Here is a 55,150-nt window from a genome sequence, read left to right as displayed (position 1 = left end):
TCCAATGCCTTGACCCCGACAAATCGTGCCGTCCCGCCCATCTCTCCATGATGGGCGACGCCTTGATGCCGAGGGGGCGGCGCCACGTCCAATTAGCTTTCCAGCGGGACGCATTCATCGGTTCTATATGTGTGGCTGCTGCGGCGCGGCGGCTCCCAATGGCGCGCGGCATCGCCAGTGCTGCGTTGGGCAATCGTTCGGTTCCGTATGCTTCGGGCAATACGGCTCGGCGTTCGATCAGGTGATATGCCAAAGCGGGTGGCAATCGTTTGGCGTCAGGTTGTGATGGTGCGGTCTTCTTCACCTAAGTGGGGCAACCCGGCCATCCGCCCTCAATGGTGCTCGCCGGCGACGTCGTCAGGATCCCGCCGGGCGTGCGCCACTGGCACGGCGCGACGGTCACCTGGATGGAACCGGTCACCGACGCGGATTACGCCGCCGCGTAGTCACGGCCTCGGCTGTCTTGCATTGGGCGAATTTGTGGTTCGAAGTGGGTGTTCCTTCGCCTTGATGGAGTGCTGCCTGCATGACCGCCGATTCATTCTTCGATGGCGCACGGCTGCGGAGCCGCTACCGGCTGTCCGGCAGAGGGCTGCCGCTCGTGCTCGTGCACGGCGTGGGCAGCGATCTTGAGGATCTGGACGCCGTGGCGGAACGGCTCGGCGACGGCTTCCGCATTCTGCGCTACGACCTGCGTGGACATGGCCAGTCGGAGCGCGTTCCGGGTCCGTATGACCTGGCGGATTTCGCCGCCGACCTCGTGGAACTCATGGATCATGTCGGCTTCGCACAGGCCGACGTCATGGGTTTTTCACTCGGCGCGCTGATCACCCAGCGCCTCGCCCTGGACTATCCCAACCGGACGCGACGGCTTGCGATGGTCAGCGGGGTCTCCGGGCGCAGCGAACAGGAACGGGCCGCGGTCCTCGTCCGGCTGCAAGCATTGGAAAGCAGGGAGCCGACCAGCCACGCCGAGGCATCGGTGTCGCGCTGGTTCACGGATGCCTTCCAGGCGGCGCATCCGGAGGTCGTCGCGAACCGCAAGCGACGCATCGCGTCCAATCACAAGCCGAGCTACGCCGCGGCCTATCGCGTGCTGGCGACAAGCGACCTTGCGGATGAATTGCCGCGCATCACGCAGCCGACCCTCGTCATGACGGGTGAATGCGACCAGGGATCCAACCCGCGCATGGCGCGGCTGATGCACGACAGGATCGCGGGATCGGAATTGCACATCCTGCCGGACCTGCGGCATTCGATCCTGCTCGAGGCGCCTGATCTCGTCGCGGAAAAACTGCGGGCCTTCCTGCTGCGCTCGTCGCCGGCGGGCGTCGCCCGTCGCGCGGTCCTGACGGGCGCGGTCGGGCTGTTAGCGGCCCGGCGCGCGTCGGCACAGGCCTATCCCGACCGGCCGATCCGCCTGGTCGTCCCCTTCGCGCCGGGGGGTGGCACGGACCTGATCGCGCGCGTGATCGCCGATGGCATGGCGAGCGTCCTGGGCCAGCCCGTCGTGGTCGAGAATCGCGGCGGCGCGGGGACGATCATCGGCACGGATTTCGTGGCGAAGTCGGCGCCCGACGGCTACACGCTGCTGTACAGCGGGCTGGGCCTGACCTTCCAACCGGGCATGAACCGCCGCCTGCCCTATGATGTCATCGCCGATTTCGCGCCAGTCTCGGTGACGGGGCGTCAGCCCAATATCCTGATCGTCAACCCGGCGCTGCGCTTCACCGGCGTGCAGGACCTCGTGCGACGGGCCAAGGCCGAGCCGGGCAAATTCTCCTTCGGAACGGCGGGCCAGGGCAGCGGCACGCATATCGCGTCGGAGATGCTGTGGCAGACGCTCGGCGTCGACATGCTGCACGTGCCCTATCGCGGCACGGCGCCGGCGCTGAACGATTTGATGGGGGGCCGGCTGGACGCGATGTTCACGACGATCTCCTCGGTCGCGGGCCAGGTGCGCGGGGGCAGCATCCCGGCCATCGGCATGAGCAGCCTGCAACGCAGCCCGCTGCTGCCGGATGTCGCGACCATCCGCGAACAGGGCTTTGGCGATTATGAGTATTCCAACTGGGCGGCGATCGTGGCGCCCGCGAACACGCCCAGGCCGATCGTGGACCGCCTGGCCGCGGCCATCGCGCATGCCATGACGACCCAGGCCGTGCGCGATCGCCTGGCGGGCGAAGGCGTGATCGGCGACCCCGAGGGGCCGGATGCCGCCACGGCGCTGTACCGCAGCGAAGTCGCACGATGGACGCCGCTGATCCGGCAGATGGGTATCGAGATGAACTGACCCGGCGACACTGCGGCCGGCTTCACCGGGCGCAGGGCGAGACGATGGTGGCCTGGCCCCGGACACGCGGCACATCCGCCTCCGACGTCATCACCACGGTCACGCCAAGGCCAGGCATCAGCTGCTCGAACGCAAATCGGTGTTCTTCAGCGGCAGGTTGCGGACGCGCTTGCCCGTGGCGGCGAAGAGCGCGTTCAGCACGGCGGGCGCCGCGACGGCAATGGTCGGCTCGCCCACCCCTCCCCAGAAGCCGCCGGAGGGGATGGTGATCACCTCCACCACCGGCATCTCGTCCAGGCGCATGACGTTGTAGGTATCGAAGTTCTGCTGCTCGATCCGCCCGTCCTTCACCGTGCACTCGCCATGCAGCATGGCGGAAAGGCCATAGACGAACGACCCCGCGATCTGCGCCTCGACCTGCTGCGGATTGACCACATGGCCGGGATCGGTCGCCGCGACGATGCGATGGATCTTCAGCACGCCACCGGTGACCGATACCTCGGCCGCCGCCGCGACATAGCTGCCGAAGCCCATGATCTGCGCCAGGCCGCGATGGACGCCCGGGGCGGGCGCGGTGCCCCAGCCGATGCCCGCCGCCGCGGCCTCAAGCACCGCGAGATGCTTGGGGTGGTTGGCCATCAGCTTGCGGCGAAACGCCAGGGGATCGGCGCCGGCGGCATGGGCCAACTCGTCGATGAAGCATTCCAGGTAGACGGCGTTCTGGTTGAGATTCACGCCGCGCCAGGCACCCGGTCGGATATGCGGGTTGCGCATCGCGTGGTCGATCAGCAGGTTCGGAATCGTGTAGCCGATCGCCATCTCCGCACCGCCGGGCACCAGGCCCTGGAAGACCAGGGGATCACCATTGGCGGTGATGAGACCCGGATAGGCAAAGGTCGCGATCGACTGGCCGGAAATTCGCATGTGCAGGGCTTCGACATCGCCCTGCGCATCCAGCGACGCGCGCAAGCGGCACTGCGTGACCGGATGGAAGCGGCCCTGCGCCATATCCTCCTCACGCGTCCACATCATCTTCACCGGCGTGCCCGGAACCTGCCGGGCGATCAGCACGCCCATGCGCATGTAGTCGGTGGACAGCCGCCGGCCGAAGCTGCCGCCGATGCGCATGTTGTGGACCTCGCAGGCCTCGGCGGGCAGGCCCGCGGCGGTGGCCACCGTCGCCAGCGCCGCTTCGGCGACCTGGGTCGGCCCCCACACGTCGCAGCGCTCCGGCGTCCAGCGCACGGTGGCGGCCAGCACCTCCATGGGCGCGTGGTTCTGGTAGGGGAAGCTGTAGTCGGCCTCGATCACGCGGCTGGCGCGGCCCAGCAACGCCTTGGCGTCACCGGTCCGGTTGCCGATGAACGGCGTGTCCGCGCTCAGCCCTTCGCGCAGGCTGGCCGCGATGGTCTCGCTGGACACCTGGGCGCCCGGCCCTTCGTCCCAGACGATCGGCAAGGCGTCGAGGGCGGTCTTGGCGCGCCAGAAGGTATCGGCGACAACCGCCACCGTCTCGTCATCGACACGCAGGACATGGCGCACGCCGCGCATGCCCGACACGGCCGCGGCGTCGAAACTGGTCAGCTTCCCGCCATGCACGGGACAGGCCTTCGGCACCGCGACCAGCATGCCCGGCATGGAAAAATCCATGCCATAGACCAGCGAGCCATCCAGCTTGTCGAGCGTGTCCAGGCGCTTGAGCGGCTGGCCGGCGATCGTCCAATCCTTCGGGTCCTTCAGCGTCACCGAAGCCGGCGGCGTGATCCGGTTCGCGGCGGCGGCGACGGCGCCATAGGTCGTCGAACGCCCGCTCGCGCCATGGGTGATGACGCCCTTGGCGACCGTGCAGGTCCCGGGCGCCACGCCCCAGCCCTGCGCCGCTGCCTGCACCAGCATGGCACGCGCGGCGGCACCGCCCATGCGCACATAGTCATGCGAACCGCGGATCGCCCGCGAACCGCCCGTCGACAGGTCGCGCCAGACACGGTCGCGGCGCCGGTTCTCACCGGGCTTCACCAGTTCGAAACGCACCTTGTCCCAGTCGCATTCCAGTTCCTCGGCGACCAGTTGCGCGAGGCCGGTGAGCGAGCCCTGCCCCATCTCGGCGCGGGCAATGCGGATCACCACGGTCTCGTCGGGCTGGATCACCACCCAGGCATTGACCTCGGGCGTGGCAGCACCCTGGGCGATCGCGCGCCCCGGCGTCGGGATGCCGAAGCCGAAGCTGAAGGCACCGGCCACCGCGCCGATCCCAGCCAGGACCCCACGGCGCGACGGACGAACAGGGCCGCCAGATGTATCGAACTGCGCTTGCGTCGTCATCGGATTCTCCCTCAGCCCCGGTTCGTGGCCATGCGCTCGGCGGCGAGCTTTACGCCGGCGAGCACGCGGCCATAGGTGCCGCAGCGACAGATGTTGCTGATCTCGGCACGGATATCCTCGTCGGTCGGCGCGGGGTTCTGCGCCAGCAGGGAGGCGGTCGCCATGATCATGCCGACCTGGCAGTAGCCGCATTGCGCGACATCCAGCTCGGCCCAGACTTGCTGCACGGGATGGCGCCCGCCGGCGCCCAGCCCCTCGATGGTGACGATCTTCTGCTCCTCGGTGATCGCATTGATCGGCAGTGCGCAGGAACGCTGTGCGACACCGTCGATATGCACCGTGCAGGCGCCGCATTGCGCGACGCCGCAGCCGTACTTGGTGCCCGTGAGACCCAGGTGTTCGCGAATGACCCAGAGAAGAGGCGTGTCATCTTCGACATCGACCTCCATGATCGCCCCGTTGACGTTGAGCTTTGTCATCTCGCGCTCCCAGCTTGAGGGTGATGCGTTGCGGGAAAGTCGGTGGGTCCGGTCAGTTGGATATCGTCAAACCCTGCAGGTAGGCCACGATATTGGTCCGGTCGGCGGCGCTCGGCACCGCGACCGTCATCGTCGTGCCCGGCACGACGCCGCGGGGATTGGCAAGGAAGGCATCCAGGTTCGCCGCATCCCAGGCCGCATCCAGGTTGCGCATGCCTTGCGAATAGCGCGCGCCGTCAACGCCGCCGGCCCTGCGGCCAATGATGCCGTCCAAATGCGGCCCGATCCGGTTCTGGCCCGGCTGCACCGCGTGGCAGGACGCACAGCGTGTGCGGAACAGACGCTCCCCGGCTGCGACATCCTGCGCGGAGGCGAGGTTCGGCAAGATCGCAGCGGCTGCCAGGATTGCGATGCGCATAAACCCTGTCCGGCACGCGCCCGCGCTGACCCGCATGATCGCCATTCATATCTCCACGGCCTATCCGGCATTGACTTCCCGTAACCTTATCGCGCGACGCTGGCGCCGATTAGGTCGGAAAATCCGCATAGGCCTATGTTCTGGATTCATGAATGTGCGCGGACGCACCAGTGGCGAAACACAGTGGCCTCCGGGGAAGACGCCGTCGCTCTACCGGGTTTCTTGCGATGCCCCGCGGCGATACTGCGCCTCCGTCACATGCTCCATCCAGTCGACGCTCTTGCCGTCCAGCAATTCGCCGATCGCGATATGCGTCATGGCCGTGGTGGCGGTGGCACCGTGCCAGTGTATCTCACCCGGCTCGAACCAGACCACGTCGCCAGGCCTGATCTCCTCCACCGGGCGACCCTCGCGCGCCACCCATCCCATCCCCGGCTGCCTCGTGCTGAATGCCCGCCGCGTCTGCGCCGATCTCGGCTTCGTCGCCGATCGCGTGGGGTCGTCACGCCGCGGGTTGCAACGCGCGCTGGCCCTGCAAGGCGCCTCCTTCAGCACATTGCGGGACGAGGAAAGGCTTGGCCGCGCGCGCCTGCTGCTGGAGGCTGGCGAGAATCCGATCGGCGAGATCGCGACCGGGCGTGGCTACGCCGAGGCTGCAGCGTTCTCGCGCGCCCTCCGCAAGCGGTTCGGCGTTGGCTCGCGCGGCTTTCGCCGACAGCCCGTGGGCGAAACCTAGCGCGTGATGGCCGTAGGCGCGAATGCGCCGCAGGGCTGAATCACGCGACAAAACAACAAGCTAGACCGCGATACGTGAGCGAATGCGAACGCATCGCGGTCTAGCGCGGCGCCGCCACCGGCAGCGCCGCGATGCCTGCCAGCACGTTCGACCGGAACAACGCCAACCGCGACCGCTTGTCGTCGGCCGACAGGGTCGGGTCATTCGCCACGGCCGGGCAATAGGCGCCGATCAGCGCATCCGTCAGGTCGCCGCCGCTGGCGGTCGGGTTGTCCCGCCGCAGGGTCCGCAGCAACAGATCGGTGCGGTTCAGCAGGTCATAACTGTCGCTGCCCCGCATCAGCGCCGCCGCCCCATCCGGCAGGCTGGTCGCCCCGACCGCCCCCGACATGGGGTTGACGGCGGGGCAGAGCGCCCGCGCCGCCTCGGTCCCCGCCGGGCTGACCGTCGCGGCGGCGCGCAGCGAGGCGACCAGCGCCGGCGTCGCCTCCGCCCGGCCTGTATTGCCCCAGGTGTTGCGGACGTAATTGGCCAGGGTCGCCATCTGCGCGTCGTCCAGCGCCGCGGCGAAGGACGGCATGGCACCCAGCCCGCTGGCCGCCGGCAACCCGTTCAGCATGGCCTGCACCACATTGTTCGGGGCCGCGGCCGCCACCGCCTGGTTGCCGGCCAGCGGCGGGATGGCGCCCGGGATGCCGGCGCCCTGCGGCTGGTGGCAGCCGCTGCAATTCTGGCTGTAGAGCGCAGCCCCCGCCCGCGCCTCGTCGCCCGTCAGGTGCGGCGATGCCGCGACACCCGGCCGCTGCGGCGCGGTCGAGGTCAGGTAGGTCGCGATGGCCCGCACATCGGCGTCGTTCAATTGCGACAGGCTGTGGCCCACCACTTCCTGCATCGGGCCGAACACGCTGCCCTTGCGGGTGTCGTTGCCGGTGCGCAGCCAGGCGGTCAGGCGATCGACCGTCCAGCCGCCGATCCCGGCCGTGGTGCTGCCCGAGATATTGGGCGCGAACCAGCCGTCCACCACGGCACCGGACAAGGCGCGGGATGGTTCGACCGCGCCCATGATGTTGCGCGGCGTATGGCATTCGCCGCAGTGGCCGAGCACGTTCACCAGATAGGCGCCGCGGTTCCAATCGGTGCTCTTGGCCGGGTCGGCCACGAAGGCCGCAGGGCGGAAGAACAATTCGCGCCAGAACCCGAGCGTCGCGCGGATGCTGAACGGAAAGGCCAGCCCATTCGGCTGGCGCGGAGCATGCACCGGCTCAAGCGAACGCAAATAAGCAAAAATCGCCCGCGCGTCGTCGCGCGTCATGCCGGTGTAGGAGGTGAAGGGCATCACCGGATACAGGTCTTCGCCCCGCCGGCCGACGCCGTCATGCAAGGCGCCCCAGAACTGCGCCTCGGACCAGCCACCGATGCCGGTCGCGATATCGGGGGTGATGTTGGGGGAGAGCACGCTGCCGAAGGGCGTGTCGAGCGCCAGCCCCCCGGCGAAGGGCTTTGCACCCGGGCCGGTGTGGCAGGGCATGCAATCGGCGGCGAGCGCCAGGTAATGGCCGCGGGCAACCTCATCCGCGCCGGGGGCGCTGGTGATGCCGGGGAGGGTATCGCCCGGGGTGGTGGGCGCCAGGGCCGGAACCGGTGCCTGCTGGGCCGCGACGCCGCCAATCACGATTGTCGCGGCCAGGATGGCAAGAAGGCGGATACGCGCTGTCATGTCTGGCTCCGGGCGATTGGCCGATGGGTCAGGCTACGGCGCCGGCAACCTGGGGTGCAATGACCGGGGCCGATTGCACGCACAGTTATCACGATCCGCACCACTGCCCGGTTAACCGGGCCGCGAAATCAGGCGCGACCGGCCACGCCCGACAGCAACAGCGGGTCCACCCGCAGCTTGCGCAGCGCGCGGCGCCATTTGGCGTCGTGGTCGGGGTCGAACAGCAAAGCCTCGTCCGGGGTGACGTTCAGCCAGGCGTTCTGGTGGATCTCATCCTCCAACTGCCCCGGGCCCCAGCCGGCGTAGCCCAGCGCCAGCACGCCTTCGCGCGGGCCGCCGCCCTCGGCGATGGCTTTCAGGATATCGACGCTGGCGGTCAGCGCCCATTCGCCGCCGACATGCAGGCTGCCTTCGCTGGACCAATCGGCGGTGTGCAGGACGAAGCCGCGCGCGCCCTCGACCGGGCCGCCGGCCAGCAGGCGGATGCGCCGTGCCGGCGGGGTCGGGGCGACGTCGAGTTGCTTCAGCAAATCCTCGAACGACGGGTCTTCCAGCGGCTTGTTCAGCACGATGCCCATGGCCCCATCCGGCGAATGGGCGCAGAGGCAGATCAGCGACTGGGCGAATCGTGGATCGGCCATGCCCGGCATGGCGATCAGCAATTGGCCACCCAGGTAGCCGCCGCCGATCCCGCCATCACCCGAAGCCGACCGGCGTGCCTCTACTCGGAACCCCTCCGGGATTTCACCTTCTCGTGCTCTGCGTGCCATGGGATTGATCTTGGGGACACGGGGCTGGGTTCGCAAGGACGTGACAGCATAGCGATGTCGTTCTACATCAACCGATATATGTCGGAGATACAATCAATGACCATTTCAGTGGGCGATGCCGTTCCCGCGGTCAGCATCCAGCAGGCGACGCCGGAAGGCGCCCAGGGGCTGGACACGGCGGAATTCTTCGCCGGCAAGACGGTCGTGCTGTTCGGCGTGCCGGGCGCCTTCACCCCGACCTGCTCGGCCAAGCATCTGCCGGGCTTCGTCACCCAGGCGGCGGCGCTGAAGGCCAAGGGCGTCGATGCCATCGCCTGCATGGCGGTCAACGACCCCTTCGTGATGGCGGCCTGGGCCAAGGACCAGGGGATCACCGGCCAGGTGGTCATGATCGCCGATGGCTCGGCCGCCTTCACCAAGGCGCTGGGGCTTGAACTCGACCTGACCGCGCGTGGCCTTGGCGTCCGTTGCCAGCGCTTCGCCCTGATCGCGCGCGACGGCAAGGTCGCCCATGTCGCGGTCGAAGCCCCTGGTGGGTTCGAGGTCAGCACCGCCGAAGCCATCCTGGCGGCCCTCTGAGCCCCCGGATGGACCCTCTCTCCTTCGGGATGTTCGCCTGGCAGGCCACTTGGGTCTTCGCCATGCGCAGCGCCTCGCTGGCCGGCGACCCGATCAACGCCTCGGCCCGCCTGGCGGACATGGTGGATGAAAAGCAGCGCGCCTTCACCGCCGGCATGATGGGGGCCGTGGCCGCCATGGCGGTGGGGTCGCGGCCGGATGTGGTCGCGGCGGCGGCGATGCGCCCGGCGCAGCGGCGCGTCGCGGTGAATGCGAAGCGCCTGGCCACCGGGCGTCACACCGGCTGACGTATCATCCGGTCAGGCGGCAACGCCTGGACGATCAGGGCTGCAGGCTGTGGTCGCGCACCGGCGCGCCGAAGCCGGCAGGCCTGCCGGGGGCCGCGTCGCCGCCATTCCGCCCGCGCACCAGCCGGTAGCGCCCGCCCGACCCACCAAAAACCGTCGCCGCCAACACCGTCACCCGGCAGGCCTGGCCACGGATGGGCGTCGCCACGGCCGGGTCGTGGCTGCCCTCGATGCTCTGCCCCTCCAGGTCCACCAGGACCCTGGCACCCCCGGCCCCCTCCGGCCGCACGAAGCGGACGACGCCCAGGCCCGGTCCGGCACCCGCCGGGCCGATCAGCAATTCATGCGGCCGGACAAAGACCTCGGCCGGCCCGTCGGGCAGGGCCACGGCAGCGTCCACCAGGCCGATGCGGGGGCAGGCCAGCCGCCCGCCCAGAACCGCCCCCGGCAGCCGCGTCGCCTCCCCCAGGAATCCGGCGACAAAGGCGCTGTCGGGTGAATCCAGCAGGGTTTGCGGGGCGGCGAATTGCACGACGCGGCCACGTTCCATCACCGCGACCCGGTCGGCCATCTCCATCGCTTCCTCCTGATCATGCGTGACCAGGATGGAGGTGATGCCGAGCCGGTCGTGCAACCCCCGCACCCAGCGGCGGACGTCCTTGCGCACCAGCGCATCCAGCGCGCCGAAGGGTTCGTCCAGCAGCAGCAGGTGCGGCTCGATCGCCAGCGCCCGGGCCAGCGCCACGCGCTGGCGCTGGCCGCCGGAAATCTGGCTGGGGTAGCGCTTGGCGAGTTCCGGGATCTGCACCAGGTCCAGCAGGTCGCGCACGCGACGGTCGATCTCGGCCGCGGCGGGGCGCAGGTTGCGTGGCCGCACACGCAGCCCGAAGGCGACGTTCTCGGCGATCGTCATGTGCCGGAACAGGGCATAGTGCTGGAACACCACGCCGACCCCGCGCTCGCGCGCCGGCACCTGGGCGACATCGCGCCCGGCGATCAGCACGCGGCCGCTGTCGGGGAAATCCAGGCCCGCGAGAATGCGCAGCAGCGTGGTCTTGCCCGACCCGGAGGGACCGAGCACCGCGGCGAATTCGCCCACCGCCAGGCTCAGCGACACGCCTTCCAGCGCCCGCGCCTCGCCAAACCGTCGGACCGCATCGATCACGTCGACTGTCATGCCATATCCATCATGCCGGATACCGTCATGCCGCGTCTCCGATCGGGCGCCCGGACAGCGCCTCAAGCAGGGACTTGGCGCCGAGTGTCAGCAGACCGAGCAGCGCCAAAAGCGCCGCCACCGCAAAGGCGCCCACGAACTGGTACTCGTTGTACAATATCTCGACGTGCAATGGCATCGTGTTCGTCTGTCCCCTTATGTGGCCCGACACGACCGAGACCGCGCCGAATTCGCCCAAAGCCCGCGCGTTGCACAGCAACACGCCGCCAAGCAGCGCCCATTTCACATTCGGCAAGGTCACGCGCCAGAAAATGTGCCAGCCGCTGGCGCCGAGCGTCGCCGCCGCTTCCTCCTCCTCCCGCCCCTGTTCCTGCATCAGCGGGATCAGCGTGCGCGCGACGAAGGGAAAGGTGACGAAGATCGTGGCGAGCACGAGGCCCGGAAGGGCGAAGATAATCTGGATGTCGTGGTCCATCAGCCATGGCCCGAAGGCGCCCTGCGCGCCGAACAACAGCACATAGACCAGCCCCGAGATCACCGGCGAGACGGAGAAGGGCAATTCGATCAGCGTGGTCAGCAACCGCTTGCCGGCGAAATCGAATTTCGCGATCGCCCAGGCCGCGGCGACGCCGCCGACCATGTTCACCGGCACCGCGATGGCGGCGACGAGCAGCGAAAGGCGGATGGCGGCGCGCGAATCTTCCTCGACGATGGCGGCCAGGGCTGGTTCCCAACCGCGCCGCAGCGCCTCGGCCAAGACGGCGGCCAGCGGCATGACGAAGATCAGGATCGCGAGGCCGAAGGCGAGCGCGACCAGCAGCCAGCGCAGCCAGGCGGGGTCGGCCGCGGCGGGGCGGAACGAACCGCCCATCAGCGCCCCCGCCGCAGGCTGCGCTGCCACAGGTTCAGCGAAAGCAGGATGACGAAGGACAGCGCCAACATGGCCAGCCCGATCGCCGCCGCCGCCGCGTAGTTGAATTGTTCCAGCTTCACCACGATCAGCAGGGGCGCGATCTCGCTGACCATCGGCATATTGCCGGCGATGAAGATGACGCTGCCGTATTCACCGGCCGCGCGTGCAAAACCGAGCGAGAAGCCGGTGATCGTCGCCGGCAGCAGCGCGGGCAGCACGACGCGCCAAATGGTCTGCGCCCGGGTGGCGCCAAGCGTGGCGGCGGCTTCCTCGGCATCGAGCGAGAGGTCGCGCAGCACCGGTTCCACCGTGCGCACGATGAAGGGCAATGCGACAAAGATCAGCGCCACGACGACACCCCAGGGCGTATAGGCGATCTTCCAGCCAAAGGCCGACATCAGCGGCGCGCCCAGCCAGCCATTCGGTGCGAAGAGCGCCGTCAGCGCCAGCCCCGCCACGGCCGTGGGCAGGGCGAAGGGCAAATCCATCAGCCCATCCAGCAGGCGCCGCCCGGGAAAGCGGTAGCGCGTGATCACCCAGGCGAAGACCACGCCAAGCGGCACGCTGACCAAGGCGGCCACCAGCGCCGCCCCGAAGGACAGGCGGAACGCGGCCAGCACCCGCGGTTCCATCAGCACGGCCAGAACCCCGGCGATGCCGAGTTCCCACGGCTTGATGACCAAGGCCGCCAGCGGGATCAGCACGATCAGCCCAAGCCAGACAAACGTCACCCCCAGCGAAAGCCCGAGCCCCGGCAGCGCCTGCCGCCGCCGGCTTTTGACGCGCGGGACTGCCAGGGTCGCGGTCACCGTCCGGGCCGGTAGATGCGGTCGAAGACGCCGCCATCGTTGAAATGCGTGCGCTGTGCGTCGGCCCAGCCGCCGAACACCGTGTCGATGGTGACAAGGTCGATGGCCGGGAAGCGCGCCGCATTGGCCCGCAACACCGCCGCGTTGCGCGGGCGATAAAAATGCTTCGCGGCGATGGTCTGGCCCTGGTCGCTGTACAGGTGGGTCAAATAGCCCTCGGCCACCGTGCGCGTGCCGCGACGGTCCACGTTGCGGTCGACCACGGCGACGGGTGGCTCGGCCAGGATGGACAGCGGCGGGTAGACGATTTCCAGCCCGGATTGCGGGAATTCCTGCAAGGCCAGATGGGCCTCGTTCTCCCACGACAGGAAGACATCGCCCTGGCCGCGCTGCACGAAGGTGGTCGTGGCACCCCGCGCGCCGGTGTCGAGCACCGGTACCTGGCGGTAAAGCTGCGCCGTCGCCTGTTCCGCCGTCGCGGCGGTGCCGCCCGGCTGGCGCAGCGCCCAGGCCCAGAAGGCCAGGTAGTTCCAGCGCGCCCCGCCCGAGGTTTTTGGGTTGGGCGTGATGATCGACACCCCCGGCTTCAGCAGGTCGCCCCAGTCGCGGACGGCCTTCGGATTGCCGCGCCGGACCAGGAACACGATGGTGCTGGTATAGGGCGCACTGTTGTTCGGCAGGCGCTGCTGCCAGTCGCGGGCGATGAAACCGCGCTCGGCGATCTCGTCGATGTCATAGGCCAGGGCCAGGGTCACCACATCGGCGGCCAGGCCATCGATCACGCTGCGCGCCTGGCGCCCGGATCCGCCGTGGGAGGTGTTGATCGCGGGCCGCGGATGGCCCTGCCCGGCCCAGTGCGCGGCGAAGGCGGTGTTGAACTCGCGGTAGAACTCGCGCGTCGGATCGTAGCTGACGTTCAGCAGGGTGGGCGCGGCCTGTGCCATCGCATCGCCGGCGGCGGCGATGGCGGCGGTGGCCGCGAGAAGGCCCCGGCGGGGGAAGGGCTTGGCGATCATGCGTCCTGTCTCCGGATGCGAGGGTGCTGGTCCGTGGTTCCTTCGCGCAAGTACGGAAAGGGGCCTGCGCGTGGCGTCTGCGCCAGGCCGATAAAGGACACATAAAAATGTGCTTTGCAATAACCACGATTTAAAACAGCATTAAGCCCGCGGGGCGCCGGGACGACGTGTGGTTGCGCGTCAGCCCGCCAGGGGCTTCATCGGACCATAGACGCCGGGCATCGCCCCGATGTCGTGCAGGGCCAGGCCATCCACCGTCCGCAGCCGGCTGTCGAACCGCCCATCCGGTTCCAGATGATGTTCGACCCAGCCCAGCACCTTCGTGCCAAAGGATTCCTGCCAGGTATCGCCCACGATGAAGGAGGTCGCCGGCGCCCAGACATGGCGCGCGCCGGCCAGGTCGCGGTCGCGGAACTGATGGACATGGCCACAGGCGACCAGCACCGGCGGGGTCGGCGCCAGGGCGGCGAAGAGCCTTTGGCGCGGCGCATGGGGCACGACCCAATAGCCCGGGGCATTCTCGGCAGGTTCGTCCAGGAACAGCGGCTTGTGCAGGAACAGCGCCAGCGACCGGCCATCGGTGCCGGCGGCGGCTTCGGCGGCGAAGCCGTATTGCGCCTCGGCCTCAGGGAAATCGGCACCCATGATCAGCGCGTTCAGCCCCAGCAGGCGCCAGCCGGGAACATCGGCCACGAAGCGGTCGGTGCCGAAGGCCGCGCACCAGCGGGCATGACGCGCCGCATCGGCGGGCTGGCGCACGCCCGCCGCCGGGTTGTCGCCGGCATCATGGTTGCCCGGCAGCACGCGCCAGGGCAGGCCCGCGAAAGCCGCCGCGTGTTCGGCCGCGGCATGGGTGAAATCGGCCTCACGATCGGCGCCATCCAGGGAGATATCGCCGGTATGGATCACCAGGTCGGGGGCGGTCGCGACCACCGCCGCGGCCAGGCGGCGGAAATTGGCGGTGAATTGCGGATGGTCGGGCGACAGATGGGTGTCGGAAATCTGCGCGATGCGAAAGGTCATGGATCTGTTCCGAAAGGGGGCCGGGCGCTTGCGCCGCACCCGGCCCGATGGGCGATCAGCGACGCGGCAGCAGGCGGGTGACCTCGGTCCCCATATCCGCCAGGACCTGTTCCGGCGTGGCGCGTTGTTCGGCGATGCGGGCCAGGTTGTCCACCATCACCTGCGTGACCCGCACGGAATTGGCACCCGGGAAGGAATACCAGGGCTTCATGATGCCGACCTGGCGGGTGGCGGGCTGGAACAGCGGGTTGTCGCGGTAGAAATCACCCAGGTAGCGGGGATTGTCGATCGCGATCTGGTTGGTCGGGACATAGCCGGTGTTGCGAACCATCAGGCTGGTGCCCTCGGCGCTGGTCGCGAATTTCACGAAGGCCCAGGCGGCCCGTGCGCGGGTGTCGTCCTTCGCCGCGATCATCGCCCCCGCGCCGCCGGTCGGCAGGCGCCCACGCACCGGGTCGATCACCGGCATGGTCGTGGTGCGCAGTTCGAAGTTGCGGCCGACGCTTTCGGAAATGCCGCGCACCTGGGCGGTGGTGCGGAACATCATGCCAAGCTTGCCGGCGGCGAAGGCCTGCAGATCGGCGGTGCCGGCGAAGTTCGGCATGCCGCCTTCCTTGACCATGCGGTCGAGCAGGCGGACGGAGGCCAGGCCCTCGGCGCCGGTGAAGGCCACCTCGCGCTCATCCGGCGTCAGCATGTCGCCGCCGAAGCCGAACAGCAGGGCGCTGAACATCCAGTCGTCGCCCGGCCATTTGAAGAACATGCCCTCATTGCCATCGCCCAGCGCCTTGATGCGCCGGGACGCCTCGATCACCCCGTCCCAGGTGGTCGGGAAGGCATCGGGGTTCAGCCCGGCGCGGCGGAACAGATCGACGTTGTAATAGGCGATGGGGTTGGACATGGCGAAGGGCAGACCGGCCTGCTGGCCGCCCTGGAACCCGATGTCGAGGATCGGCTGCGAATAGCCGAGCGCGGCCGGGTTGCCCTCGGCCGCCAGGTAGGGCCGCAGGTCGCGCGTGATGCCGCGTTCGGCAAACAGCCGCATGCGGTTCAGGCCCTGGAAGGTCACGTCGGGCAATTGGTTGGTGGCGGCACCGCGCAGCAGCAGTTGCGCGCCATCCTCATAGGTCGGGGTCGGGTTGGTGTAGGTCACGCGCACCGCGGACTGGCTGGCGTGGAAGGCGTCCAGCACAGCATCCTGCGCCGCCTTGAAGATGGCGGGCATGGCGTAATGCGCGGTGATCGCCACGGTCTGCGCGCGCGCGATGCTGGGCGCGGCCAGCAAGCCGCTGCTGAGCATCAGCATGCGCCGCGTGGGAGCGAATTTTTCGGTCATGGCGGTATCTCCAGGAAGGGATTGGGAGGTGATCAGCCCTTGAGCCCGCTCATCGTCATGCCTTCGATGAAGCGGCGCTGGGCGAGAAGGAAGGCGGCGACGAGCGGGGTCGTGACCATCACGGCGGCGGCCATCAGCGCGCCGTAGTCATCGCCCGCTTCCTCCGCACGGAACCACAACACGCCGAGGGCCGGGGTGTAGAGATCGCCCTGGTTCACCACGATCAGCGGCCAGAACAGATCCGACCAATGCGCGACGACCGAAAAGATCGCGAAGGCGGTCGCCGCCGGCCAGGCATTCGGCAGCACGACGCGGAACACGATGGAGATTTCGCCCATCCCGTCGATCCGCCCGGCATGCAGCAATTCATCCGGCATCGCGCGAAAAAACTGACGGAACAGGAAAATGCCAAAGACCGAGATGGTGAAAGGCGCGATCAGCGCGGTGTAGCTGTTCAGCAGCCCGGTCTGCGCCGCGGCGATATACAGCGGGATCGCCGGCACATGCGCCGGCACCAGCAAGCCGAGCATGACAAAGGCGAACAAGGCCCCCCGCCCCGGAAACCGCAGTTTCGCCAGCGCGTAGCCGGCGGGAATGGCGAAGGCGAGCTGGAACGCCAGGATCGCGCCGCAGACGAATACGCCGTTCAGCAAATAGCGCCCGATCGGGATTTCCCGCAGCACGCGGCCATAGTTCTGCACGACCGCCCAATCCTGCGGGATCAGCGACAGCGTGGCTGCAAAAACCTCCGACCGCGGCTTCAGGCTGACCGAGACCATCCACAGGTAGGGCAGCAGCACCAGCATCGCCAGCAGCGACAACAGGATCAGGCGTGGTGCCGCCTTCATGAATAATGCGTCCGCTTCTCGATGATCCGCGTCTGCACCAGCATCACCGCCAGCACGACCAGAAGAAACACGACGGTCAGCGCCGCCGCGTAGCCCATGCGCAGGAACGAGAATCCTTCCTGGTAGATAGTCCAGACGATCATCTCCGACGCCTTGTTCGGCCCGCCCTGGGTCAGGGTCGCCACGGTGTCGAAGGTGCGGATGTTGCGGATGGTGGTGATGGTGGTGACCAGCAGCATGGTCGGGCCGAGCAGCGGCCAGGTGACCAGGCGGAACCTGGCCCAGGCCGAGCGCGCGCCATCGACCTCCGCCGCCGCATATAATTCGCGCGGGATCGCGGTCAGCCCCGCCAGCACCAGCACCATGTTGAAGCCGGCGTTCTCCCACACGCCGATCGCACCGAGCGACAGCAGCACCCAATCCGAACTGCCGAGCCAGTTCGGCCCGGCGATGCCGATCATGCGCAGCAGCGCATTCACCGGCCCGATGGTCGGGTGCAACAGGTATTGCCACGCGGTCGCCATCGCCACCATCAGCGACACCACCGGTAGGAAGAACACCGCGCGAAAGAAGATCTTTCCACGCAAGCCCGCCTCAATCAGCAAGGCCAGCCCCAGCCCCGCCAGGATCGAGGCCGGCGTCACGATCGCCACATAAAGCGCGGTGTTGCGGACCGACGCCGCGACCGTGCGATCCGTGAGCAGGGCGGCAAAATTGTCGAATCCGACCCAGCGGAAGCCGGGCATCCCCAGTTCGAAATCGGTAAAGGCCAGCACGACCACCGCCAGGGTCGGCACCAGCAGCATCGTGAGATAGGCGAGGATGGCGGGGCCGGTCAGCATCCAGCCGGCCAGCGCCTCACCAGAGGACGTCCGACGCGGCAGGGACAGGGCCGGGTCAGACAAGGGCGGGGCTCCGCGCCAGGCTGCGGACGCGGCGGCCGTCGGCGCCGAACAGCAGCCCGTGCAGCGGACGCAGGTGCAGCGCCTGGCCGCGTTCGAGCGATTTGCGCGCCTGGGGTTCCAGCCGCGCCACCAAGGCCGCGCCGGTCGGCTCGTGCCGCGTGTGCAGCAGCAGCGATTCGCCCAAAAATTCGATGTGTTCCAGCCGCACGGGCAGGCCATCGGCGGCCGGGACCAGCGATTCCGGACGCACCGCATAGTGGGTCGCGCCCAGGCCCTGCAGCCCGGTGTCCCAGCCCGCCACCAGCACACGCCCATCGGGACCCGTGTCGGCGTCCAGGACATTGATGCGCGGGCTGCCGACAAAACCCGCGACGCGCAGGTCGGCGGGCTCGGCATAGATCGCCTCCGGCGTCCCGACCTGGAGGATTTCGCCCGCCATCATCACCGCGACCCGGTCGGCCATGGTCATGGCTTCGGACTGGTCGTGGGTGACGTAGATCGTGGCGGCGCCGACGCGACGATGCAGGTCGACCAATTCGCGCCGCGTCTCGGTCCGCAGCGAGGCATCGAGGTTGGACAGCGGTTCATCCATCAGGAAGACGCGCGGGCGGCGCACGATGGCGCGGCCAAGCGCCACGCGCTGCCGCTGCCCACCCGACAATTGCCCCGGCTTGCGCGCCAGCAGATGGCCGATGGCCAGGCTTTCGGCGGCACCCCGCACATCGGCGGCGATTTTTTCGCGCGCCCCGCCGCTCAGCAGGGGGCCGAGCAGGGGCAGCCGCTGCCAGGCATTCAGCCGCCGCATCACCAGCGGCACCGCGATGTTCTGGAACACCGTCAGATGCGGGTAGAGCGCGTAGTTCTGGAACACCATCGCCACGTCGCGATCGGCGGCGCGGCGGGCGGTGACGTCATCGGCACCAAACATCACGCGGCCGGCGTCCAGCGCCTCAAGCCCCGCGATGGCCCGCATCAGGGTGGTCTTGCCGCAGCCGGACGGGCCGACCAGCGCCAGGAATTCCCCGGGCGCGATGGTCAGGGACACGCCCTTCAGCGCGGCGACGGTTCCATAGGCCTTGCGGGCCTGATCGACGACAACACCACCCAAGCGACCCACCCCACCTTGCCGGCGGGCGGCTTAGCGGGCGTCGATGACAGGGCCGCGAAGCCCGCGTGACGGCTGGGTTACGCCTGCTTGCGCTCGATCAGCCCGCCGCGGATCTTGCGGCCGCGGCGGATGCGGTCCTCGATGAACTCCGCCTCGCCATAGCGCACGGCGCGGGCCAGGGCGTGGCTGTCCTCGGTGAAGCGCGCCAGCATTTCCAGCAGCGCCTCGCGGTTGTTCAGGAAAATGTCGCGCCACATGTTGACGTCGCTCGACGCGATGCGGGTGAAGTCGCGGAAGCCGGAGGCGGCGAATTTCAGCACCGCCTCCCGCGTTTCCTGCGCCAAATCGTCGGCGGTGCCGCAGATGGTGAAGGCGATCAGATGCGGCAGGTGCGACACGATGGCGACGACCTTGTCATGGGTCGTGGCGTCCATCGTCTCGATCATCGCGCCGGCGCGTTCCCACAGCAGGCGGACTTTCTGGATCGCGGCGGGGTCGGTGCCGTCCTCCGGCGTCATGATGACGTAGCGGCCCTCGAACAGCGTCGAAAAGCCGGCATCGGGGCCGGAGTATTCGGTCCCCGCCATCGGATGCGCCGGCACCAGGTGCACGCCGGCCGGCAGCAGCGGTTTCAGGTCGCGCAGCACCGAGCCCTTCGTCGATCCCACGTCGGTCAGCACGCAGCCCGGTGCCAGGTGCGGCGCGATCTGCGCCATCACCCCGGCATAGGCCCCGACCGGCACGCAGAGGATGACGCAATCAGCACCCACGACCGCTTTCGCCGGATCGGGTTCGACCACATCGGCAAAATTCAATTCGCGCACGCGGTCCAGCGTCGCCCCTGTGCGGGCCGAGGCGACCACCACCTTGGCGATGTCGCCGCGTTCGCGCGCCCGCCGTGCGATGGACGACCCGATCAGCCCGACGCCGATCAGGCACAGCCGCTGGAAGACGGGTTCAGCCGCCATGGGCGAAGGCGGTCAACGCCTCGATCACCACGGTGTTTTCCTCCGCGAGGCCGATGCTGATGCGCAGGCATTGCGGCAGGCCGTAGGAGCCCATCATCCGCACGATGGCGCCACGGGCCTTCAGGGCCGCATCGGCGGCCTTGGCGCGGGTGGCGTCGCCAAAACCGACCAGCAGAAAGTTGCCCTCGGACGGATAGACGTGGAAGCCGGCGGCCGTCAGCGCCGCGCCGACGCGGGCGCGTTCGGCGTTGTTGTGGGCGACGGATTTCTCGATCCAGCCGTCCTCGGCCAGGGCACCGATGCCGGCGGCCATGGCGGCGGCATTGACGTTGAACGGACCGCGCACGCGGTTCATCACATCGGCGATGCCGACCGGCGCATAGGCCCAGCCGAGCCGCATGCCGCCCAAGCCAAAAACCTTGCTGAAGGTGCGGCACATCACCGTGTTGGTGGTGGCATCGACCAGCTTTTCGCCGGCGTTGTAGTCCGGCCGCGTGACGTATTCGGCATAGGCCGCATCCAGCACCAGCAGCACGTCATCCGGCAGGCCGGCGCGCAGGCGCTCCACCTCCGACTGCGCCAGGATGCTGCCGGTGGGGTTGTTGGGATTGGCCAGGAAGACCATCCGCGTGCGCGGCCCAACCGCGCGCAGGATACCGTCCACATCGGCGCAGAGGTCGATTTCCGGCACCTTGATCACGCGGCACCCGGCCCAGCGGCCGGTGATGTCGTACATGAGAAAACCATGCGCGCTCATGACCAACTCGGTGCCTTCGCCGCCATAGGCGAGGATCAGCAGCGACAACAATTCGTCGGAGCCATTGCCGCAGATGATGCGGGCCGGGTCCAGCCCGAATTTTTGGCCAATCGCCTCACGCAATGCCTTGGCGCCGCCATCCGGGTAGCGATGCGCCTCGCGGGCGGCGGCCACCATGGCTTCGATCGCCTTGGGCGGCGGCCCGAAAGGCCCCTCGTTGGAGGAGAGTTTCAGGATCCGGTTGACCCCCAGAATTTTGCTCTCGCCGCCGACATAGGGCTCGACCGTCAGGATGGAGGGGCGGGGCTGCAAGGTCATGGTGCGTCTCCGGGCACAGCGAAAGCGCCCAGGTGGCGCAGGCCGGGGAATGGCAGGGCGGCCAGGCGCGGGTCCTCGGCGTCCAGGAAGCCATCGACCTCCACCAGCGCCGCGTAATCCGACAGCACCAGGCGGCGCGGCGGCAGGTCGGCCGCGGCCAGGGCCGACAGCAGGGTGGCGCGCGACTGGCCGGCGGGGGGCTCGAAGCGGAACAGCGACCGGTCGAGGCCGCTGGGCTCGGCCGGCCCCGGGCCGAGGATGAAGGCCGCGGGGCCGGGCAGGTCCAGCACCGGCAGGCGGGCGATGACCTGCACGCGGGGCGCCTCCAGCCAGGGCCACCAGGGCTGCACCTCGCCATCCTCCGGCACCGGCAGGACGGCGACCGTGGCCTCTCCGCTTTGCAGGGCGGCGAAGGTGGCGGGGGCGGTGGCGTGGATGCGCAGCGGGGTCTGGCTGCCGAAATGGGCGCGGGCCAGGGCGGCGACCGGGGCATCGGCCGCGGGCGCCAGGACGGCGACGGAAAAACCGCCCTGCTGGGCGATGGAACTGGCGATGATCTCCCGCCACACGCCGACCAGGGCGGTGCGCGGCAGCGGCCCCGTGTGGTTGTCCAGCAGGCGGCGCAGGATCTGCATCTCCCGCCCCGGGCGGAAGGTGGGGCCATTCTTGGCGCGGCCGGCGGCCATGTCGGCGACGATCCGCGCACGGGCCATCAACAGCGCGTGCAACTGGTCGTCGATGCGGTCGATCTCGGCGCGGATCGCGGCGAGATCCGGGGGGGCGGTGTCCGGCATATCCCGTTTCCCATAGGGCCGGCCGCGCCCGCCGCCAAGGCGCCCCCGACGCACTTCCTGGGCGCCGCTTCCCGCCGGGGCGCCGCTGTTCTACCACTGCCCGGATGACCGAGACGGTTGCCCCCTTTCCCCGCGTCGAACACCAGCGGGCGGTTTTCGATGATGGCATCGCGCTGGATTGCGGCGTGGCGATCGCACCCCTGGCCGTGGCTTACCGCACCTATGGCACGCTGAACGCCGCGCGCAGCAATGCGGTGCTGGTCTGCCACGCGCTGACCGGTGACCAGTATGTGGCCGACAAGCACCCGGTCACCGGGCGCGGCGGGTGGTGGTCGAACCTGATCGGCCCGGGCAAGCGGGTCGATACCGACCGGTTCTTCGTCATCTGCGCCAATGTTTTGGGCGGCTGCATGGGATCGACCGGCCCGGCCGAACCGCGCGACGGCAAGGATGGCGAGCCCTGGGGCACCGAATTCCCCCCCGTCACCATCCGCGACATGGTGCGCGCGCAAAAACGCCTGGTCGAGCATTTGGGCATCGAGCGGCTGCTGGCGGTCATCGGTGGGTCGATGGGCGGGATGCAGGTGCTGGAATGGGCCGCGACCTACCCGGATGCCGTGTTTGCCGCCGCCCCCATCGCCTGCGCCACGCATCATTCGGCCCAGAACATCGCGTTTCATGAGGTCGGGCGGGCCGCGATCCACAATGACCCGGATTGGAAGCGCGGGCGGTATTGGGAAGACGGGCGCATCCCGGCGCAGGGCCTGGCCGTGGCGCGGATGGTCGCGCACATCACCTACCTGTCCGAGGCGGCGCTGACGCGCAAATTCGGCCGCCGCCTGCGCGGCAATACCAGCCCGACCGGGGCGCTGACCTTCCTGGAGGATGTGTTCGAGGTCGAAAGCTACCTGCGTTACCAGGGCAGCAGCTTTGTCCGGCGGTTCGATGCGAATTCGTACCTGACCATCACGCGGGCGATGGATTATTTTGATTTGGCGGCGGCCCATGACGGGGCACTGCACAAGGCGTTTACAGGCACGCGGACGCGCTTCCTGGTCGCGTCCTTCTCGTCGGACTGGCTGTTCCCGACAGCGCAGAGCCGGGAGATCGTGCGGGCGCTGAATGCTGCGGCGGCGAATACGTCGTTCGTCGAAATCGCGTCGGACAAGGGGCACGACGCGTTTTTGCTGGAAGAGCCGGATTTTCACGCGGCGCTGGGCGGTTTCCTGGTGGGGGCAGCGGAGCGCATCGGGGTCTGACGTCAGCCCGCGACCAGGTGTTCATACAGGATCGTGCTGCCCAGGATGATCAGCGCCGCGCCCCCCAGGGCTTCGGCGATGCGCCCAAAGCGGCTGCCGAGCAGACGCCCGGCCAACATGCCCCCGGTGGCCATGCAGAAGGTCGCGAAGCCGATGGCGGCGGCGATGGCCCAGATATTCACTTGAAGGAAGGCCAGCGACACACCCACCGCCATGGCATCGATGCTGGTGCCGATCGCCGTGACGATCAGCACCCAGGGCGAGCGGCCGGAGGGCACCTCGTCCTCCTTGCGGCGCGCGGCTTCCAGCAGCATGCGCCCGCCCACCGCGGCCAGCAGGACGAAGGCCACCCAATGGTCGATGGCGGCGATATACCCGGCCGCCAGGATGCCGGCGCCCCAGCCGATCAGGGGGGTCGTCGCCTCGACCACGCCAAACACGATCCCGGTGCGCATGGCGTCGCCAAGCCCGATTCGCTGGGTGGTGGCGCCACGGCCGATGGCGGCGGCGAAGGCATCGACGGACATGCTCAGGGCGAGCACCGTGATCGCGATGGGGGTCAAAATTCGGTGCTCCAACCGGGCTGGGGGCGCAGGACGTCTCGGTCTTGCCAGGCCGCGATGCGGCGCGCCGGGCCACGCGCGGATGCGCGAGTGTGTTGACCCGGTTCCGCCCGAAGGCAGCGACTACTCCCCGAAGCCGAGGACAGTAGAGGGGGGCGCGGGGGAAGTCAAATTTCCTTTTAAAATTAGATAGTTATAGCAATACCTTGGATTTGATGCCGAGGCTATAAGCTGCGGCCTGGCCTAACAGGCGGGCGCGCCATTGTCGGATCGGCTGGTTTGGACCTAGCCTCGGTCCACAAGAAGAATGGTCGAGGAAACCCCCCCAATGCGCATCATGCCACCCCGCTTTCGCGGCGCGTTTTTGCGCGCTGGCCTCGCCCTGTTGGCCCTGGGCGCCACGGCGCTGCCGGCCGCCGCGCAGACGGCGCCCACCTGGCCGACACGCCCGATCCGCTGGATTCTGGGGTTTGCGCCGGGCGGTGCGGGGGACATCACCGCGCGGTTACTGGCGCCGCGCTTGCAAGAGGCTTTGGGCCAGCCCGTGCTGATCGAGAACCGGCCGAGTGCCGGCGGCATCGTGGCGGCCGAGGCCGTGGCGCGGGCGGAGCCCGATGGGCATACGCTGCTGCTGGTGACCAGCACCTCGGCCACCGCGGCGGTGTTCTACAAGACCCTGCCCTTCGACACGGAGCGGGATTTTGCCCCGGTCGGGCTGATTTCGACCTTTGCGCATGCGATGCTGGTGGCGCCGAATTCGCCGTTCCGCGATTTGCGGGATGTGATCGCGGCGGCGCGGGCGCAGCCGGGGGCGATCAACATCGCCTCCATCGCGGTGGGGACGGCGCAGCATTTGTCGGCCGAGTTGTTTCGCGTGACGGCGGGGGTGAACACGGTGACCGTGACCTATCGCAGCACGCCGGACCTGGTGAATGCGGTGGCGTCGGGTGAGGTGCAATTGGCCTTCGAAACCCTGCCGCCGGTGATCGGGCAGATCGGACCGGGGGGACGGGCGCGGGCGATCGCGATTTCCTCGGCGGCGCGGTCGGCGGCGGTGCCTGGGGTGCCGACGTCGGAGGAGGCGGGGCTGGCGGGGTATATCGCGGGGTCGTGGAACGGGATCCAGGCGCCGGCGCGGACGCCGGTGGCGGTGGTGACGCGGATCAATGAGGCGCTGAACCGGATTTTGGCGAACCAGGAGATTGCCGGGCGGTTGCTGGAGATGGGGTTGGAGCCGCAGCCGGGGCCGCCGGCGGCGCTGCAGGCCAAGTTGCTGGGGGATATCGCGCTGTGGACGCGGGTGATGACGGAAGCGAGGATTGAGCGGCAGTAGAGGCGCGGGGCGCTTGCCCTGTGCCTGAATAGCTACGTTTTCTGGACCACACAGCCATCTTATGGCCGTGTGGCGCCAAACGTTAGTTGATATCCATTGTCGTCGAGGACGCCGAACTCACGCATGCCGTATTCGAAGTCTTCGATTGGATAAACAACTTCGACGGCTTTTCGGATCTGTTCCCAGAGTGCGTCGACGTCTTGGGGTGCCTCCAAGGCAATATATAATTGTCCTGTGAAAGCAGCGCCCGCCCACGAGCGGTGAAGATTTGGCGCTGCCAGAATGATCCGAACCGCGTCGCGCGTGAGGTTTGCGTATCCTGCGGTCTGAAGACCGCAGGTAAATCCGAGCACATCCACGTAGAAGCGCACGGACCGATCCATGTTGTCGGTCGTGAGGATCGGTGTGAGCGATCTGAACGGCATGAAGACTGGCCCTGGCGTGGTCGAGTCGGATGCCCCCTAAGCAAACACCCCCGGCTTCCGCACCTCGACCTCAACCTCCCGGAGTTCCCCCACAAACTCCGCCAACCTCCCCGCAATCACCCCCACCATCTTCCGTCCCTTCTCCGCCGTCGCCAGCGACTCATCCCCATCCACGCCAAACCTTGCCTCGGTCCGCGCCCGAAACTCCTCCGGAGTCTGCGTGAAGAACACGCTATCCCCATCCATCCGCGGGTCGATGTTCCCATGCCCCCGCCGCAGCTTCCCGGTCTCCGCCGGCGTCCGCGCCGCCTCAAAACGCCCCTGCGCGCGCGACAAGTCGGTCAGTTCCGGCCAATAGGCCAGGATCATCGACGTCTCCGTCTCCCCCACATGCCCGATCGCCCCCGGCGCGCCGTCGCATAGGGCCGCCACTTCTTCCCGCGCGATCAGCCCGCAATCCGCCACCGCCACGGCCGCCCCGGTTTCCACGCGCAGTTTTACGGCCGCGATCTCCAGCGGCGGCAGGTTCGCGATGCGGTTGCCGTTCACGAACACGATCCGCCGGAACCCGTGCTGCAGCAGGGAATTGGCGATATCCATCGCCACCGCCGTCAAGGTCTCCGCCCGCAGCCCGATGCAGCCCGGAAACGCCATATGCCCGCTGGACCAGCCAAAATGCAGCGGCGGCGTCACCAGGCATCCGGCTAGGCGGGCCGCTTCCTCCGCCACCACGATGGCCCAGCCAGTGTCGAGCATCATGGGCGCATGCAGCCCGTGCTGTTCCGTCGCGCCGATCGGCACCAGGGCGACGTCGTCATGCCGCAGATGCGCCTCGACCTTGTCCCAGGACAATTCATGCATCCACACGCTGTCCTTGGCCGGCATCGCGCTTTCCCCCGATTTCTTGTGGCCGGAGGCTGCCTCGCCGCCATGGCCCGGTAAACCCCGCCCCGGTCTGGCGCGCGGATTGCTTGGCCAGCCCCACCCGCCCCGGCCACCCCCGGCCCCCAGCGCGCCCACGGAGCCCGCCGCCATGAGCCTCCACCTCCCCCGCCGCGCCCTCCTCGCCGGCACCGCCCTCCTGGCCACCCCCAGCATTCTCCGCGCCCAAACCGCCCTGCCAAAGGTCAAGTTCCAAGTGGACTGGGCCTTCCAGGGCCCCAACGCCTACATGCTCATGGGCCGCGACCGCGGCATTTTCCGCGATGCCGGCGTGGACATCACCGTGGACCGCGGCTTTGGCTCCGGCCGGGTGCCCATCGATGTGGCGGGCGGCGCCTATGAAATGGCGCAGGCCGACATCAACCCGGTCATCAAGTTCATCACCGAAAACCCCAATGCCGGGCTGATGGTCATCGGCATCTGGGGCGACCGCAGCCTGCTCTGCGCCACCGTCCGCGCCGATGGCCCGATCCGCGTGCCCAAGGATCTGGAGGGCAAGACCCTCGCCGCCCCCGACAGCGACGCCGGGCGCCAGATTTTTCCGGCCTTCGCCCGCTCCGCCGGGATCGATGCGACAAAAATCAACTGGATGACCGTCCGCCCCGAATTGCGCGAACCCATGCTGGTGCAGCGCCGCGCCGATGGCATCACCGGCTCCGCGACCTCCACCGGCCTGTCGCTGAAAGCGCTGGGCATGGATTTGTCGGCCCAGCGGATCATGTATTACCGCGACCACGGGCTGGACCTCTATGGCTCCTGCTACCTGACCACCAAGGCTTATGCGCAGCGCAACCCCGAACTGGTCCGCGCCGTGCTGCGCGGCGCCTTCCGCAGCCTGGTCCATACCCAGCGCAACCCGGCCGATGCGATCACCGCGCTGAAGGCCGCCGAACCGCTGACCGATGTGGCCATCGAAACGGAACGCCAGGCGCTGTCGATCGCCGAGATGATCCAATCCGACCACGTCGCGCGCGAAGGCATGTCCGTCGTCCAGCCCGCCCGCCTGGCGCGCGGGCTGGAAGCCGTGGCCGAAGCCTATGGCCTGCCGAACACGCTGAAGGTGGAGGACATGTACACCGACGCCTACCTGCCCCCGATCGCCGACCGCCGCCTGGCCGCCTGGTCGTAACCCCCATGGCCAACGTCATCCCGACCCTGGACATCGGCCCCTGGCTCGCCGGCGGCGACCCAGGTTTTCCCGACGCGCTCGGCGCGGTCTTCGCGCGTTTTGGCTTCGTGTCCTTGGTCGGGCATGGCGTGCCGCCCGCGGTGATCGACGGCGCCTTCGCCGCCGCCGCCGATTTCTTCGACCGGCCGGAGGCGTTCAAGCGCACGGTCCAGAACCAGGCCAACAACCGCGGCTATGTGCCGATGTTCGACAGCAAGCGCCCGGGCCAGAAACCATCGGGCCAGGAAGCGTTTTCCATGGGCCATCCGGACCGGCCGGAAGATCCCGAACTGCGCGCGCTGCCCTTTCACGCCGAAACCCCCTGGCCGGACCTGCCGGGGTTCGAGGATCGGCTGACCGCCGCCTATCGCGCGATGTTCGGCCTCGGCCAACAGGTTCTGGCCGCCTGCGCGCGGCATCTGGGGGCGGCACCCGATTTCTTCGCGGAAGCCTCGGCCAAGACCTATTCCAACATGCGCGCCGTGCATTACCCGCCGGCCGAGGCCGTCGCCGAAACCTCCGATTTCGGCGTGCATCCGCATGTGGACGAAGGGCTGATCACCTTGCTGATCCAGGACATGAACGGCGGCCTGTCCGTGCTGGGGCCGGACCAGGCCTGGTGGCCGGTGCCGCCGGATCGCGCCGCCATCGTGGTGAACGTGGGCAAGCTGCTGCGGCGCTGGACCGGCGGGCGCTACGCCGCCGCCCTGCACCAGGTGGTGAACCGTTCGGGGCGGGAGAGGTATTCCCTGCCGCTCTTCGTCCATCCGTCCTTCCACACATTGATCGACCCGATGACCCTGGTCGGCCAGCAGCCGCCGGGCGACGACTTCGCCCCCATCGTCGCGGGCGAAAAAGTCTATGCCAATTTCAAGGGCCGCAGCGTGAGCTGGCAGCAGCCCGCCCCGGCCTGAGCACCCGCCCATCGGGTTCTGCTTTACGCACGCCAAATCACCCCCGTAAGGTCGTCACGGGGAGGGTTCGCGCATGTCCGGATGGGGCAAGGGACCGCCGAAGTCGGTCATGACGGCGCCGACTGCCGAGCAGGTGCTCCAGCAGAAACTGAACGCCCAGGCGCAGGCGCTCAACGCCCGCGCGCAACAACTCTGCGACGCGATCGAGGCCTGCACGCAGCAGGTCGGCGGCACCTCGGCCAATTATCCCGGCGATGCGCTGCACACCGTCGCGGGGACCTGGAGCGTGGAGGAGGAGACCTTGGCGTCGAACCTCTGGCTGGCCTTCCACTATGCCAACCTGCAAGCGCTGGCCCCGCATGTCCTGCCCCCGGTCCTGAAATACAACGCCCCCCACGCGGGCAAGTACGTGGCCGATTTCATCCGCAGGAAAGGCGGGACTGCGACGGGGCGCCATATCATCCATGTCGTCATGAAGTGACGCGGTCGTGGGTGCGCGTGGCCTGCCCGCGCCGGATCGGCTTCCGGATAGGTTGCGCGTCAGCCATCCTCCGTGGCGATCCGCGCCAGCAGCCAGCCCCGCAGCGCGGCAAGGGCCGCCGTTTCGGGCCGCGAATGCAGCCGCGCCAGCCAGTAGGCACCCAGCGTGACCTCCGCGGCAAAGGGCCGCACCAGCCGCCCCTCGCGCAGGGCGGTCTCGAACATGCGGGCCGGCAATAGGCCGACGCCAGTCCCCTGCATCGCCGCCTCCGCCATCGCCAGCGAGGAATCGAACACGAAGCCACGGATGTTCGGCGCCTCAAGCCCGGCCGCCGCGAACCATTGATCCCATTCATCGACACGATAGGACCGCAGCAGCGTCTCCCGCAGCAGGTCGGACGGCTGCCGCAGCCGCGCGGCGACCTGCGGCGCGCAGAGCGGGCAGAGCGGCGCCGCCAGCAGCCGCGTCGCCTCCGTCCCATGCCAGGCGCCGTCACCGAAGCGGATCGCCGCATCCAGCCCCTCGCCAGCAAGGTCCACGCGATTGTTGTTGGTCATCAGCCGCAGGTCGATATGCGGATGCGCGGTGCGAAATGCCGCCAGGCGCGGCAGCAGCCAGCCGGTGACGAAGGTACCGACGGCGCCGATCGTCAGCACATCCCGCAGGCGCCCGCCCTGGAAACGGTTCAGCGTGCTGCCGATGCTGCGGAACGCGTCGGTCAGGACGGGCAGCAGGGCCTCGCCTTCCTCCGTCAGGGCCAGGCCGCGTGGCAGCCGGCGGAACAGCCGGACACCCAAGATTTCCTCAAGCGCCTTCACCTGGTGGCTGACCGCGGCCTGGGTCACGCGCAACTCCAGCCCCGCCCGGGTGAAGCTGAGATGGCGGGCAGCGGCCTCGAACGCACGCAGGGCATTGAGGGGTAGCGGCGGCAGGGTCATCGGCATGCCATTAGATTTTCTAGGGACAATGGCAAGGATTGATCGTTTGCGGCCAGCCCGTCCGCCAGCCAGTTTGCGCCCGGCAGACACAAGGGGCAGGGACATGATCGACCGGCGGCACTGGATGATGGGCCTAGGCCTCGCCACCCTCACGGCGGGTCGCGCCCGGGCGGCGGAAGGGCTGGACGGGATCCCGGCGCGCATCGCGCGGATCGAGGCCGAGTTCGGTGGCCGCCTCGGCGTCGCGGTGCTCGACACCGCCACGGGCCGCGTCGCCGGCCATCGCCTGGGCGAAGGCTTCCCGATGTGCAGCACCTTCAAGGCGCCGCTCACCGCCGCGGTCCTCGCCCGCGTGGATGCTGGCGACGAACGCCTCGACCGTCGCATCCCTATCGCGCAGGCGGACATCATCACCTGGTCGCCGGTGACCGAAACGCGGATCGGCGCGGCGGGGATGACCATCGCCGAACTCTGCGACGCCACCATGACGCAGAGCGACAATGCCGCGGCGAACCTGCTCCTCGCGACGGTCGGCGGGCCGGCGGGCTATACGGCCTGGCTGCGCCGCACGGGGGATGACGTCACCCGGCTGGACCGCACCGAACCCACGCTGAACCAGGCGCTGCCCGGCGATCCGCGCGACACCACCACCCCGGCCGCCATGGCGGCGACCCTGCGGCGCCTCGCGCTGGGGGACATCCTCTCGGCATCCAGCCGCGCGCGGTTCGTCGCCTGGCTGCGCGGCAACCGCACCGGCGATGCCCGTCTGCGCGCCGGCCTGCCCACCGGCTGGCAGGTGGGGGACCGCACCGGCACCGGCGCCCGCAATACCAGCAACGTCATCGGCGTGATGTGGCCGCCCAATGACCGGCCGCCGCTGGTGGTGGCAGCCTTCCTCACCGAAGGCGCGCGAGAGGGCGCGCGGCGCGATGCGGCACTCGCCGCGGTCGGTGCCGCCGTCACCGGGATGCCACGGCGTGGTGCGTGATGACCACGGGCGCGGGGCGAAGACCTGACTCTCGTGTGACAGCAAAAGGCTGGACCCTGGCGCGCGCGCGGACACGAACGCATCCGATCCCAGTGGCCCTTGCGAGACATGCGACGCCGGTTGGCGACGGCGACTTGCCAAGGGCCATCCCCGCGCCATAACTCGGCTTCCGGTGGAGACAGGCCATGGCCCAAGCAGACAACTTCTTCCAGTTGGCGGACGAGACGCAGGGCATTCCCCGCGAACTTGGCCCGGGCGTCACCACCCGCGTCTTCCCCGGCGACCAGGCGATGCTGTCCATCGTGACCCTGGAACCCCATGCCGCCGGCGCCATCCACAGCCACCCGGAGGAACAATGGGGCGTGATGCTGGAGGGCAGCGGCATCCGCACCCAGGGCGGTGAGGAGATTCCCGTGAAGAAGGGCGACTTCTGGCGCTCCCCCGGCGATGTGCCGCATGGGCTGCGCGCGGGGCCGGAGGGGTGCCGCGTGCTCGACGTCTTCGCCCCGCCGCGCGCCGCCTATCGCGTCGCGGGCAAGGGCTTTGCCACCGGCTGATCGCGATGCCCGAAGACATGTCCAGCATCCGCTTCGTCGCGAAGAACATGCGGCTCGACCTGCGGCTCATCGCCGAGATGATCCCGGCGAATGCGCGCGTGCTCGACATCGGCTGCGGCGACGGTGCGCTGATCGACTACCTGCAACGCGAAAAGGGCGCCGATGCCCGCGGCATCGAGATCGACATGGCCGAGGCGACGCGCGCCGTGTCGCATGGCCTGGCGGTGATCCATGGGGATGCCGACCAGGACCTGGCCTTCTACCCCGACCAGGCCTTCGACTACGTCGTGCTGTCGCGCACGCTCCAGGCGGTGGAACGCCCGCGTGAGGTGCTGCGCCAGATGCTGCGCATCGGCCGGCACGCCATCGTATCCTTCCCGAACTTCGGCCATTGGCTGCTGCGCTGGCAGATGCTGGTGCGGGGGCGCATGCCGATGACCGGCACCTGGAACCGCGCATGGCACGAAACGCCGAACATACACCCCTGCACGATCCAGGATTTCTTCGATCTCTGCGCGCTGGATGGCTATGTCGTGGAACGCTGGCTGGCGGTGGACGACCGCGGGCTCAAGGCGCCTTGGAAGCGCAGCGTGCGCCTGGCCAATCTGTTTGGCGAACAGGCGCTGTTCCAGTTGCGGCGCGGATAGCGGCGCGCCGCTACGGCAGGATCAGGCCGCCATTTTCCGCTGTTCCAGCGTATCGGCCAGGGTCAGCGCGGCCTCGGCGATCAACCCGGCGGCTTCCTCGGCGCCGAGGTCGAGGCAGGCCATCTCCACATGCGACAGCAACCGCAGCAGGCTGCCGACGTCGCGGCGGGCTTCCTCGGCCCAGAGGACGGCGGCGATCGGCGTGTTCATGGCGTTCAATCCGGTAGAAGGCGCCGGCTTTAGCATCCCACCGGCCGAGACGCCACAAACGATTGCTCACCAGCGCCGGGACGGCCCGCAATCCAGGTGGATGAAGCCATCGCGCCGGTACAGCCCGACGCCGCCCAACTGCATTTCACCGGCCAACCGCGCCATGCCGAGCGGGTTATGCCCCGGCAGCCGGCAATCGGCGGCCATGCCCGACATGTGCAAGGACACGCGGGACACGCGGCGCGACTCGCGCGCCCGGGCAGCGTTGCGCTCCGGCGCGCGATAGGCGCTGATGACGTCGAAGGCCTCCGACGCGCCCATGCGGGTGGCGACGGTGAACAGCACGTCGAACAGGCGCGGGTCCATCACCTCGACCTCATCGGTGCTGACGTCGCGCATCAGCCAGTTCAGCCGGGCCAATTCGTCGCCGATGTAGCGGTCGTCGCGGAAATAGGTCGCCTCGACCGTTTCCTGGCTATGGGTGCGGCGGATGCGCACGGTGCGGCGGCCTGGCGGCACCAGGTCGGCCAGGGCGGCTTGCGCCGGGCGGGGCACGGCGGCGCAGGCCATCAGCGCCAATCCGCCGACCAGGGCGCCACGCCGGCCCAGATCGGGGCTGGGGGCGATCACCTCGCCATCCGTCGCGGTGCAGCAGGGGCAGGGGCTGTGGGGGCGGCGACCGAACCACATCGCGGTCAGATCCGCGCCGCCATCCGGGGACCCGGCGCGGCAAGCAAGGCCGCGTAGCGCTGGTCCAGCCCGTAGATGTCGGGCCGGATCCGCACGCGCCCCTCCTCGACCATCACGGTCTGGTAGAAGAGCCGCACCGGGATCGTGCGGCGCACGCTGACGGAGGAGGTGACGCGGCTTTCGACCGCGCGGAGCGCCCGGTCGCGGTCCCAGCCCGGCGTCCCTTCCAGCGTGACGGCCAGCAGGTCCATCGGCCGTTCCAGCCGGATGCAGCCCGAGGAAAAGGCGCGGTCCGGGCGGCGGAACAAATGCCGGTCCGGCGTGTCGTGCATGAAGATGTCGTCGCGGTTCGGCATGGTGAACTTGATCCGCCCCAGGGCGCTGGTATCGCCCGCATCCTGGCGGACGATATAGGGGAAGCGGTCGCCGTTCACCCGCGCCCATTCGACCGTTGTCGGATCGACCTCGACCATCTGGCCGTCGATGGACTGGTAGAAGCGGTAGCCGCGGCCCTGCACCGCGACGGGATCGCGCCGCAGGCGGGGCAGCAGGTCTTCCTTGGCATTGCGGGCCGGCACGCCCCAGGGCGGGTTGAACTGCAACGACGTCAGGGTCACGCGCAGCATCGGGGTCGCGCGATCCGGGCGGCCGACGATGACGCCCATTTCCAGGTTGACGTGCCCGGCCTCGATCAATTGCAGGCGGAAATCGGGGATATTCACCTCGATCCGGCGTTCCGGCCCCGGCAGGGCGGCGGCGCGGCGGGTATCGAGGGCGGCCAAAAGCTGGTTCACCCGCCAATCCGCCGGACGGTTCAGCGCCGTCTGGCTGATGCGGCCGACGCGGCCATCGACCTCATAGCCCACGGCCTGCTGCCAGCGCCGCACGGCGGCGAGCAGGTTGGGGCCATAGGTCGCGCCTTCGTCCCGGCTCGCGGCCAGTTCGCGGTCCTCGGCGGCCAGGCGGGCGCGCAGGGCGGGGATGCGCACCGGGTCCGTGCTGCCGGGTTCGATCGTGGTGACGCCGGACGGGATCACCGCCCAGCCGCCCTGCGCGACCACGGCGCGGGCTTCGGCCAGGGCCGCGCGCAAGGGGGCGGCGCCGGGGGTGGCCAGCGACGCACGCTCGATCACCTCGGCCGGTTCGGCCGCGGTGGCGAGCTGCTGCATCCAGGGGGTCAGCGAGACGAGGTTGGTTTCGCGCACCAGATCGACACGTCCGGCCGGCATGGTGCGGACGCGGCCATGCAACAGGTCGGTGGTCGCGGCGACCGCGGCGCGGAAAATCGCGGGCTGGGCGGTGGCCGGATCGGATGCCGCCACAGCCTCCGACGGGATGTCGTAGGCGCGGGGGTCGAGCCCGTCGCCCTCCAGCGCGCGCAGCCTGGTGGCCAGGCGCAGCATGGCCTCTGGCGAGGCGGCCGGCTGGACGGGCGCAGCCTGCACTGGCGTTCCCTGGGCGAAGCCCAGGCGGGGGGTCAGGCTGGGGGCGGCTGCCAGCAGCAGCAGGGCATCACGACGTCGCATAAGGTAATTGTCTAGCGGCACCAGCCGCCCGAGGCCAGCACGCAAACACCCGGCTGACACAGGCTTGACCGGCGGAGCATGCCGCGCAGACCATCACACCCCCCGCCCGGAAGACGCCCCATGGACCAGCCTGTCGCCGCCCGCCGCAACAGCGACCTTTCGACCTTGCTCGAAACGGTTCTGTTGGAGGCCCGCGAAACCTATGTCGCCGCGCGCCCCGCCTCGGCCGCGTTGCATCAACGGGCGCGGGCCGTGCTGCCCGGCGGCAATACCCGCAGCGTCTTGTTCTGGACGCCTTTTCCCACCGCGATGGCCGGCGGTTCGGGCTGCATGCTGCGGGATGTGGATGGGCATGAATACCTGGATTTGTGCGGCGAATACTCGGCCGGGCTGTTCGGCCATTCGCATCCGGCCATCCTGGCGGCGGTGCGGGGGGCGCTGGATGGCGGGCTGAACCTGACCGGGGTGGGGGCGAATGAGGTCGCGCTGGCGGCCCTGCTCTGCGCCCGCTTCCCGGCGATGGAACGGGTCCGCTTCACCAACAGCGGCACCGAGGCCAACCTCATGGCGCTGACCGCCGCCCGCGCCAGGACCGGGCGGGCGGGGGTGCTGGCCTTTCGCGGCGGCTATCATGGCGGGGTGCTGACCTTTCCGGTGGGCGCGCCGGTGCAGCCGGTGAACCTGCCGCTGCCGGTCACATTGGCGGATTACAACGACGGGCCGGCGGCGGCGGCGTTGCTGGCGGCCGGTGACATCGGGGCCGTGATCGTCGAACCCATGCTGGGCGCCGGTGGCTGCATCCCCGCCACGCCCGAATTCCTGGGGGCGCTGCGCGCGGCCTGCGACGGCAGCGGGGCGGTGCTGATCTTCGACGAGGTGATGACCAGCCGCCACGCGGCTGGCGGGTTGCAGGCGCGGCTGGGCGTCACGCCCGACCTGATGACCCTGGGCAAATACGTCGCCGGCGGCATGTCCTTCGGCGCCTTCGGGGGCCGGGCAGACATCATGGACCAGTTCGACGGCCACCGCCCTGGATCGCTGCCGCATGCCGGCACCTTCAACAACAACGTCCTCAGCATGGCCGCCGGCCTGGTCGCGATGGGCGAGGTGTTTTCGCCGGCCGCGGCCGAGGCCCTCTGGGCGCGTGGCGAGGTTTTACGCACGCGGCTGAACGACGCGGCGCGCGCGGCAGGGGTGGCGGTGACCGTGACCGGCGCGGGCAGCATGCTGACCCCAAACTTCCGCGACGGCCCGATCGACCGCCCGGCGCCGTCCGACCCGATCGAGGAACAGCGGCGGGAGTTGTTCTTCCTGGATATGCTGGCGGCAGGCATCTACATCGCCCGGCGCGGCATGGTCGCGCTGTCGCTGCCTGTGGGTGATGCGGAGATGGACCGCTTCGTCGCGGCTTTCGCGGCGTTTTGCCGGGACCGCGCGCCCCTGCTGCAAGCGGGGTAGGTACCGGCACCCGTCAAGGCAGCGCCAGCGGCAATCGATCCGGCCAGTCGCGCGTGCCGATGCGCCGGCTGATCTGCCCGGCGATGCGCAGGTACCAATCCGACGGCAGCCGGCAGCCATCGATGTCGAGCGGCACGAACACCGGGCTTTCCGGCAGGTCCCGCGCCGTGGGCGCAAGCTTGTAGATCGCGGTGCCTTCGTTCACCTCGTCGAACATCGCCGTGTAGACCATCGTCGCGCCCGAGCGCCCCAGCGCGCGTGCCTGGTCCCAATAGAAGGCGCCGCAACGCCGTGGGAAGGCGTTGCGCGGCGCCGTCCGGCCGTTCAGCGCCATCACATTGGCCCAGGAGAAGCCGGGAAAGATCACCGGCATCAGGTCCTGGCCGGTGCGGCGGGTGGCCTCCAGGTCCGGCAGCAGGCGGTCGATGCGGTTGGCGTCGATCGACCGGGCATCGCCGTAGCGGCCGACGGTCCAGGGGCTCAGCACCTCGAACGACCGGTAGATCGCGGCCCATTCGGCATCGCCCTTGGCGTCGCGGTCCAGCGTGCGCCAATTGGTCGGCACGCCGCCGACCAGCGTGACCGGCCCCGCATCGCGCACCGCCGCCAGCAGCGCCCGGGCGGCGGCCGGGTCGCCCGGCCGGTCGCGGAAACCCAGGCCCCAGATCATCAGCACCGGCCGCCCGCGATGCCGCTGGTAGGCCGGGCTGTCGGTCAGCCCCCGCCCGCGCAACGCGCGCCAATCGGCGGCCAGCATCGGCAACTGGTCATCCCGCAGCCCGGAAATGTCGTAGGCGACGAAGAAGCCGCGATGATGCGCCTCCGCCCCCCGCCGGATGTTGTCCAGCACGGTGTCGAAGCGGGCCTGCACGGCGGGCACCGTCAGCCCGATGACGAAGCGCTGGGCGGCGGCGGTATGGATGCCGTATTCGGCCATCCAGGCGAAATGGCGATCCACCGTGGTGGCATTGCGGTTGCTGTACAGGCTGATCTCGCGCCCCGCCCGGTCGCGCCACCCAGACGGGCAGCGTTCGGCCGGGGTCAGTTCGCTGGTGTCGGGCAGCATGTCCACGACGACGCGCGGCGGCGCGTCGCGTGAGGTGTGGAACCAATGCGCCCAACTGTCGTGGGGGGAGCCCTGGGCTGGCGGCCGGTCGCCGGGGCAGACGAACCAGCCCTGGTAGCCGACGATGTGCTGGCCGGTCAGCGTGGCGGTATCGGTCGGCGGCGATGCGCCCTGGGCAGGCGCGATGGCGAACAAGGCCAGCAGCAGGACGGCAAGACCACGCGGCATGGGGCAGGCTCCGGGGCAGGGCGGCGCAGCGTAAAGCATTTTCAGGCCAGGTGACCTGGCGACCCGGAAAATGCGCCAGAACAATGCGCTGGACCATTTGACGTGAGCCCTGGCGAAGGGAAAATCGCCCGGCGCGGTGCGCCGCTTTGGGCTTCGCCGGAGGCAGTGCACCATGCCGCGCGACCGATTCGGGACGATGGATGCCGCCAGGGGCCGGGCGCGATGCGGGGGAACCGGGCGGGTGGGCGCTGCTGGCGGCGCTTGATCTGCCGATGGCGGTGCTCGACCTGGGGGGCGTGCTGCTGCGCGGCAATCCGGCGCTGCGGCGCCTGGCCGGCCCGGCGCGTGGCCTGGCCGAGGGCCGGCCCCTTGCGGCCGTCCTGGACGCGCCATCGCGGCCGTTGCTGGACCAGTGCCTGGCCGAGGTCGCGCGCGGCGGGCAGCCCGCCCCGTTCGACGCCGCCCTGACGGTGATTCCCGGGCAGGTGGCGCCGCGGTTGCGCCTGCATCCGCTGTCCCTGGCGCCCGCGAAAATCCTGTTGCGGGTCGAGGATATCAGCGCCGAGGCGCAGGCCCAGGCCGCCGCCGAGGCCGAGGTGCGCTTTGCCGTCATCGGCCGCGTCGCCGGCGGCATCGCGCATGATTTCAACAACCTGCTGGCGGTGATCGGCGGCGCCGCGGCGGATGCCCTGGCCGCCCCGACCGACGCCGCCATCACCGAGGACCTGCGCGCCATCGCCGCCGCCGCCGATCGCGGGGCCAGGCTGGTCCGGTCGCTTCTGGGTGCCGCGCGCCAGCAGGTGCTGCTGCCGCGCCCGATCGCATTGGGCGCCGTGCTGACCGAGGCCGCCCCGCTGCTGCGGCGCCTGCTCGGGCCAGCCGGCGCACTCGACCTGGTGCTGGCGACCGAGGCGCGGCCCGTGCTGATCGACCCGGCGCAACTGGACCAAGTGTTGCTGAACCTGGCCGCCAATGCCCGCGACGCGATGCCGGACGGCGGCCGCCTGCGGATCCTGCTGGACGAAGCATTGCTGGTACGGCCGACCGTCATCGGCGCGACCACCATCCCGCCCGGGCGCTGGGTGACCCTGACCTTCCAGGACAGCGGCCCCGGCATCGCACCGGAGGTTTTGGCCCGGGTGCTGGAACCCTTCGTCACCACGCGCCGGGCCCAGGGCGGCACCGGGCTGGGGTTGGCGACGGTCAATGGCATCGTGCTGCAATCGGGCGGCCATCTGGCGGTCGAAAGCCCGCCCGGCGAGGGGGCGCGATTCACCCTGTTCCTGCCGCGGGCCGGGCAGCGCGAGGCCGCGCCGCCCCCCGCCCCCGCGCCCGCCCAAAGCGCGCCGCTGCTGCTGGTCGAGGATGAGGCCCCCCTGCGCCGCCTGTCGGAACGCACCCTGGCCCGCGCCGGCCACGCGGTCGTGGCGGCCGAGGATGCGGAGGCCGCCCTGGACCTGGTCGAGCAGGGGCTGCGCCCGGGGCTGGTCGTGTCGGACGTGTCGCTGCCGGGGATGGACGGGCTGGCGCTGGTCCGGGCGCTGCGCCAGCAGGTGCCGGGCCTGCCGGCGCTGCTGGTGTCGGGCTATGCGGCCGCCGCCCTGGGGGTCGACCTGCGGGCGGAGGGGATCGGCTTCCTGGCCAAGCCCTTTTCACCGCCGGAACTGCTGACCGCTTGCCAAAAAGCCGCGCATGGAACAATATGAGAACAGATGGTTAATGCGGCGTATAAGGTTGTGTCATGCTTCCCATCTACGCGCGGCACCGGCATATTCTCACGACTTCGTGAACAACACGCGACGCCGGTCTCCCCGGCTTCACCCATAGGTTGAGGGCAGGACATGGCAGCACCGGGCTTGGAGAAGAACAAGGCACTCGACGCGGCGTTGAGCCAGATCGAGCGGTCCTTCGGCAAGGGCTCCATCATGCGGATGGGCGCCAAGCGGGCGGATACGGAGGTGGAGGTGATCTCCTCCGGCTCGCTGGGCCTCGATATCGCGCTCGGGATCGGTGGCTTCCCCAAGGGGCGGATCATCGAGATCTACGGCCCGGAATCCTCGGGCAAGACCACGCTCGCCCTGCATGCCATCGCCGAGGCCCAGAAGAAGGGCGGCACCTGCGCCTTCATCGACGCGGAACACGCGCTCGACCCCGGCTATGCCCGCAAGCTGGGCGTGAACATCGATGACCTGCTGATCAGCCAGCCGGATGCCGGCGAACAGGCGCTGGAAATCTGCGACACCCTGGTCCGTTCCGGTGCCATCGACGTGGTCGTGGTCGACAGCGTCGCGGCCCTGGTGCCGCGGGCCGAATTGGAAGGCGAGATGGGCGACGTCCATGTCGGGCTGCACGCCCGGCTGATGTCCCAGGCGCTGCGCAAGCTGGCCGGCACGGTCGCGCGGTCCAACACGCTGCTGATCTTCCTGAACCAGATCCGCCTGAAGATCGGCGTGATGTTCGGCAACCCCGAAACCACCACCGGCGGCAATGCGCTGAAGTTCTATGCCTCCATCCGCCTGGAAATCCGCCGGATCGGCGCGATCAAGGATCGTGAAACCGTCACCGGCAACCAGACCCGCGTAAAAGTCGCCAAGAACAAGATGGCGCCGCCGTTCCGCCAGGTGGAATTCGACATCATGTTTGGCGAAGGCGTGTCCAAGGTCGGCGAATTGCTGGACCTGGGCGTGAAGGCCGGGGTGATCGAAAAATCCGGCGCCTGGTTCAGCTGTGACAGCCAGCGCATCGGCCAGGGGCGTGAGAACGCCAAGCAGTTCCTGCGCGACAATGTCGCCATGGCGGAAAGCGTGGAAAAGCGCATCCGCGCCCAGTCGGGCACGGTCGCCAGCGCCATGATGACGGGCGAGAACACCGCCGACCCCGAACAGGACACCCCCCCGCCCGAATAACCCCAGGCAACCAAAGACACCGCATCGGCGTTACCCCCTGATCGCAGGAGGTCACGCCGATGCCCAATATGCCGCCCCCCGTCGCCCGCCCCCTACCCTATATGGTCGGGCCAGCGCCCCGCCCGGCCAATGACCTCGGCCGCCCGGATGAACGCAAGGAAGGCGGCCCCGACTTCGGCCGCGCCGCCAAGCAGGCGGAACATGCCGAAAAGGCCAGGCGCGATGCCGCCGCGCCCCCGCCGGACGCACCCAAGCCCTGACCTGCCCTTCACGCTAGCCCCGGCCCGCGCTACCTGACACCTTTCCGCAATGGGGCCAGGCCGGCGCATGACCAGCAGCAACGATATCCGCGCGACCTTCCTCGGCTATTTCGCGCGCCATGGGCATGAGGTCGTGGACAGCAGCCCGCTGGTGCCGCGCAACGACCCGACGTTGATGTTCGCGAACTCCGGCATGGTCCAGTTCAAGAACACGTTCACGGGCGCGGAAAGCCGTCCGTACAAGACCGCCACGACGGCCCAGAAATGCGTTCGCGCGGGCGGCAAGCACAATGACCTGGACAATGTCGGCTATACCGCGCGGCATCATACCTTCTTCGAGATGCTGGGTAATTTCTCCTTCGGCGACTACTTCAAGCCGGTGGCGATTGAACACGCCTGGAATCTGCTGACCAAGGATTTTGCACTGGACAAGGACAAGCTCCTGGTCACGGTCTATTCCGAAGACGAGGACGCCGCCGCGCTGTGGCGCAAGATCGCCGGCCTGCCCGACAGCCGCATCATCCGCATCCCGACCGACGATAATTTCTGGCGCATGGGCAATACCGGCCCCTGCGGCCCCTGTTCCGAGATCTTCTACGACCACGGCGACAGCATCCCGGGCGGGCCGCCAGGCAGCCCCGACCAGGATGGCGACCGCTTCATCGAAATCTGGAACCTGGTGTTCATGCAGTTCCTTGAGGAACCGCAGGGCACCCGCAACCCGCTGCCGCGCCCGTCGATCGACACCGGCATGGGGCTGGAACGGTTTGCCGCGATCCTGCAGGGCAAGCACGACAACTACGACACCGACACGCTGCGCGCGATCATCCTGGCCTCGGCCGAGGCGACCGGGCAGGACCCTGACGGTCCCTTCCGCACCAGCCACCGCGTCGTCGCCGACCATCTGCGCGCCGGCGCCTTCCTGATCGCCGATGGCGTGATGCCGTCGAACGAAGGCCGCGGCTACGTCCTGCGCCGCATCCTGCGCCGCGCGATGCGGCATGCGCATATGATGGGGGCGGCGGAACCGCTGCTCTATCGCATCTACCCCGCCCTGGAACGCCAGATGGGCGCCGCCTACGGCGAGTTGATCCGCGCACACGCCCTGATCATCGAGACGCTGAAGCTGGAGGAAACCCGCTTCCGCACCCTGCTCGATCGCGGACTGGGGCTGCTGGCGGAAGAAACCGCGCGATTGGGCGCCGGGCAGACGCTGCCGGGCGATGTCGCCTTCAAGCTCTACGACACCTTCGGCTTCCCGCTGGACCTGACGCAGGACGCGTTGCGCGCCGAAGGGCGCGCGGTGGATGTCGCCGGGTTCGAAACCGCCATGGCCGACCAGAAGAAGCGCGCCCGCGCCGCCTGGTCCGGGTCGGGCGAAGCCGCGACGGAAACCGTCTGGTTCGACATCAAGGAACGGGTCGGGACCAGCGAATTTTTGGGCTATGACACGGAAACCGCCGAGGGCGAGATCGTGGCGGTCGTCGCCGATGGCTCCGAAGTCTCCGGCGCCGGCGCCGGGCGCAATGTCGCGGTCGTGCTGAACCAGACGCCCTTCTATGCCGAATCCGGCGGCCAGGTTGGCGATTCCGGCGTCATCACCGGCCCCGAGGGCCTGAAGATCATCATCCGCGACACGCAGAAGAAGGCCGGCGTCTTCCTGCATTTGGGCACGGTCGAATCCGGCCTCGCCGCCCCCGGCCAGGCCGTGGTCGCGACGGTCGATCACGCAAGGCGCGGCGCGATCCAGGCGCATCACTCGGCCACCCATTTGTTGCACGAGGCACTGCGCCGCCGCCTGGGCGACCACGTCGCCCAGAAGGGCAGCCTGAACGCGCCGGAACGCCTGCGCTTCGACGTCAGCCAGCCCACCCCGATGACCCCGGCCGACCTGGTGTGGGTGGAGGCCGAGGTGAACGCCCGCGTCCGCGAAAACGCCGCCGTCACCACCCGGCTGATGACGCCGGAAGACGCGGTGAAGGCCGGCGCCCGCGCCCTGTTCGGCGAAAAATACGGCGAGGAAGTCCGCGTCGTCGGCATGGGCTTCGACGCCGCCTCGACCGACACGCACGGCGTCTATTCGCTGGAACTCTGCGGCGGCACGCATGTCGCGCGCACCGGTGAGATCGGACTGTTCAAGATCGTCTCCGAAGGCGCCGTCGCCGCCGGCATTCGCCGGGTCGAAGCCGTCACCGGGGCCACCGCCCTGGCCCTGGTCGAACAGAACGAACGCCGCCTGGTCGAAGCCGCGAGCGCGCTGAAGGTCTCGCCCGCCGACCTGCCGGCCCGCGTCACCGCCCTGGTCGAGGACAAGCGGCGGCTGGAGCGCGAGGTCGCCGACCTGCGCAAGAAACTCGCGACCGGCGGCGGCCAGGCGGCGAATGAGGTGATCGGCGGGCTGCGCGTGGCGCTGCGCGCCGTGGAAGACGTGCCGCCGAAGGACCTCAAGCCCATCGCGGAAGCGATCCTGGCCGATGGCGAGACGGATGTGGTCGCCCTGGTATCGACCACCGATGGCAAGGCCAGCGTCATCGTCATGGTCGGCGCGGTCGCCAAGGGTCGCGCCGATGCGGTGGCGCTGGTGCGCGCCGCGGCGGCGGCCGTCGGCGGCAAGGGCGGCGGCGGACGGCCGGAGATGGCCCAGGCGGGCGGACCGGATGGGGCCAAGGCGGCCGAGGCGCTGGAGGCGGTGCGGCTCGCCCTGGCGGAGTAGCCTATCCTCCATCAACCATAGCGCCGCCCTGGTATCGAGCAAGCTGGGCGGGCGCGGGCCGCCCCTGACGATATCGCGCTGCCCGGCGCGCGCCGTACCGGCCTATCACCTGTTCCCGACACCCGGGAGCAGCCGATGACCCAGTCCGCCATCACCCCGCGCCGCCCCCTGCCGCCCGCCGAGGGCGCGGACCCCGCGACCTCCCCCGCCTTCGGCCGTGCCGTGCTGCGTGCGGCGCGCTCGGCGGCGCTGGCGACCTTGGATGCCGGCAGCGGCTTTCCCTTTGCCTCCATCGTGAACATCGCCACCGATGCGGATGGTGCGCCCCTGATGCTGCTGTCCACCGTGGCACTGCACACGCGCAACATCATGGCGGATCCGCGGGTGTCGCTGATGCTGACGCCGTTGACGGCCGACGCGGCGCCACGGATGGGTGCCGCCGGGGGCGGGCGGCTGACCGTCACCGGGCGGGCGCTGCGGCAGCCGGACCCCAATGCCCTGCGCCGCTTCCTGGCCTGCCAACCAAAAATGACCCTGCCCAGCACCTTGCCGAGTTTCGAGCTTTGGCGCGTCGAACCGGCGGCGGCGGATCTGCTCGGCGGGCCGGGGCTGCTGGCGGCACTCGGGGCGAAGGATCTTCTGACCGACCTCACGGGCGCCGAGGCGCTGGTCGCGGGCGAGGCTGCGCTGCTGCGTGACCTCAACACCGCCCATGCCGCAAGGCTGCGCGCGATGGCCGAGGCGAAGGGTGGCGAGGCGGGGCCCTGGCGCGCCACGGGCCTGGACCCGGACGGGGTTGACCTGCGCCTGGGCGGCCAAGCCCTGCGCCTGGCGCTACCCAACCGGGTCACAACGGCAGCGGGGTTCCTCGCCGCCCTGGGGTGAGGGGGGCGGCTAAAGCGTGATGGCCGTAGGCGCGAATGCGCCGCAGGGCTGAATCACGCGACAAAACAACAAGCTAGACCGCGATGCGTGAGCGAATGCGAACGCATCGCGGTCTAAAGCCGCGCCGCCTGGAAATGCATCCAGTCGAAGTCGCGCACCCGGCCCAGGCTGACCAGCCCCTCCGATTCCACGATCCGCCAGAAATCATCATAGTCGGGGCGGGCGAATGTCGCCTTGGCCTTGGTCATCTGCAGGGCGTTGTTCTCGGGGTCCAGGTCGATCGCGATGCCCCAGCTATGCATCGACATCTGCGTGCCCCCGCGCATCTTCCGCACGTTCAGGCAGCCGCCAAAGAGATCGAGCCGCAGCTCACGGATGCGGTCCTCGCCATAGGTTTTCAGGGTCTGCTCGAACACCCGCAGGAAGGCATCATGCACCTTGGCATGGCAGGAGAAGCGGCGGACCCGCTGGCTGGGGTCCCATGACAGCCGCATGACATAGGGCAGGGTCAGCAGCACCTGGTTGGTGCCGACCGGGCCGTAGAAGGACTCGCACTCGGCCTGTCGCGGCCAGATCGTGGCCTTGCCGGTCGCGGGGATGGGCTTGGCCGGCGTCTCGTCGCGTTCCGGGATGATGATCGGTTTGCCGGTCGCCAACAGGTTTTGGTAGGAATCCCGGGCAAAGCGCGTGGCCGGCCCAATCAGTCCGTCGATCTCGCCGACCGCGATGCCGGCATCGCGCATGATCGCCTGTTCCATCGCCAGTTTGCGGCGCGGATCGGTCCAGCCCTGCCAGCCAGGCGCCAGGCGGCCGGAGGTGGCCTCCTGCGCGAACATGGCATCCATGGCCTGTTTGGTCGCGGGGTTCAGTGTCCCATCAACCTCGCCGCCGTAAAAACCCTTGGCCTTCAGCGCTGTCTGAAAACCAGCGATGTCGAGTTCACTCGCCATGTGCCGCCTCCCCGCCAAGAGAACCCAAACGGACCCGAGACGAAGGCTAGGACCGGCTGGCCGCCCGGTTCAAGCAAAGACGTCGCCGCTATTGCGGTTCGATCCGCGCGGCCCTGACCAGCCGCGCCGCCTCCACCCGCCCCGCGGCGATGAAATCGGCAAAGGCTTCCGGCGTGCTGCCGACCGGTTCCGCACCCAGGGCCGCCATGCGCTCCTTCACCGCCTGTTCGCCCAGCACCTGCGCCACCGCCGCCTGCATCCGCGCGATGATGGCGGGCGGCGTGCCGGTGGGGGCGAACATCCCGGTCCATTCATCCAGCACCGCGCCGGGAAATCCCTGTTCGGCCATGGTCGGCACGCCGGGGGCCAGGTCGGTGCGGGTGCCGCTGGCCACCGCCAGGACCCGGGCCAGCGGGGTGGCGCCCTGGATCAGCGGATTGGCCGATGGCAGGGTCAGCATCGCCGCGTCCAGCGTCTTGTTGGCGACGTCCCGCGCCGCATCGGCGCCGCCGCGATAGAAACTGTCGGTGAAGACGACCCGCGCCTCGGCCGCCAGAAGCGCCACGGCTAGGTGGGATGCCGTCGCCATCCCCGCATTGCCGACCGACACGGCATTGTCCCGCACCCGCGCCATCGCGATCAACTGGGCCAGGTTCGCCGCCGGCAGATCGGTCCGCACCACCAGCACCAGCGGCAGGCGGGACACCTGCGTCACCGGCACGAAGGCGCGCGCGTAGTCGAAGGCCAGGTTCCGCAGCACAAAGGGGTTCACGACATTGACGATGGTGTCGAGCAGGAAGGTCGTGCCATCCGGCCGCGCCTGCGCCACCGCCGCCCCACCGATCGACCCGCCGGCGCCGGAGCGGTTTTCCACCACCACCGGCTGGCCCAGCACCGCCGACAAACGATCCGCCACGGCCCGCGCCGAACTGTCGGTCGCCCCGCCCGGGGCGAAGCCGACCACGATGCGCAGCGGCCGGTCCGGCCAGGCGCCTTGGGCCCGCGCCACGGCCGGCGCCGCCATCGCGGCCGCCGCGAATGCACGCCGTCCGATCATGCGTTCCCCCTGCCGGCCTTTGCGGCCATTGTTTTGTTTCGTCGTGCATATGCGTGCGGCGCGGGAGAGCGAATGTCCAGACTGAGCCTGTCCATCGCCGTCGGCGACTACGACCGCACCCGCGGCATCCTGGACGGCACCGTGCCGATCGAGGGCTGCGACACCATCGCCATGCCCTTCGCGCCGGAGGAGATGTTCTTCCGCAGCCTGCGGCACCAGGCGTTCGACGTGTCGGAACTCTCCTTCTCCTCCACGCTGGTGCAGATCTCGCGCGGGGTATCGGATTACGTGGCGATCCCGGCCTTCGTCAGCCGGTCGTTCCGCCACAACGGCATCTATGTGCGGCGCGACGGCCCGATCAAACGGCCCGAGGACCTGCGCGGCAAGCGCTTTGGCGTGCCGGAATACCAGGTCACCGCGGCGGTCTGGGTGCGCCAGATGCTGGCGGTGGACCACGGCGTGAACCCGGAGGACGTGGACTGGGTGACCGGCGGTGTCGAGGATGCGGGCCGGCGCGAAAAGCTGAAGATCGACCTCGGCCCCACCATCCGCATCGGCCCCGCGCCGGAGGGTCGCGCCCTGGGCGAGATGCTGGTCGCCGGCGAGATCGACGCGCTGACCTGCCCGCGCCCGCCCTTGTGCTTCGCCGACCCCACGGCCGGGATCGTGCGCCTGTTCCCCGAACCCGCCGCCGCGGCCGCGGCCTATTTCGGCCGCCACCGGGTCTTCCCGATCATGCATCTGGTCGGCATCCGCAAAGCCCTGGCCACACAACATCCCTGGCTGCCGCAAAGCGTGTTCAAGGCGTTCGAGGAAGCCCGGCGCCGCGCCGTCGCGCGGCTGGACGACACCAATGCGCTGGCGGTGTCCCTGCCCTTCCTGGTCGAGGAAGCGCAGCGCACGCGCGACCTGATGGGACCGGTCCCCTGGTCCTATGGCGTCGAAGCCAACCTGGCGACCATCGAGACCCTGCTGGACCACCACCACCGCCAGGGGCTGTCGGCACGGCGCTTGACGGTGGAGGAGGTCTTCCACCCCTCGACCTTCGAAGCCTTCAAGGTGTAGCCCCAGGGCATGTTGGACAGGCTTGGCGGCGGCATCAGGGCCTGGCGGGGCACGCGCACGGTGACCATCGCCGTGGCGGGGCTGGCGCGATCGGGCAAGACGGCGCTGATCACCAGCGTCATCGCGAATCTGCAGGCGACGGGGCAAAGCGCCACGGCCGCCAAATGGCTGCGCGGGCTGGATGTGGTGGATGGCGGCCGGCTGCGCTCTGCCGAAATCCCCGCGACCTTCCGCCCCAGCCACGGCCGCATGTTCCCCTTCCACGACATGCTGGCCGCCCTGACCGCGAACATGCCGCACTGGCCGTCGCGCACGGCCAATGTCTACGAAGCCGCGGTGGACCTGCATTTCTGGCCCGGCCGGGCACCGCCGCGCGGCGATGCGCGCACCGCCCGGCTGCGGCTCGTCTTCATGGATTACCCGGGCGAGTGGCTGGTGGATGTGCCGTTGCTGGACCAGGGGTTTGCCGAATGGTCCACCGCCGCGCTCCGCCGGCTCGAACGCGGGCCATGGGCCGGGATATCCGCCCCCTTCCGCGCCTTGCTGGCCGGCACCGACTGGACGGGGCCGGATAATGACGAGGTCGCGCGCAAGGCCGCGCGCGCCTGGCAGGCGGTGCTGCTGGCCGCGCGTGACGACGGGCTGAAATGGCTGCAACCGGGCCAGTTCGTGCGCAAGCGCGACCAGGCGGAAGAAACCGCGGCCCCCGCACTCGACGAAACCGCCTTGTGGTTCTGCCCCTTGCCGGCGGCGGCGATCGAGGCGGCGAAAAAGGGCTCGCTGGCCGCCGGCATGGCCGGACGCTACGCCGCCTACCAAAGGAATGTGGCGGTGTTCTTCAAGGACACGCTGGGCGATGCCAGCCGGCATGTCCTACTGGTGGATGTGCTGGAGGCGCTGGCCGAGGGCGAGGCGCCCTTCTACGAGACCGCCGAAATCCTCTCCGCCGTCTATCGCACCTTCACCGGCCGGCGGTCGGTGTTCCAGCGCTGGTTTGGCCGCGCGGGCTTCGACAAGGTGCTGTTGCTGGCGACCAAGGCCGATACCGTGCCGCCCAACCAGCGGGCCGCGCTGAAATCCCTGCTGGCCGAGATGTGCGCCCGGCGCGTGGCCGGCGCCGCCTCCATCGGCCCACCAGCGACCGGCTACGTCGCTGCGATCCGCGCGACGGAGGAGGTGGAGGTGGTGACCGACACGGGCGACCGCGTGCTGGCGGTGCAGGGCTTCTGCGGCGACGCTGGCCGGCAGCGCCGGGTCAGCCTGTTCGACATCCCCGAATCCATGCCGACCTCCGCCGACTTCGCCCGCCGGACCGGGCTGCGGCCGCCCAGCTTCGTCCCGCCCCGGATCGAGAGCGAGGGCCGCCACGGCATCCCCAATACCCGCCTGGGCCAGGTGCTCGACGACCTGGTCGGAGACCTCTTGGCATGAGCAACGGGCAGCCGCCGCGCGTGCGGATCGAGGATGTGGCGCCGACGCTGGCGCCGCTCGGCCCGGCGCCGAGGGTCGTGATCGACACGCTCGACGGAACATCGCTCGCCCAGCCGGAACCCACGCGACCGGACCCCGTGGCGCCGCCGGCGCCCCGGCGTGGTTGGCTGGGCTGGTGCCTGGGCGCCGGGATCTTGGGCATCGCGCTGGTCGGCACGGTGGATTGGGCGCTTGGCTTGCTGGACCGCCTGCCGATCCTGGGCGTGCCCGCCGCGCTGGCCGTGTCGGCGCTTCTGCTCGGCGTCGCCGGGTTGGTGGTGCGGGAGGTGCGCGCCCTGCGCCGGCTGCGCGATGTCGAGGACCTGCGCGCCGCATGGCAGGGCGCCGACGGCACCCGCCTGCGCCATCTGATCCTGCGCATCGGCACCGAACTCGGCGCGCCGGCGGCGGCACGCGCCGCCGCCGATGTGGTGGAGGATGCCGGCCCCGTCGCGGCACGCCGGCTGGTGTCGCGCGACATCCTGGCCCCACGCGACCGGCGCGTGGCCGAGGCGGTGGCGGCGGCGGCGCGGCAGGGGTTCGTGCTGGTCACGGCCAGCCCGTCGCCGGCGCTGGATTCCCTGCTGCTGTTGCTGCGCGCGCTGCGGCTGCTGCGGGACATCGCCATGCTCTACGGCTACCGCCCCGGGGCGTTGGCGTTGCGGTCGCTGGTGCTGTCGGCCGGGCGCGATGCGGGGGCGGTCGCCCTGGCCGATGCGCTGGCGCAGGCGGCGGCGCAATCGGCCTCCCGCTCCATCGCCGATGCGGGGGATGCGGCGGCGGCCGCGGGGGCGGCGGCGGGTGCCACGGGCGTGGGGGCGATCGTCGCGATCCCGCTGGCCGCCGCGGGTCTGACCCTGTCGGTGCTGGGGCGCACGGTGGCCACGACCGGGGGCGCGATTGGCGGTGGCGGGGCGGCGGCCTGGCGGCTGTATCGCTTCGGGCTGATGGCGCTGGTCGCGGCGCGGCCGCTGCCCTTCGACGGCGATGAACTCGCCGCCCTGAAGCAGCAGATGCGCGACGAAATACTGCGGCTGCGCGCGGCGGAGGCAACGCCACCGCAACCGCCCGGCTGACCCCGATACGGGCGATATCGCCCACGCGGATCATGGGTTAGCGTTCCCCCAAATGGGCGGAAGGGAACGGAACATGCGGACAAGAATCGCGACGGCGATCGGATTCATCCTGGCGCTGGCCACCGGGGCCGCGGCGCAGGAGGCGTTTCCCTCCCGCCCCATCACGCTGATCGTGGCCTACCCGCCCGGCGGCAATACCGACCTGATGGCGCGCGCGATCCAGCCCGCCTTGTCGCGCGCCCTTGGGCAGACGGTGGTCGTCGTGAATCGTGGCGGGGCGGCGGGCACCATCGGGACCGCCGAACTCGCCCGCGCCAGGCCGGATGGCTACACCATCGCGATTTCACCGAACAACCCGATCACGGCGCAGCCGCATGCGATCCCGCTGACCTATTCGCTCGACAGCTTTCGTTTCCTCTGCCTGGTCTATGACAATCCGCAGATCGTCATCCTGGGGCGCAACGCGCCGTTCCAGGATTTCCGCGGCATGATCGCGCATGGGCGTTCGGGGCGGGAAGTGCTGACCTATGGCGCGCCGGGCACCGCCAGCACGCAGCACATCCTGATGGCGGCCCTGCTGCGCCAGGCGGGGATCGAGGCGCTGATGGTCTCCTATACCGGCGCCGGGCCAATCAGCCAGGCGGCCCTGGGCGGGCAGATCCATGCCTTCATCGAGGCATCCTCCATCGCCGCCTCCACGGGGCTGACGCCGATCGCCGTGGTCGGGGCATCGCGGCTGCCGCATCTGCCGGAGGTGCCGACGACGACCGAACTCGGCTTCCCGGTGCAGGGCACATCCCATGGCGGGCTGATCGCGCCGGCAGGCATCCCGGAAGCGGCGGCCCAGGCGATCGAGCGGGCCTGCGAGACGGCGGTGGCCAGCGACGGATTCAGCACGACGGCGCAGCGCCTGGCCTCGATGCCGCGCTTCTTGCCGGGGGCGGCGTTCCGCGAACGCTTTGCGGCCGAGAGCGAGGCGAACCGCGTGTTGCTGGGTGAGCTGGGGCTGGCGCGCTGAGCGGGAGCGGCAGCTCTTTGAGAGGGACTTCGTCCCCCTCAAGCTCCCCCGACCAAGGGTCGGCGGGTCTTTGGAACCCGCGCGCGACCTCGATTCTAAGCCGCGCCCAGCCTCGCCTTCGATAGCGGCAGGCTGCGCAGCCGCTGCCCGGTCAGGGTGGCGACCGCATTCGCCACCGCCGGCGGCACGCCCGGCGTGCCGGGTTCGCCAACGCCACCGATCGGCGCACCGGATTCCACGATGCGCGCATGCACGTTCGGCATCCGGTCCCGCGCCAGGATCGGGTAGGTGTCGAAGTTGCGCTGCACCGGCGCGCCATTCTCGAACACCACCTCCTCCAGCAGGGCCGAGGACAGGCCGATGGTGGCGGCCGAGCGCACCTGCGCCTCGACCAATGCGGGGTTCACGATGCGGCCGGGGTCGATCGCGATCCACAGGTCATGCACCACGACTTCGCCGCGCCGGACCGAGACTTCGGCGATGGTCGCCGTCTCGCTGCCAAAGGGGCTGGCCATGGCGATGCCACGGGCACGCCGGCTGCCATCGGCGGCGACGAAGGCCGCGGGCTTCCAACCGCCCGACATCTCCACCACCGCATCCAGCAAGGCCAGGTGCCTGGGCGAATGGCCCAGCAAGTCGCGGCGCATCGCCAGCTTGTCCTGCCCCCCGGCATCGGCGCATTCGTCCAGGAAGGATTCGAAGAAATAATCATTCATCGAATGCCCGACGCTGCGCCAGAAGCCGATGGTGACGGGCATCGGCACCGGCACGTAGTCGATGCGCTTGTTGGCGATGCGATAGGGCTTGAAGGCAATGCCCTCGACCACCGAGGTATCCACCGGCGGGTTGCCCATGCGGGCGGTGCCGAAATGCATGCCCACGGGGCCTTCGCCCACCGCGCGGGCGCGCAGGGCGACGAGTTTACCGGCCGCATCCAGCCCCGCCTCGAACTGGGCATGGGCGAGGGGGCGGTAGGCGTCGCGGTTGAACTCCTCCTCTCGCGTCCAGGTCAGTTTCACGGGGCGTCCGGTCGCCTTGGCCAGGGCGATCGCCTGCGGGAAGGCATTGCCCGGCCCATAGGTGAAGTGCCGGCCGAAAAACCCGCCCAGCAGGGGCGAATGGATGCGGACCTGGGCGGGTTCCAGCCCCGCGGCCCGCGCGGCCAGGGCCTGGAACGCCTCCGGCGCCTGGTTCGGCACCCAAAGGTCCAGCGTTCCATCCGGATTGAACCGCGCCGTGGTGCTCATGGGCTCAAGCTGGGCATGGGCCAGGAAGGGCGCGTCATAATCGGCCTGGATGCGGCGGGCGGCACCGGCCAGGGCGGCGTCCACGTCGCCCACCTGCTCGGCCGGGTTGCCCGGGTTGCGCCCGGCGGCCTTCAACCGTTCCAGATGCCCGGCCGAGGAGAAATCGGCGGGCACGCGGCGGCCCTCAGCGGCTTCGGTCCAGGTGGCTTCCAAAGCCTCCGAGGCCTTGCGGGCGCGCCAGAAACTATCGGCAACGACGGCAAAACCGCCCGGCACCGGGTGGATCGAATGCACCCCGGGCATGGCCAGCACCGCCGGCCCGTTGGTCACCGCACCCGGCTGCATCCCGCCGCGCGGGGCATGGACCACGCTGGCCTGCAGCATGTCCGGCACCTTGGTGTCGATGGCATAGCGCGCCTGGCCGGTGGATTTGGCCGGCGTGTCCAGCCGCTTGGCCCGCGTGCCGATGACGCGAAAGCGCGACGGGTCCTTCAGCACCAGCCCGGTCGGCGGAGTCAGGGCGGCGGCGGCCTCGGCCAATTCGGCATAGGTCACGCGGCGCCCGGTCGGCGGATGCGCGACCACGCCGGTTTCGGTCAGCAGGCTGGACGGGTCCACGCCCCATTTATCGGCCGCCGCCTGCATCAGCATGGCCCGCGCCGTGGCGCCGACGGTCCGCATGGTCGTGTAGGACGTGCGGGTGGAAAACGACCCGCCGGTCAGCCGCCGGCCGCCCACCGTGGCGAATTCCGGCCCGGATGGCGGGGCGGCGGTCACCACGAATTTTTGCGGGTCGGCGTCCATGTCCTCGGCCACCAGCATGGCCATGCCCGTAAAGATGCCCTGGCCGCCTTCGATGAAGGGGGACAGCAGGTGGATCGCCCCGTCCGGCGTCAGGCGCAGGAAGGCCTGGACCTTGTGGCCATGCGTGGCCGCATGCGGCGGGGGCGCCGCCTGGGCGCGGGCGCGGGACGTCAGGCCAAAGGCCAGCAGCAGCCCGCCGGCGGCCAAAAGCCCGTCGCGGCGGGACACGTTCAGCACCGGCGCGTCGGGCGGGAGAAAATCGAAACCGTCCATCATCGCCCCCTCAGGCCGCCGCGGCGGCGCGGATCGCGCCGGCGATGTCGATGTAGGTGCCGCAGCGGCACAGGTTGGTCATCGCCTCGGTGATCTCGGCATCGGACGGCTTCGGGGTCTGCTTCAGCAGCGCGGTGGCCGCGACCACCTGGCCCGACTGGCAATAGCCGCATTGCGGCACATCGGCGGCGATCCAGGCGGCGGTCACCTTGGCGCCGACCGGGTCGGCGGCAATCGCCTCGATCGTGGTGACCTGCATGCCCACGACCGCTTCGACCGGAACGGAGCAGGACCGCATCGCCTGCCCATCGACCAGCACGGAACAGGCGCCGCATTGCGCGACGCCGCAGCCGTACTTGGTGCCGAGCAGGTCCAGATGGTCGCGCAGGGCCCAAAGCAGGGGCGTATCCGCCTCAATATCCAGCCGATGTGCGCGGCCGTTCACCGTGAGTTCGATCATGATGCAGGCCTCGATGAGATGGCCATCAAGGATGGGGGCGCGTCGCCGCCTTCGCAACCGTCCCGTGCAGCCGGTGCGACCAGGCCCATAGCGCTGGGGTCACGCCCAGTTCCATGACCAAAGCCAGCAGGTGCGGCAACGGCGGCACCCCGTGCAACAGCCCGCCCAGCCGCGCCAGCCCGCCGATGGCGACCAGGGCGCAGAGCGCGCCAAACACCGCCTGGCGCCGGTCCAGCGCCAGGGCGCACCACCAGACGCCCAGGCCGATGCCCAGCAGCAGCCCCGACAGGTAGCGCGCGTGACTGTCGGCGGCGGCCGGCAGGGACTGGCCCAAGAACCCGAAGCCGGTCAGCGCCCCCGCCAGCCCGGCCGAAACGGGGACCAGCCCGGCGAGGAGGATGGCCATGCGAAGATATCGATCCATGCCCCCGTTACGCGCGGCGGGGGGTGCTGGATGCGGTCAGGGCCACTTCACCTCGGGCGGCAGCGACATCAGGATCGCCTCCGTATTGCCGCCCGTCTTGAGCCCGAAAATGGTGCCGCGATCGTGGATCATGTTGAATTCGGCATAGCGGCCGCGCCGGACCAGTTGGTGTTCACGCTCGGCCGGGGTCCAGGCTTCGTGCATGCGGTTGCTGACCAGGCGGGGGTAGACCTCCAGGAACGCCTCCCCGACATCCTTGGTGAAAGCGAAGTGATTATCCAGCCGTGCGGGCGGCTCGTCACGACCGAGCCAGTCGTAGAAGATGCCGCCAAGCCCGCGCGGTTCGTTGCGATGCGGCAGGAAGAAGTACTCGTCGCACCACTTCTTGAATTTCGGATAGTAGTTCGGGTCGTGCTCGTCACAAGCGTGTTGGAAGGCGGCATGGAACTGCGCCGCATCGGCGATCATTTCGGGCGCCGCCATGTCCATCGGCGTGATGTCGCCGCCGCCGCCGAACCAGCCGCGATCGGTCACGATGAAGCGGGTGTTGAAATGCGCCGCCGCGACGCGGGGCGAACGCATATGCGCCACCAGCGACACGCCCGTCGCCATGAAGCGCGGATCCTCCGACGCCCCCGGGATCTGGGCGCGGAAGGCCGGGCTGAATTCGCCATGCACGGTGGAGACGTTGACGCCCACCTTCTCGAACACCCGCCCGCGCATCACGCTCATCACGCCGCCACCGCCCTCCGGCCGGGTCCAGGCGGTGCGCACGAAGCGGCCGGGGGGCATATCGGCGTGGGGGCCGCTGGCCAGCGCATCCTCGCAGGCCTCGAAGGCGGCACAGAGCCTGTCGCGCAGCGATTCGAACCAGGCGCGCGCGGCGGGGGCCAGCGGGTGGTCGGTCGGCGCGCGGGCGGAGGCGGGAGCATCGGTCATCGGCGGACCCTGCCCCGGTCCCTCGCGCTGGGCAAGGCGGCCCGGAATGGCGCTTTTCGCATGTAATACGCGTCATGGTGCGGTGCGACGGATGGACGGATCGGCAGGGCCTCCGTATATGCGGCGCGCCCGGAGTTGTTGTGGCGTATCATCGTGGTACGTCTTGCGTTCCGGGGCACGCGTCCCTGATCCGGCGGCGCATTTGGTCTCTCGGTGACGGTCGCAACAGGCGCCCCACCGCCAACAGGAACGGACATGGCCCATGGCTGACACGATGGCATCGCCACCGACCCACAGCGCGGGCGAAGCGGACACGCGGCGGGACTTCCTGAAGCTGGTCACCGTGGCCTTCGCCGCCGTTGGCGTCGGTGCCGTGGTGTGGCCCTTCATCTCCAGCATGAACCCCTCGCGCGACGTGTTGGCCCTGGCCTCCACCGACATCGACCTGGCGCCGATCGCGGTCGGCCAGGCGATCACGGTGATGTGGCGCGGCAAGCCGGTTTTCGTCCGCCACCGCTCGGCCGCGGAAATCGAGGCGGCGCGCGCCACCCCGATGGCCGACCTCAAGGATCCGATCGCCGACCAGTCGCGCACCCAGAAGCCGGAATGGCTGATCGTCGTCGGCGTCTGCACCCAC

Annotated in this window: 56 protein-coding genes (2 of these 56 cut by a window edge); 23 read left to right on the top strand and 33 right to left on the bottom strand. The window is 69.5% G+C overall.

The window, feature by feature from the left end:
* A protein-coding gene (locus ACQW02_RS27295) for a polysaccharide deacetylase family protein (RefSeq protein ID WP_431285983.1) crosses the window boundary here: on the bottom strand, window positions 1–86 show its start. 1,003 nt of this gene lie to the left of the window's left edge; 86 of the gene's 1,089 nt are visible here — the first part of the coding sequence; it begins with the start codon at window positions 84–86; its stop codon lies off the left edge, out of view.
* A gap of 440 nt (window positions 87–526) precedes the next feature.
* On the opposite strand from ACQW02_RS27295, the gene ACQW02_RS27290 reads away from it, so the two are divergent.
* Window positions 527–2,293, top strand: coding sequence for a tripartite tricarboxylate transporter substrate-binding protein (locus tag ACQW02_RS27290; protein WP_431283059.1), 1,767 nt, complete (start codon window positions 527–529; stop codon window positions 2,291–2,293).
* A 117-nt stretch (window positions 2,294–2,410) separates the two neighbouring features.
* Here the strand turns inward: ACQW02_RS27290 and ACQW02_RS27285 are convergent, their stop codons facing one another.
* The 4 genes from ACQW02_RS27285 to ACQW02_RS27270 all read right to left on the bottom strand — a co-directional run bounded on the left by ACQW02_RS27285 (window position 2,411) and on the right by ACQW02_RS27270 (window position 5,932).
* On the bottom strand, window positions 2,411–4,615 hold the full coding sequence (locus ACQW02_RS27285; protein ID WP_431283058.1) for a molybdopterin cofactor-binding domain-containing protein: 2,205 nt from the start codon (window positions 4,613–4,615) through the stop codon (window positions 2,411–2,413).
* 11 nt (window positions 4,616–4,626) lie between these two features.
* Window positions 4,627–5,094, bottom strand: coding sequence for a (2Fe-2S)-binding protein (locus ACQW02_RS27280; protein ID WP_431283057.1), 468 nt, complete (start codon window positions 5,092–5,094; stop codon window positions 4,627–4,629).
* 52 nt (window positions 5,095–5,146) lie between these two features.
* Window positions 5,147–5,557, bottom strand: a complete 411-nt coding sequence (locus tag ACQW02_RS27275; RefSeq protein WP_431283056.1) for a c-type cytochrome — start codon at window positions 5,555–5,557, stop codon at window positions 5,147–5,149.
* Between the two features lie 165 nt (window positions 5,558–5,722).
* A complete protein-coding gene (locus ACQW02_RS27270; protein ID WP_431283055.1) occupies window positions 5,723–5,932 on the bottom strand; it encodes a hypothetical protein in 210 nt (69 codons plus the stop codon).
* A gap of 22 nt (window positions 5,933–5,954) precedes the next feature.
* Here ACQW02_RS27270 and ACQW02_RS27265 point away from each other — a divergent pair, with 22 nt between their 5' ends.
* Window positions 5,955–6,248: a helix-turn-helix domain-containing protein gene (locus ACQW02_RS27265; RefSeq protein ID WP_431283054.1), complete on the top strand. Its 294-nt coding sequence runs from the start codon at window positions 5,955–5,957 to the stop codon at window positions 6,246–6,248.
* Window positions 6,249–6,348: 100 nt separating this feature from the next.
* On the opposite strand, the gene ACQW02_RS27260 is transcribed toward ACQW02_RS27265, so the two are convergent.
* On the bottom strand, window positions 6,349–7,965 hold the full coding sequence (locus ACQW02_RS27260; RefSeq protein ID WP_431283053.1) for a c-type cytochrome: 1,617 nt from the start codon (window positions 7,963–7,965) through the stop codon (window positions 6,349–6,351).
* Between the two features lie 128 nt (window positions 7,966–8,093).
* Window positions 8,094–8,735, bottom strand: a complete 642-nt coding sequence (locus ACQW02_RS27255) for a YqgE/AlgH family protein (protein WP_431283052.1) — start codon at window positions 8,733–8,735, stop codon at window positions 8,094–8,096.
* 96 nt (window positions 8,736–8,831) lie between these two features.
* On the opposite strand from ACQW02_RS27255, the gene ACQW02_RS27250 reads away from it, so the two are divergent.
* Complete coding sequence (locus ACQW02_RS27250; protein WP_431283051.1) at window positions 8,832–9,314, top strand: peroxiredoxin; 483 nt, start codon at window positions 8,832–8,834, stop codon at window positions 9,312–9,314.
* Window positions 9,315–9,322: 8 nt separating this feature from the next.
* Window positions 9,323–9,601: a hypothetical protein gene (locus ACQW02_RS27245; RefSeq protein WP_431283050.1), complete on the top strand. Its 279-nt coding sequence runs from the start codon at window positions 9,323–9,325 to the stop codon at window positions 9,599–9,601.
* Window positions 9,602–9,635: 34 nt separating this feature from the next.
* On the opposite strand, the gene ACQW02_RS27240 is transcribed toward ACQW02_RS27245, so the two are convergent.
* From ACQW02_RS27240 to ACQW02_RS27185, 12 genes are all read right to left on the bottom strand, one after another.
* Window positions 9,636–10,778, bottom strand: a complete 1,143-nt coding sequence (locus ACQW02_RS27240; protein WP_431283049.1) for a sulfate/molybdate ABC transporter ATP-binding protein — start codon at window positions 10,776–10,778, stop codon at window positions 9,636–9,638.
* Window positions 10,779–10,803: 25 nt separating this feature from the next.
* Window positions 10,804–11,553, bottom strand: a complete 750-nt coding sequence (cysW, locus tag ACQW02_RS27235; RefSeq protein ID WP_431285982.1) for a sulfate ABC transporter permease subunit CysW — start codon at window positions 11,551–11,553, stop codon at window positions 10,804–10,806.
* A 95-nt stretch (window positions 11,554–11,648) separates the two neighbouring features.
* Complete coding sequence (gene cysT / locus ACQW02_RS27230; RefSeq protein ID WP_431283048.1) at window positions 11,649–12,500, bottom strand: sulfate ABC transporter permease subunit CysT; 852 nt, start codon at window positions 12,498–12,500, stop codon at window positions 11,649–11,651.
* Window positions 12,497–13,516 (bottom strand): sulfate ABC transporter substrate-binding protein, encoded by a 1,020-nt coding sequence (locus ACQW02_RS27225; RefSeq protein ID WP_431283047.1) that lies wholly within the window; start codon window positions 13,514–13,516, stop codon window positions 12,497–12,499. The genes cysT and ACQW02_RS27225 overlap by 4 nt, the downstream gene beginning before the upstream one ends.
* A 180-nt stretch (window positions 13,517–13,696) precedes the next feature.
* Complete coding sequence (locus ACQW02_RS27220) at window positions 13,697–14,539, bottom strand: metallophosphoesterase family protein (RefSeq protein ID WP_431283046.1); 843 nt, start codon at window positions 14,537–14,539, stop codon at window positions 13,697–13,699.
* Window positions 14,540–14,594: 55 nt separating this feature from the next.
* Window positions 14,595–15,875 carry an ABC transporter substrate-binding protein gene (locus ACQW02_RS27215; RefSeq protein WP_431283045.1) on the bottom strand — a complete coding sequence of 427 codons (1,281 nt, stop codon included), beginning with the start codon at window positions 15,873–15,875 and terminating at the stop codon, window positions 14,595–14,597.
* Window positions 15,876–15,907: 32 nt separating this feature from the next.
* A complete protein-coding gene (locus ACQW02_RS27210; protein ID WP_431283044.1) occupies window positions 15,908–16,723 on the bottom strand; it encodes a carbohydrate ABC transporter permease in 816 nt (271 codons plus the stop codon).
* A complete protein-coding gene (locus ACQW02_RS27205; protein WP_431283043.1) occupies window positions 16,720–17,628 on the bottom strand; it encodes a carbohydrate ABC transporter permease in 909 nt (302 codons plus the stop codon). Before ACQW02_RS27205 ends, ACQW02_RS27210 begins: the two co-directional genes overlap by 4 nt.
* The gene (locus ACQW02_RS27200; RefSeq protein WP_431283042.1) at window positions 17,621–18,745 is read right to left on the bottom strand and encodes an ABC transporter ATP-binding protein; all 1,125 of its coding nucleotides are present in this window, start codon (window positions 18,743–18,745) and stop codon (window positions 17,621–17,623) included. Before ACQW02_RS27200 ends, ACQW02_RS27205 begins: the two co-directional genes overlap by 8 nt.
* 68 nt (window positions 18,746–18,813) lie before the next feature.
* Window positions 18,814–19,704: a prephenate/arogenate dehydrogenase family protein gene (locus tag ACQW02_RS27195; RefSeq protein WP_431283041.1), complete on the bottom strand. Its 891-nt coding sequence runs from the start codon at window positions 19,702–19,704 to the stop codon at window positions 18,814–18,816.
* Window positions 19,694–20,779, bottom strand: a complete 1,086-nt coding sequence (gene hisC / locus ACQW02_RS27190) for a histidinol-phosphate transaminase (protein WP_431283040.1) — start codon at window positions 20,777–20,779, stop codon at window positions 19,694–19,696. The genes ACQW02_RS27195 and hisC overlap by 11 nt, the downstream gene beginning before the upstream one ends.
* Window positions 20,776–21,573, bottom strand: coding sequence for a chorismate mutase (locus ACQW02_RS27185; protein WP_431283039.1), 798 nt, complete (start codon window positions 21,571–21,573; stop codon window positions 20,776–20,778). Before ACQW02_RS27185 ends, hisC begins: the two co-directional genes overlap by 4 nt.
* 104 nt (window positions 21,574–21,677) lie before the next feature.
* Between ACQW02_RS27185 and metX the strand changes: the two genes are divergently transcribed.
* Window positions 21,678–22,832: a homoserine O-acetyltransferase MetX gene (gene metX, locus ACQW02_RS27180; protein WP_431283038.1), complete on the top strand. Its 1,155-nt coding sequence runs from the start codon at window positions 21,678–21,680 to the stop codon at window positions 22,830–22,832.
* 2 nt (window positions 22,833–22,834) lie between these two features.
* On the opposite strand, the gene ACQW02_RS27175 is transcribed toward metX, so the two are convergent.
* Window positions 22,835–23,395 (bottom strand): manganese efflux pump MntP family protein, encoded by a 561-nt coding sequence (locus ACQW02_RS27175; protein ID WP_431283037.1) that lies wholly within the window; start codon window positions 23,393–23,395, stop codon window positions 22,835–22,837.
* A 328-nt stretch (window positions 23,396–23,723) separates the two neighbouring features.
* Between ACQW02_RS27175 and ACQW02_RS27170 the strand changes: the two genes are divergently transcribed.
* Complete coding sequence (locus ACQW02_RS27170; protein WP_431283036.1) at window positions 23,724–24,728, top strand: tripartite tricarboxylate transporter substrate-binding protein; 1,005 nt, start codon at window positions 23,724–23,726, stop codon at window positions 24,726–24,728.
* Between the two features lie 59 nt (window positions 24,729–24,787).
* Here ACQW02_RS27170 and ACQW02_RS27165 read toward each other — a convergent pair whose 3' ends face one another.
* On the bottom strand, window positions 24,788–25,099 hold the full coding sequence (locus ACQW02_RS27165) for a VOC family protein (protein WP_431283035.1): 312 nt from the start codon (window positions 25,097–25,099) through the stop codon (window positions 24,788–24,790).
* A 90-nt stretch (window positions 25,100–25,189) separates the two neighbouring features.
* On the bottom strand, window positions 25,190–26,038 hold the full coding sequence (locus ACQW02_RS27160; protein ID WP_431283034.1) for a creatininase family protein: 849 nt from the start codon (window positions 26,036–26,038) through the stop codon (window positions 25,190–25,192).
* Between the two features lie 148 nt (window positions 26,039–26,186).
* Here ACQW02_RS27160 and ACQW02_RS27155 point away from each other — a divergent pair, with 148 nt between their 5' ends.
* From ACQW02_RS27155 to ACQW02_RS27145, 3 genes are all read left to right on the top strand, one after another.
* The gene (locus ACQW02_RS27155; RefSeq protein ID WP_431283033.1) at window positions 26,187–27,224 is read left to right on the top strand and encodes an ABC transporter substrate-binding protein; all 1,038 of its coding nucleotides are present in this window, start codon (window positions 26,187–26,189) and stop codon (window positions 27,222–27,224) included.
* Between the two features lie 5 nt (window positions 27,225–27,229).
* On the top strand, window positions 27,230–28,177 hold the full coding sequence (locus tag ACQW02_RS27150) for an isopenicillin N synthase family dioxygenase (protein ID WP_431283032.1): 948 nt from the start codon (window positions 27,230–27,232) through the stop codon (window positions 28,175–28,177).
* Between the two features lie 109 nt (window positions 28,178–28,286).
* A complete protein-coding gene (locus ACQW02_RS27145) occupies window positions 28,287–28,658 on the top strand; it encodes a hypothetical protein (RefSeq protein WP_431283031.1) in 372 nt (123 codons plus the stop codon).
* A gap of 59 nt (window positions 28,659–28,717) precedes the next feature.
* Here the strand turns inward: ACQW02_RS27145 and ACQW02_RS27140 are convergent, their stop codons facing one another.
* Complete coding sequence (locus tag ACQW02_RS27140; protein ID WP_431283030.1) at window positions 28,718–29,602, bottom strand: LysR family transcriptional regulator; 885 nt, start codon at window positions 29,600–29,602, stop codon at window positions 28,718–28,720.
* Window positions 29,603–29,699: 97 nt separating this feature from the next.
* Between ACQW02_RS27140 and bla the strand changes: the two genes are divergently transcribed.
* From bla to metW, 3 genes are all read left to right on the top strand, one after another.
* Window positions 29,700–30,584: a class A beta-lactamase gene (bla, locus tag ACQW02_RS27135; protein WP_431283029.1), complete on the top strand. Its 885-nt coding sequence runs from the start codon at window positions 29,700–29,702 to the stop codon at window positions 30,582–30,584.
* A 185-nt stretch (window positions 30,585–30,769) separates the two neighbouring features.
* Window positions 30,770–31,141 carry a cupin domain-containing protein gene (locus ACQW02_RS27130; RefSeq protein ID WP_431283028.1) on the top strand — a complete coding sequence of 124 codons (372 nt, stop codon included), beginning with the start codon at window positions 30,770–30,772 and terminating at the stop codon, window positions 31,139–31,141.
* A gap of 47 nt (window positions 31,142–31,188) precedes the next feature.
* Window positions 31,189–31,788, top strand: coding sequence for a methionine biosynthesis protein MetW (gene metW, locus ACQW02_RS27125; RefSeq protein ID WP_431285981.1), 600 nt, complete (start codon window positions 31,189–31,191; stop codon window positions 31,786–31,788).
* A gap of 21 nt (window positions 31,789–31,809) precedes the next feature.
* Here metW and ACQW02_RS27120 read toward each other — a convergent pair whose 3' ends face one another.
* The 3 genes from ACQW02_RS27120 to ACQW02_RS27110 all read right to left on the bottom strand — a co-directional run bounded on the left by ACQW02_RS27120 (window position 31,810) and on the right by ACQW02_RS27110 (window position 34,214).
* Window positions 31,810–31,998 carry a soj family protein gene (locus tag ACQW02_RS27120; protein ID WP_431283027.1) on the bottom strand — a complete coding sequence of 63 codons (189 nt, stop codon included), beginning with the start codon at window positions 31,996–31,998 and terminating at the stop codon, window positions 31,810–31,812.
* Window positions 31,999–32,064: 66 nt separating this feature from the next.
* Window positions 32,065–32,688, bottom strand: coding sequence for a DUF882 domain-containing protein (locus ACQW02_RS27115; protein WP_431283026.1), 624 nt, complete (start codon window positions 32,686–32,688; stop codon window positions 32,065–32,067).
* Between the two features lie 5 nt (window positions 32,689–32,693).
* Window positions 32,694–34,214, bottom strand: a complete 1,521-nt coding sequence (locus ACQW02_RS27110; RefSeq protein ID WP_431283025.1) for a L,D-transpeptidase family protein — start codon at window positions 34,212–34,214, stop codon at window positions 32,694–32,696.
* Window positions 34,215–34,334: 120 nt separating this feature from the next.
* Here ACQW02_RS27110 and ACQW02_RS27105 point away from each other — a divergent pair, with 120 nt between their 5' ends.
* The gene (locus ACQW02_RS27105; protein WP_431283024.1) at window positions 34,335–35,672 is read left to right on the top strand and encodes an aspartate aminotransferase family protein; all 1,338 of its coding nucleotides are present in this window, start codon (window positions 34,335–34,337) and stop codon (window positions 35,670–35,672) included.
* A gap of 13 nt (window positions 35,673–35,685) precedes the next feature.
* Here ACQW02_RS27105 and ACQW02_RS27100 read toward each other — a convergent pair whose 3' ends face one another.
* Window positions 35,686–36,966 (bottom strand): glycoside hydrolase family 71/99-like protein, encoded by a 1,281-nt coding sequence (locus ACQW02_RS27100; RefSeq protein WP_431283023.1) that lies wholly within the window; start codon window positions 36,964–36,966, stop codon window positions 35,686–35,688.
* Window positions 36,967–37,166: 200 nt separating this feature from the next.
* Here ACQW02_RS27100 and ACQW02_RS27095 point away from each other — a divergent pair, with 200 nt between their 5' ends.
* The 5 genes from ACQW02_RS27095 (at window position 37,167) to ACQW02_RS27075 (ending at window position 43,730) form a co-directional block, all read left to right on the top strand.
* Window positions 37,167–38,672 carry an ATP-binding protein gene (locus ACQW02_RS27095; protein ID WP_431283022.1) on the top strand — a complete coding sequence of 502 codons (1,506 nt, stop codon included), beginning with the start codon at window positions 37,167–37,169 and terminating at the stop codon, window positions 38,670–38,672.
* 150 nt (window positions 38,673–38,822) lie between these two features.
* On the top strand, window positions 38,823–39,872 hold the full coding sequence (gene recA, locus ACQW02_RS27090) for a recombinase RecA (protein ID WP_431285980.1): 1,050 nt from the start codon (window positions 38,823–38,825) through the stop codon (window positions 39,870–39,872).
* Window positions 39,873–39,931: 59 nt separating this feature from the next.
* Complete coding sequence (locus tag ACQW02_RS27085) at window positions 39,932–40,132, top strand: hypothetical protein (RefSeq protein ID WP_431283021.1); 201 nt, start codon at window positions 39,932–39,934, stop codon at window positions 40,130–40,132.
* Between the two features lie 67 nt (window positions 40,133–40,199).
* Window positions 40,200–42,845 (top strand): alanine--tRNA ligase, encoded by a 2,646-nt coding sequence (gene alaS / locus ACQW02_RS27080; RefSeq protein ID WP_431283020.1) that lies wholly within the window; start codon window positions 40,200–40,202, stop codon window positions 42,843–42,845.
* 135 nt (window positions 42,846–42,980) lie between these two features.
* On the top strand, window positions 42,981–43,730 hold the full coding sequence (locus tag ACQW02_RS27075) for a HugZ family protein (RefSeq protein ID WP_431283019.1): 750 nt from the start codon (window positions 42,981–42,983) through the stop codon (window positions 43,728–43,730).
* A gap of 113 nt (window positions 43,731–43,843) precedes the next feature.
* Here ACQW02_RS27075 and ACQW02_RS27070 read toward each other — a convergent pair whose 3' ends face one another.
* Window positions 43,844–44,680, bottom strand: a complete 837-nt coding sequence (locus tag ACQW02_RS27070) for a M15 family metallopeptidase (RefSeq protein WP_431283018.1) — start codon at window positions 44,678–44,680, stop codon at window positions 43,844–43,846.
* A gap of 88 nt (window positions 44,681–44,768) precedes the next feature.
* A complete protein-coding gene (locus tag ACQW02_RS27065; protein ID WP_431283017.1) occupies window positions 44,769–45,737 on the bottom strand; it encodes a Bug family tripartite tricarboxylate transporter substrate binding protein in 969 nt (322 codons plus the stop codon).
* A 72-nt stretch (window positions 45,738–45,809) separates the two neighbouring features.
* On the opposite strand from ACQW02_RS27065, the gene ACQW02_RS27060 reads away from it, so the two are divergent.
* From ACQW02_RS27060 to ACQW02_RS27045, 4 genes are all read left to right on the top strand, one after another.
* A complete protein-coding gene (locus ACQW02_RS27060) occupies window positions 45,810–46,802 on the top strand; it encodes an ABC transporter substrate-binding protein (protein WP_431283016.1) in 993 nt (330 codons plus the stop codon).
* A 9-nt stretch (window positions 46,803–46,811) separates the two neighbouring features.
* Complete coding sequence (locus tag ACQW02_RS27055) at window positions 46,812–48,233, top strand: YcjX family protein (RefSeq protein WP_431283015.1); 1,422 nt, start codon at window positions 46,812–46,814, stop codon at window positions 48,231–48,233.
* Window positions 48,230–49,348, top strand: a complete 1,119-nt coding sequence (locus ACQW02_RS27050) for a DUF697 domain-containing protein (protein WP_431283014.1) — start codon at window positions 48,230–48,232, stop codon at window positions 49,346–49,348. Before ACQW02_RS27055 ends, ACQW02_RS27050 begins: the two co-directional genes overlap by 4 nt.
* 73 nt (window positions 49,349–49,421) lie before the next feature.
* Window positions 49,422–50,366: a Bug family tripartite tricarboxylate transporter substrate binding protein gene (locus tag ACQW02_RS27045; RefSeq protein WP_431283013.1), complete on the top strand. Its 945-nt coding sequence runs from the start codon at window positions 49,422–49,424 to the stop codon at window positions 50,364–50,366.
* A 95-nt stretch (window positions 50,367–50,461) separates the two neighbouring features.
* On the opposite strand, the gene ACQW02_RS27040 is transcribed toward ACQW02_RS27045, so the two are convergent.
* Genes ACQW02_RS27040 through hemF form a run of 4 tightly spaced genes read right to left on the bottom strand, consistent with a single transcriptional unit; the run spans window position 50,462 to window position 54,513 of the window.
* The gene (locus ACQW02_RS27040) at window positions 50,462–52,693 is read right to left on the bottom strand and encodes a molybdopterin cofactor-binding domain-containing protein (RefSeq protein WP_431283012.1); all 2,232 of its coding nucleotides are present in this window, start codon (window positions 52,691–52,693) and stop codon (window positions 50,462–50,464) included.
* 7 nt (window positions 52,694–52,700) lie between these two features.
* Window positions 52,701–53,150, bottom strand: coding sequence for a (2Fe-2S)-binding protein (locus tag ACQW02_RS27035; protein ID WP_431283011.1), 450 nt, complete (start codon window positions 53,148–53,150; stop codon window positions 52,701–52,703).
* A gap of 25 nt (window positions 53,151–53,175) precedes the next feature.
* Complete coding sequence (locus tag ACQW02_RS27030; RefSeq protein ID WP_431283010.1) at window positions 53,176–53,556, bottom strand: DUF4345 family protein; 381 nt, start codon at window positions 53,554–53,556, stop codon at window positions 53,176–53,178.
* Between the two features lie 54 nt (window positions 53,557–53,610).
* Window positions 53,611–54,513 carry an oxygen-dependent coproporphyrinogen oxidase gene (gene hemF, locus ACQW02_RS27025; RefSeq protein WP_431283009.1) on the bottom strand — a complete coding sequence of 301 codons (903 nt, stop codon included), beginning with the start codon at window positions 54,511–54,513 and terminating at the stop codon, window positions 53,611–53,613.
* 262 nt (window positions 54,514–54,775) lie between these two features.
* Between hemF and petA the strand changes: the two genes are divergently transcribed.
* Window positions 54,776–55,150: the 5' portion of a ubiquinol-cytochrome c reductase iron-sulfur subunit gene (petA, locus tag ACQW02_RS27020; RefSeq protein WP_431283008.1), read on the top strand. Its footprint extends 183 nt past the window's final position; the window shows 375 of its 558 coding nt (coding positions 1–375); the start codon lies at window positions 54,776–54,778; the stop codon falls past the right edge of the window.

Origin of the sequence: Humitalea sp. 24SJ18S-53 (genome assembly GCF_050632385.1) — a bacterium.
In the GTDB taxonomy this organism is placed as follows: Bacteria; Pseudomonadota; Alphaproteobacteria; order Acetobacterales; family Acetobacteraceae; genus Humitalea.
Note: the sequence above shows the minus strand (reverse complement) of the source record. Positions and strands in the feature narration are given on the sequence as shown.

Bases quoted from the DNA above. Each gene is read 5' to 3' on its own strand.
- ACQW02_RS27030 (WP_431283010.1), bottom strand. From the start codon at position 53,556: ATGGCCATCCTCCTCGCCGGGCTGGTCCCCGTTTCGGCCGGGCTGGCG.
- hemF (WP_431283009.1), bottom strand. From the start codon at position 54,513: ATGACCGATGCTCCCGCCTCCGCCCGCGCGCCGACCGACCACCCGCTG.
- bla (WP_431283029.1), top strand. From the start codon at position 29,700: ATGATCGACCGGCGGCACTGGATGATGGGCCTAGGCCTCGCCACCCTC.
- ACQW02_RS27085 (WP_431283021.1), top strand. From the start codon at position 39,932: ATGCCCAATATGCCGCCCCCCGTCGCCCGCCCCCTACCCTATATGGTC.
- ACQW02_RS27170 (WP_431283036.1), top strand. From the start codon at position 23,724: ATGCGCATCATGCCACCCCGCTTTCGCGGCGCGTTTTTGCGCGCTGGC.
- ACQW02_RS27275 (WP_431283056.1), bottom strand. From the start codon at position 5,557: ATGGCGATCATGCGGGTCAGCGCGGGCGCGTGCCGGACAGGGTTTATG.
- ACQW02_RS27145 (WP_431283031.1), top strand. From the start codon at position 28,287: ATGACGGCGCCGACTGCCGAGCAGGTGCTCCAGCAGAAACTGAACGCC.
- ACQW02_RS27210 (WP_431283044.1), bottom strand. From the start codon at position 16,723: ATGAAGGCGGCACCACGCCTGATCCTGTTGTCGCTGCTGGCGATGCTG.
- ACQW02_RS27160 (WP_431283034.1), bottom strand. From the start codon at position 26,038: ATGCCGGCCAAGGACAGCGTGTGGATGCATGAATTGTCCTGGGACAAG.
- ACQW02_RS27220 (WP_431283046.1), bottom strand. From the start codon at position 14,539: ATGACCTTTCGCATCGCGCAGATTTCCGACACCCATCTGTCGCCCGAC.
- ACQW02_RS27065 (WP_431283017.1), bottom strand. From the start codon at position 45,737: ATGATCGGACGGCGTGCATTCGCGGCGGCCGCGATGGCGGCGCCGGCC.
- ACQW02_RS27070 (WP_431283018.1), bottom strand. From the start codon at position 44,680: ATGGCGAGTGAACTCGACATCGCTGGTTTTCAGACAGCGCTGAAGGCC.
- metW (WP_431285981.1), top strand. From the start codon at position 31,189: ATGCGGCTCGACCTGCGGCTCATCGCCGAGATGATCCCGGCGAATGCG.
- ACQW02_RS27260 (WP_431283053.1), bottom strand. From the start codon at position 7,965: ATGACAGCGCGTATCCGCCTTCTTGCCATCCTGGCCGCGACAATCGTG.
- ACQW02_RS27140 (WP_431283030.1), bottom strand. From the start codon at position 29,602: ATGCCGATGACCCTGCCGCCGCTACCCCTCAATGCCCTGCGTGCGTTC.
- ACQW02_RS27040 (WP_431283012.1), bottom strand. From the start codon at position 52,693: ATGATGGACGGTTTCGATTTTCTCCCGCCCGACGCGCCGGTGCTGAAC.
- ACQW02_RS27225 (WP_431283047.1), bottom strand. From the start codon at position 13,516: ATGATCGCCAAGCCCTTCCCCCGCCGGGGCCTTCTCGCGGCCACCGCC.
- ACQW02_RS27075 (WP_431283019.1), top strand. From the start codon at position 42,981: ATGACCCAGTCCGCCATCACCCCGCGCCGCCCCCTGCCGCCCGCCGAG.
- cysW (WP_431285982.1), bottom strand. From the start codon at position 11,553: ATGCCGCTGGCCGCCGTCTTGGCCGAGGCGCTGCGGCGCGGTTGGGAA.
- ACQW02_RS27110 (WP_431283025.1), bottom strand. From the start codon at position 34,214: ATGCGACGTCGTGATGCCCTGCTGCTGCTGGCAGCCGCCCCCAGCCTG.
- metX (WP_431283038.1), top strand. From the start codon at position 21,678: ATGACCGAGACGGTTGCCCCCTTTCCCCGCGTCGAACACCAGCGGGCG.
- ACQW02_RS27280 (WP_431283057.1), bottom strand. From the start codon at position 5,094: ATGACAAAGCTCAACGTCAACGGGGCGATCATGGAGGTCGATGTCGAA.
- ACQW02_RS27195 (WP_431283041.1), bottom strand. From the start codon at position 19,704: ATGGCGGCTGAACCCGTCTTCCAGCGGCTGTGCCTGATCGGCGTCGGG.
- ACQW02_RS27250 (WP_431283051.1), top strand. From the start codon at position 8,832: ATGACCATTTCAGTGGGCGATGCCGTTCCCGCGGTCAGCATCCAGCAG.
- ACQW02_RS27100 (WP_431283023.1), bottom strand. From the start codon at position 36,966: ATGCCGCGTGGTCTTGCCGTCCTGCTGCTGGCCTTGTTCGCCATCGCG.
- alaS (WP_431283020.1), top strand. From the start codon at position 40,200: ATGACCAGCAGCAACGATATCCGCGCGACCTTCCTCGGCTATTTCGCG.
- ACQW02_RS27120 (WP_431283027.1), bottom strand. From the start codon at position 31,998: ATGAACACGCCGATCGCCGCCGTCCTCTGGGCCGAGGAAGCCCGCCGC.
- ACQW02_RS27215 (WP_431283045.1), bottom strand. From the start codon at position 15,875: ATGACCGAAAAATTCGCTCCCACGCGGCGCATGCTGATGCTCAGCAGC.
- ACQW02_RS27055 (WP_431283015.1), top strand. From the start codon at position 46,812: ATGTTGGACAGGCTTGGCGGCGGCATCAGGGCCTGGCGGGGCACGCGC.
- ACQW02_RS27150 (WP_431283032.1), top strand. From the start codon at position 27,230: ATGGCCAACGTCATCCCGACCCTGGACATCGGCCCCTGGCTCGCCGGC.
- ACQW02_RS27290 (WP_431283059.1), top strand. From the start codon at position 527: ATGACCGCCGATTCATTCTTCGATGGCGCACGGCTGCGGAGCCGCTAC.
- ACQW02_RS27155 (WP_431283033.1), top strand. From the start codon at position 26,187: ATGAGCCTCCACCTCCCCCGCCGCGCCCTCCTCGCCGGCACCGCCCTC.
- ACQW02_RS27050 (WP_431283014.1), top strand. From the start codon at position 48,230: ATGAGCAACGGGCAGCCGCCGCGCGTGCGGATCGAGGATGTGGCGCCG.
- ACQW02_RS27115 (WP_431283026.1), bottom strand. From the start codon at position 32,688: ATGTGGTTCGGTCGCCGCCCCCACAGCCCCTGCCCCTGCTGCACCGCG.
- ACQW02_RS27255 (WP_431283052.1), bottom strand. From the start codon at position 8,735: ATGGCACGCAGAGCACGAGAAGGTGAAATCCCGGAGGGGTTCCGAGTA.
- ACQW02_RS27060 (WP_431283016.1), top strand. From the start codon at position 45,810: ATGTCCAGACTGAGCCTGTCCATCGCCGTCGGCGACTACGACCGCACC.
- ACQW02_RS27095 (WP_431283022.1), top strand. From the start codon at position 37,167: ATGCCGCCAGGGGCCGGGCGCGATGCGGGGGAACCGGGCGGGTGGGCG.
- ACQW02_RS27045 (WP_431283013.1), top strand. From the start codon at position 49,422: ATGCGGACAAGAATCGCGACGGCGATCGGATTCATCCTGGCGCTGGCC.
- ACQW02_RS27105 (WP_431283024.1), top strand. From the start codon at position 34,335: ATGGACCAGCCTGTCGCCGCCCGCCGCAACAGCGACCTTTCGACCTTG.
- ACQW02_RS27130 (WP_431283028.1), top strand. From the start codon at position 30,770: ATGGCCCAAGCAGACAACTTCTTCCAGTTGGCGGACGAGACGCAGGGC.
- ACQW02_RS27245 (WP_431283050.1), top strand. From the start codon at position 9,323: ATGGACCCTCTCTCCTTCGGGATGTTCGCCTGGCAGGCCACTTGGGTC.
- hisC (WP_431283040.1), bottom strand. From the start codon at position 20,779: ATGACCTTGCAGCCCCGCCCCTCCATCCTGACGGTCGAGCCCTATGTC.
- ACQW02_RS27035 (WP_431283011.1), bottom strand. From the start codon at position 53,150: ATGATCGAACTCACGGTGAACGGCCGCGCACATCGGCTGGATATTGAG.
- ACQW02_RS27285 (WP_431283058.1), bottom strand. From the start codon at position 4,615: ATGACGACGCAAGCGCAGTTCGATACATCTGGCGGCCCTGTTCGTCCG.
- ACQW02_RS27185 (WP_431283039.1), bottom strand. From the start codon at position 21,573: ATGCCGGACACCGCCCCCCCGGATCTCGCCGCGATCCGCGCCGAGATC.
- ACQW02_RS27240 (WP_431283049.1), bottom strand. From the start codon at position 10,778: ATGACAGTCGACGTGATCGATGCGGTCCGACGGTTTGGCGAGGCGCGG.